56 protein-coding genes (2 of these 56 cut by a window edge) are annotated in these 56,793 nt (G+C 56.2%); 19 read left to right on the forward strand and 37 right to left on the reverse strand.

Translation table 11 applies throughout. The features are described from left to right. Positions 1–965 carry the 5' portion of an ABC transporter substrate-binding protein gene (locus ACXAE6_RS16815; RefSeq protein ID WP_475151415.1) on the reverse strand. The gene continues 247 nt to the left of window position 1, outside the view, so only the first 965 of its 1,212 coding nucleotides appear in the window; it begins with the start codon at positions 963–965; its stop codon lies beyond the left edge, outside the window. A gap of 453 nt (positions 966–1,418) precedes the next feature. On the opposite strand from ACXAE6_RS16815, the gene ACXAE6_RS16820 reads away from it, so the two are divergent. Beyond that, entirely contained in the window at positions 1,419–2,849 is a 1,431-nt protein-coding gene (locus ACXAE6_RS16820; RefSeq protein WP_475151420.1) for a glycoside hydrolase family 9 protein, read from the forward strand. A 13-nt stretch (positions 2,850–2,862) separates the two neighbouring features. Here ACXAE6_RS16820 and ACXAE6_RS16825 read toward each other — a convergent pair whose 3' ends face one another. The 6 genes from ACXAE6_RS16825 to ACXAE6_RS16850 form a co-directional block, all read right to left on the reverse strand. Continuing rightward, on the reverse strand, positions 2,863–3,885 hold the full coding sequence (locus ACXAE6_RS16825; RefSeq protein WP_475151421.1) for a LacI family DNA-binding transcriptional regulator: 1,023 nt from the start codon (positions 3,883–3,885) through the stop codon (positions 2,863–2,865). A 121-nt stretch (positions 3,886–4,006) separates the two neighbouring features. Beyond that, the gene (locus tag ACXAE6_RS16830; protein ID WP_475151424.1) at positions 4,007–4,630 is read right to left on the reverse strand and encodes a YitT family protein; all 624 of its coding nucleotides are present in this window, start codon (positions 4,628–4,630) and stop codon (positions 4,007–4,009) included. Positions 4,631–4,750: 120 nt separating this feature from the next. Continuing rightward, entirely contained in the window at positions 4,751–5,836 is a 1,086-nt protein-coding gene (locus ACXAE6_RS16835; protein ID WP_475151428.1) for a WD40/YVTN/BNR-like repeat-containing protein, read from the reverse strand. 42 nt (positions 5,837–5,878) lie between these two features. Further along, on the reverse strand, positions 5,879–6,148 hold the full coding sequence (locus tag ACXAE6_RS16840; protein ID WP_475151432.1) for a MoaD/ThiS family protein: 270 nt from the start codon (positions 6,146–6,148) through the stop codon (positions 5,879–5,881). 15 nt (positions 6,149–6,163) lie between these two features. After that, complete coding sequence (locus tag ACXAE6_RS16845) at positions 6,164–6,610, reverse strand: methylglyoxal synthase (protein ID WP_392803292.1); 447 nt, start codon at positions 6,608–6,610, stop codon at positions 6,164–6,166. After that, on the reverse strand, positions 6,607–6,999 hold the full coding sequence (locus tag ACXAE6_RS16850; protein ID WP_475151437.1) for a hypothetical protein: 393 nt from the start codon (positions 6,997–6,999) through the stop codon (positions 6,607–6,609). Before ACXAE6_RS16850 ends, ACXAE6_RS16845 begins: the two co-directional genes overlap by 4 nt. Positions 7,000–7,081: 82 nt before the next feature. On the opposite strand from ACXAE6_RS16850, the gene ACXAE6_RS16855 reads away from it, so the two are divergent. Continuing rightward, the gene (locus ACXAE6_RS16855) at positions 7,082–9,325 is read left to right on the forward strand and encodes a CHASE2 domain-containing protein (RefSeq protein WP_475151442.1); all 2,244 of its coding nucleotides are present in this window, start codon (positions 7,082–7,084) and stop codon (positions 9,323–9,325) included. Between the two features lie 7 nt (positions 9,326–9,332). Here ACXAE6_RS16855 and ACXAE6_RS16860 read toward each other — a convergent pair whose 3' ends face one another. From ACXAE6_RS16860 to ACXAE6_RS16885, 6 genes are all read right to left on the reverse strand, one after another. Continuing rightward, positions 9,333–10,028 carry an aspartate/glutamate racemase family protein gene (locus ACXAE6_RS16860; RefSeq protein WP_475151447.1) on the reverse strand — a complete coding sequence of 232 codons (696 nt, stop codon included), beginning with the start codon at positions 10,026–10,028 and terminating at the stop codon, positions 9,333–9,335. Between the two features lie 142 nt (positions 10,029–10,170). After that, positions 10,171–12,345 carry a catalase/peroxidase HPI gene (gene katG / locus ACXAE6_RS16865; RefSeq protein ID WP_475151454.1) on the reverse strand — a complete coding sequence of 725 codons (2,175 nt, stop codon included), beginning with the start codon at positions 12,343–12,345 and terminating at the stop codon, positions 10,171–10,173. A gap of 295 nt (positions 12,346–12,640) precedes the next feature. Next, positions 12,641–13,078, reverse strand: a complete 438-nt coding sequence (locus ACXAE6_RS16870) for a DUF6314 family protein (protein ID WP_475151457.1) — start codon at positions 13,076–13,078, stop codon at positions 12,641–12,643. Between the two features lie 12 nt (positions 13,079–13,090). Next, positions 13,091–13,444 (reverse strand): hypothetical protein, encoded by a 354-nt coding sequence (locus tag ACXAE6_RS16875; protein ID WP_475151463.1) that lies wholly within the window; start codon positions 13,442–13,444, stop codon positions 13,091–13,093. 1 nt (position 13,445) lies between these two features. Then, on the reverse strand, positions 13,446–13,667 hold the full coding sequence (locus ACXAE6_RS16880; RefSeq protein WP_475151465.1) for a hypothetical protein: 222 nt from the start codon (positions 13,665–13,667) through the stop codon (positions 13,446–13,448). A gap of 129 nt (positions 13,668–13,796) precedes the next feature. Beyond that, the gene (locus ACXAE6_RS16885) at positions 13,797–14,045 is read right to left on the reverse strand and encodes a DUF1127 domain-containing protein (RefSeq protein ID WP_475151468.1); all 249 of its coding nucleotides are present in this window, start codon (positions 14,043–14,045) and stop codon (positions 13,797–13,799) included. Positions 14,046–14,152: 107 nt separating this feature from the next. Between ACXAE6_RS16885 and ACXAE6_RS16890 the strand changes: the two genes are divergently transcribed. The 3 genes from ACXAE6_RS16890 to ACXAE6_RS16900 all read left to right on the forward strand — a co-directional run bounded on the left by ACXAE6_RS16890 (position 14,153) and on the right by ACXAE6_RS16900 (position 17,144). After that, positions 14,153–15,091 carry a LysR family transcriptional regulator gene (locus tag ACXAE6_RS16890; protein WP_475151477.1) on the forward strand — a complete coding sequence of 313 codons (939 nt, stop codon included), beginning with the start codon at positions 14,153–14,155 and terminating at the stop codon, positions 15,089–15,091. 45 nt (positions 15,092–15,136) lie between these two features. Next, positions 15,137–16,039, forward strand: a complete 903-nt coding sequence (locus ACXAE6_RS16895; protein ID WP_475151483.1) for a DUF5694 domain-containing protein — start codon at positions 15,137–15,139, stop codon at positions 16,037–16,039. A gap of 130 nt (positions 16,040–16,169) precedes the next feature. Continuing rightward, positions 16,170–17,144, forward strand: coding sequence for a questin oxidase family protein (locus tag ACXAE6_RS16900; protein WP_475151488.1), 975 nt, complete (start codon positions 16,170–16,172; stop codon positions 17,142–17,144). Positions 17,145–17,148: 4 nt separating this feature from the next. Here the strand turns inward: ACXAE6_RS16900 and ACXAE6_RS16905 are convergent, their stop codons facing one another. After that, positions 17,149–17,973, reverse strand: coding sequence for a cupin domain-containing protein (locus ACXAE6_RS16905; protein ID WP_475151495.1), 825 nt, complete (start codon positions 17,971–17,973; stop codon positions 17,149–17,151). A 126-nt stretch (positions 17,974–18,099) separates the two neighbouring features. Between ACXAE6_RS16905 and ACXAE6_RS16910 the strand changes: the two genes are divergently transcribed. Continuing rightward, positions 18,100–18,525: an organic hydroperoxide resistance protein gene (locus tag ACXAE6_RS16910; RefSeq protein WP_475151499.1), complete on the forward strand. Its 426-nt coding sequence runs from the start codon at positions 18,100–18,102 to the stop codon at positions 18,523–18,525. A 68-nt stretch (positions 18,526–18,593) separates the two neighbouring features. On the opposite strand, the gene ACXAE6_RS16915 is transcribed toward ACXAE6_RS16910, so the two are convergent. The 7 genes from ACXAE6_RS16915 to trhP all read right to left on the reverse strand — a co-directional run bounded on the left by ACXAE6_RS16915 (position 18,594) and on the right by trhP (position 23,228). Then, the gene (locus ACXAE6_RS16915) at positions 18,594–18,962 is read right to left on the reverse strand and encodes a hypothetical protein (RefSeq protein ID WP_475151503.1); all 369 of its coding nucleotides are present in this window, start codon (positions 18,960–18,962) and stop codon (positions 18,594–18,596) included. Positions 18,963–18,990: 28 nt separating this feature from the next. Continuing rightward, positions 18,991–19,497, reverse strand: coding sequence for a GNAT family N-acetyltransferase (locus tag ACXAE6_RS16920; RefSeq protein WP_475151506.1), 507 nt, complete (start codon positions 19,495–19,497; stop codon positions 18,991–18,993). A gap of 85 nt (positions 19,498–19,582) precedes the next feature. After that, positions 19,583–19,987 (reverse strand): fosfomycin resistance glutathione transferase, encoded by a 405-nt coding sequence (gene fos / locus ACXAE6_RS16925; protein ID WP_475151511.1) that lies wholly within the window; start codon positions 19,985–19,987, stop codon positions 19,583–19,585. Between the two features lie 50 nt (positions 19,988–20,037). After that, positions 20,038–21,000, reverse strand: a complete 963-nt coding sequence (pip, locus tag ACXAE6_RS16930) for a prolyl aminopeptidase (RefSeq protein ID WP_475151516.1) — start codon at positions 20,998–21,000, stop codon at positions 20,038–20,040. Positions 21,001–21,067: 67 nt separating this feature from the next. Next, positions 21,068–21,601, reverse strand: coding sequence for a GNAT family N-acetyltransferase (locus tag ACXAE6_RS16935; protein WP_475151520.1), 534 nt, complete (start codon positions 21,599–21,601; stop codon positions 21,068–21,070). A gap of 68 nt (positions 21,602–21,669) precedes the next feature. Next, a complete protein-coding gene (locus ACXAE6_RS16940) occupies positions 21,670–21,924 on the reverse strand; it encodes a YfhL family 4Fe-4S dicluster ferredoxin (protein WP_475151524.1) in 255 nt (84 codons plus the stop codon). Next, the gene (gene trhP / locus ACXAE6_RS16945) at positions 21,924–23,228 is read right to left on the reverse strand and encodes a prephenate-dependent tRNA uridine(34) hydroxylase TrhP (protein ID WP_475151528.1); all 1,305 of its coding nucleotides are present in this window, start codon (positions 23,226–23,228) and stop codon (positions 21,924–21,926) included. Before trhP ends, ACXAE6_RS16940 begins: the two co-directional genes overlap by 1 nt. 231 nt (positions 23,229–23,459) lie before the next feature. On the opposite strand from trhP, the gene ACXAE6_RS16950 reads away from it, so the two are divergent. Continuing rightward, positions 23,460–23,936, forward strand: a complete 477-nt coding sequence (locus tag ACXAE6_RS16950; protein WP_475151534.1) for a hypothetical protein — start codon at positions 23,460–23,462, stop codon at positions 23,934–23,936. On the opposite strand, the gene ACXAE6_RS16955 is transcribed toward ACXAE6_RS16950, so the two are convergent. From ACXAE6_RS16955 to ACXAE6_RS16970, 4 genes are all read right to left on the reverse strand, one after another. After that, positions 23,937–25,289: a sigma-54-dependent transcriptional regulator gene (locus tag ACXAE6_RS16955; protein WP_475151538.1), complete on the reverse strand. Its 1,353-nt coding sequence runs from the start codon at positions 25,287–25,289 to the stop codon at positions 23,937–23,939. It lies immediately after the preceding gene. After that, a complete protein-coding gene (locus tag ACXAE6_RS16960) occupies positions 25,286–27,124 on the reverse strand; it encodes a sensor histidine kinase (RefSeq protein WP_475151542.1) in 1,839 nt (612 codons plus the stop codon). Before ACXAE6_RS16960 ends, ACXAE6_RS16955 begins: the two co-directional genes overlap by 4 nt. A 50-nt stretch (positions 27,125–27,174) precedes the next feature. Then, a complete protein-coding gene (locus tag ACXAE6_RS16965) occupies positions 27,175–29,346 on the reverse strand; it encodes a TRAP transporter permease (protein WP_475151548.1) in 2,172 nt (723 codons plus the stop codon). Positions 29,347–29,428: 82 nt separating this feature from the next. After that, positions 29,429–30,409: a TAXI family TRAP transporter solute-binding subunit gene (locus ACXAE6_RS16970; RefSeq protein WP_475151555.1), complete on the reverse strand. Its 981-nt coding sequence runs from the start codon at positions 30,407–30,409 to the stop codon at positions 29,429–29,431. Positions 30,410–30,665: 256 nt separating this feature from the next. Between ACXAE6_RS16970 and ispE the strand changes: the two genes are divergently transcribed. From ispE to ychF, 5 genes are all read left to right on the forward strand, one after another. Continuing rightward, a complete protein-coding gene (ispE, locus tag ACXAE6_RS16975) occupies positions 30,666–31,520 on the forward strand; it encodes a 4-(cytidine 5'-diphospho)-2-C-methyl-D-erythritol kinase (RefSeq protein ID WP_475151560.1) in 855 nt (284 codons plus the stop codon). Positions 31,521–31,594: 74 nt separating this feature from the next. Further along, positions 31,595–32,533, forward strand: coding sequence for a ribose-phosphate pyrophosphokinase (locus ACXAE6_RS16980; protein WP_475151565.1), 939 nt, complete (start codon positions 31,595–31,597; stop codon positions 32,531–32,533). 164 nt (positions 32,534–32,697) lie between these two features. After that, positions 32,698–33,339, forward strand: a complete 642-nt coding sequence (locus ACXAE6_RS16985; RefSeq protein WP_475151570.1) for a 50S ribosomal protein L25/general stress protein Ctc — start codon at positions 32,698–32,700, stop codon at positions 33,337–33,339. Positions 33,340–33,405: 66 nt separating this feature from the next. Beyond that, positions 33,406–33,993 carry an aminoacyl-tRNA hydrolase gene (gene pth, locus ACXAE6_RS16990; protein WP_392803216.1) on the forward strand — a complete coding sequence of 196 codons (588 nt, stop codon included), beginning with the start codon at positions 33,406–33,408 and terminating at the stop codon, positions 33,991–33,993. Positions 33,994–34,022: 29 nt separating this feature from the next. Continuing rightward, the gene (ychF, locus tag ACXAE6_RS16995; protein ID WP_475151576.1) at positions 34,023–35,114 is read left to right on the forward strand and encodes a redox-regulated ATPase YchF; all 1,092 of its coding nucleotides are present in this window, start codon (positions 34,023–34,025) and stop codon (positions 35,112–35,114) included. A 111-nt stretch (positions 35,115–35,225) separates the two neighbouring features. Here the strand turns inward: ychF and ACXAE6_RS17000 are convergent, their stop codons facing one another. Both ACXAE6_RS17000 and ACXAE6_RS17005 read right to left on the reverse strand, forming a co-directional pair. After that, the gene (locus ACXAE6_RS17000) at positions 35,226–36,866 is read right to left on the reverse strand and encodes a hypothetical protein (protein WP_475151579.1); all 1,641 of its coding nucleotides are present in this window, start codon (positions 36,864–36,866) and stop codon (positions 35,226–35,228) included. A gap of 207 nt (positions 36,867–37,073) precedes the next feature. Then, positions 37,074–37,970, reverse strand: a complete 897-nt coding sequence (locus ACXAE6_RS17005; RefSeq protein ID WP_475151582.1) for a head GIN domain-containing protein — start codon at positions 37,968–37,970, stop codon at positions 37,074–37,076. A 107-nt stretch (positions 37,971–38,077) separates the two neighbouring features. Here ACXAE6_RS17005 and ACXAE6_RS17010 point away from each other — a divergent pair, with 107 nt between their 5' ends. Next, the gene (locus ACXAE6_RS17010; RefSeq protein WP_475151585.1) at positions 38,078–39,670 is read left to right on the forward strand and encodes a GMC family oxidoreductase; all 1,593 of its coding nucleotides are present in this window, start codon (positions 38,078–38,080) and stop codon (positions 39,668–39,670) included. Between the two features lie 4 nt (positions 39,671–39,674). Here the strand turns inward: ACXAE6_RS17010 and ACXAE6_RS17015 are convergent, their stop codons facing one another. The 3 genes from ACXAE6_RS17015 to ACXAE6_RS17025 form a co-directional block, all read right to left on the reverse strand. Then, entirely contained in the window at positions 39,675–39,998 is a 324-nt protein-coding gene (locus ACXAE6_RS17015; protein WP_475151590.1) for a hypothetical protein, read from the reverse strand. Positions 39,999–40,074: 76 nt separating this feature from the next. Further along, complete coding sequence (locus ACXAE6_RS17020) at positions 40,075–41,346, reverse strand: D-amino acid dehydrogenase (protein WP_475151594.1); 1,272 nt, start codon at positions 41,344–41,346, stop codon at positions 40,075–40,077. A 112-nt stretch (positions 41,347–41,458) separates the two neighbouring features. Continuing rightward, positions 41,459–42,223: an SDR family NAD(P)-dependent oxidoreductase gene (locus tag ACXAE6_RS17025; RefSeq protein WP_475151600.1), complete on the reverse strand. Its 765-nt coding sequence runs from the start codon at positions 42,221–42,223 to the stop codon at positions 41,459–41,461. A 142-nt stretch (positions 42,224–42,365) separates the two neighbouring features. Between ACXAE6_RS17025 and ACXAE6_RS17030 the strand changes: the two genes are divergently transcribed. Beyond that, positions 42,366–43,262 carry an AraC family transcriptional regulator gene (locus ACXAE6_RS17030; protein ID WP_475151604.1) on the forward strand — a complete coding sequence of 299 codons (897 nt, stop codon included), beginning with the start codon at positions 42,366–42,368 and terminating at the stop codon, positions 43,260–43,262. Positions 43,263–43,274: 12 nt separating this feature from the next. Here the strand turns inward: ACXAE6_RS17030 and ACXAE6_RS17035 are convergent, their stop codons facing one another. From ACXAE6_RS17035 to ACXAE6_RS17055, 5 genes are all read right to left on the reverse strand, one after another. Then, positions 43,275–44,003, reverse strand: a complete 729-nt coding sequence (locus tag ACXAE6_RS17035; protein WP_475151607.1) for a FadR/GntR family transcriptional regulator — start codon at positions 44,001–44,003, stop codon at positions 43,275–43,277. Positions 44,004–44,016: 13 nt separating this feature from the next. Further along, positions 44,017–44,988, reverse strand: a complete 972-nt coding sequence (locus tag ACXAE6_RS17040; RefSeq protein WP_475151610.1) for an ABC transporter ATP-binding protein — start codon at positions 44,986–44,988, stop codon at positions 44,017–44,019. Further along, complete coding sequence (locus ACXAE6_RS17045) at positions 44,985–46,904, reverse strand: dipeptide/oligopeptide/nickel ABC transporter permease/ATP-binding protein (protein WP_475151614.1); 1,920 nt, start codon at positions 46,902–46,904, stop codon at positions 44,985–44,987. Before ACXAE6_RS17045 ends, ACXAE6_RS17040 begins: the two co-directional genes overlap by 4 nt. Then, positions 46,901–47,860 carry an ABC transporter permease gene (locus tag ACXAE6_RS17050; protein WP_475151617.1) on the reverse strand — a complete coding sequence of 320 codons (960 nt, stop codon included), beginning with the start codon at positions 47,858–47,860 and terminating at the stop codon, positions 46,901–46,903. The genes ACXAE6_RS17045 and ACXAE6_RS17050 overlap by 4 nt, the downstream gene beginning before the upstream one ends. Before the next feature lie 379 nt (positions 47,861–48,239). After that, on the reverse strand, positions 48,240–49,796 hold the full coding sequence (locus tag ACXAE6_RS17055) for an ABC transporter substrate-binding protein (protein ID WP_475151620.1): 1,557 nt from the start codon (positions 49,794–49,796) through the stop codon (positions 48,240–48,242). A gap of 186 nt (positions 49,797–49,982) precedes the next feature. Here ACXAE6_RS17055 and ACXAE6_RS17060 point away from each other — a divergent pair, with 186 nt between their 5' ends. The 4 genes from ACXAE6_RS17060 to ACXAE6_RS17075 all read left to right on the forward strand — a co-directional run bounded on the left by ACXAE6_RS17060 (position 49,983) and on the right by ACXAE6_RS17075 (position 54,842). Next, the gene (locus ACXAE6_RS17060; RefSeq protein ID WP_475151622.1) at positions 49,983–50,672 is read left to right on the forward strand and encodes a DUF1028 domain-containing protein; all 690 of its coding nucleotides are present in this window, start codon (positions 49,983–49,985) and stop codon (positions 50,670–50,672) included. Then, positions 50,672–51,898 (forward strand): M20 family metallo-hydrolase, encoded by a 1,227-nt coding sequence (locus ACXAE6_RS17065; protein ID WP_475151625.1) that lies wholly within the window; start codon positions 50,672–50,674, stop codon positions 51,896–51,898. The genes ACXAE6_RS17060 and ACXAE6_RS17065 overlap by 1 nt, the downstream gene beginning before the upstream one ends. Then, positions 51,895–52,935 carry a zinc-binding metallopeptidase family protein gene (locus ACXAE6_RS17070; RefSeq protein WP_475151628.1) on the forward strand — a complete coding sequence of 347 codons (1,041 nt, stop codon included), beginning with the start codon at positions 51,895–51,897 and terminating at the stop codon, positions 52,933–52,935. Before ACXAE6_RS17065 ends, ACXAE6_RS17070 begins: the two co-directional genes overlap by 4 nt. 80 nt (positions 52,936–53,015) lie before the next feature. Continuing rightward, the gene (locus ACXAE6_RS17075) at positions 53,016–54,842 is read left to right on the forward strand and encodes a putative bifunctional diguanylate cyclase/phosphodiesterase (protein WP_475151632.1); all 1,827 of its coding nucleotides are present in this window, start codon (positions 53,016–53,018) and stop codon (positions 54,840–54,842) included. A gap of 43 nt (positions 54,843–54,885) precedes the next feature. Here the strand turns inward: ACXAE6_RS17075 and ACXAE6_RS17080 are convergent, their stop codons facing one another. Continuing rightward, positions 54,886–56,010: an NADH:flavin oxidoreductase gene (locus ACXAE6_RS17080; protein WP_475151634.1), complete on the reverse strand. Its 1,125-nt coding sequence runs from the start codon at positions 56,008–56,010 to the stop codon at positions 54,886–54,888. Between the two features lie 109 nt (positions 56,011–56,119). Between ACXAE6_RS17080 and ACXAE6_RS17085 the strand changes: the two genes are divergently transcribed. Beyond that, positions 56,120–56,485: a winged helix-turn-helix transcriptional regulator gene (locus ACXAE6_RS17085; protein WP_475151636.1), complete on the forward strand. Its 366-nt coding sequence runs from the start codon at positions 56,120–56,122 to the stop codon at positions 56,483–56,485. Between the two features lie 33 nt (positions 56,486–56,518). Here the strand turns inward: ACXAE6_RS17085 and ACXAE6_RS17090 are convergent, their stop codons facing one another. Next, a protein-coding gene (locus tag ACXAE6_RS17090) for a GDSL-type esterase/lipase family protein (protein WP_475151638.1) crosses the window boundary here: on the reverse strand, positions 56,519–56,793 show its end. 907 nt of this gene lie beyond the right edge of the window; 275 of the gene's 1,182 nt are visible here — the last part of the coding sequence; the start codon falls outside the window, past its right edge — the gene reads right to left on this strand; it ends in the stop codon at positions 56,519–56,521.

The following is a 56,793-nucleotide window of genomic DNA, read 5'->3' on the forward strand; positions in this document are numbered from 1 at the left end:
AAGGCCGCAATGTTTTCAAAACCGGCGCGCTGGATGTCTTCACTGATCATGTATTCGACCAGGTCCCAGGCGGCTTCCTGATGCTCAGACTGCTTGGGAATAGCCAGGAAAGAACCTCCCCAGGTGCCGTAAATACCATCCGGCAGGTTGCTCACACCCCAGTTGCCAGACGTTTCCGGCGCCATCCAGTTTTGCAGGTGACCGAGCAGCCAGGCACCGGACAACTGAGTGGCGAAACGACCTTCGCGGAAACCGGCGTACCATTCTTCGGTCCATTCGGAAATTTCACCATCCATGCCCTCATCGCGCACCGCTTTTGCCAGTTCAAAAGCGCGCTGGAAACGCGGACCGGTGACCAGCGGTTCACCGTCGGCATCGAAGAACAGACCATTGCCCGGTTCGACGTTGAAGTTCCAGTAAGCGGTGGCCACCGCAGTAGCATCACCGATCAACAAAATACCGTCTTTCTTCAGTTCACGGCCGTAATCGAGATAGCTGTCCCAGTCGTCGATGACGTTATCGACGTCATAGCCTTTGTCTTCCATATAGTCGCGGCGGTAATACATCACGCCCGGACCCAGATCGACCGGCACCGCGTATTGACGACCGTCGGCGCCCTGGCCTTGAGCCACGGCATATTCCGCAAAATCATCTTTATAAGGCGCGAAGCGATCGGTCAGATCAACAAAGCCACCGGAGTTGATAAAGGAGCCGACAAAACCGCGGTCGACCAACACCACATCACCCGCACCACTGCCGGTTGCCAGGTTGGTTTTCAGCTTGTCGTGGTGGCCGCCGTGCTCATTCATCAGCAGCTCTACACTGTGTTGCGGAAATCCATCCAGGATGGCTTCCAACTGGCTGTCGTAATCGGGGTAGCCGTCGAAACGGATGTTGTCAGCCTGGGTTGCAGTCGCCAGACCGCTCAGGGCCAAAGCGATGCCAAGGTTACGCTTGAGGTTCATTGGTTGCCTCCAACCATTGTTGTTTTTGTTGTTGTCGTCAGCCGCCGGAAGGCGGTTACGACTGGCGTTATCTGAGCGAGGTTGCAAACCCCGGGCTTACCTAAAGCAAGCCTCAGACAGTAAACGGCTCGGCGGCCCGCTAGCCAAATGGACACAACCGATGGTTCTTGTGGTGACCTCTGCCCAGGTTGGACAGTGATCCTGTAACCGTTTACAGTTACCCTAAATTCGGCCGTCAGGCGTGTCAAGCAGGACCATCGTCTAACTGCACGCGCGCCACATTGAAAAGTCCTGAGATGTCACCGCTGGGAGCTTTGGCGGCACGACAAAAAACCAGATTGCGCAATGCTTGCTTTGTCAATCTGGACACTTTTGCAACCCGGACAGCCTGAAGATTTGCCACCCTGTTGCCCCGGCGATAACGACCGCCTGGGTGACGCCAAGGAAATCGGTATGACGCTCCAATCCAATGCCAATGGCAAACCCCAAACGCAAAACCGCCCAGGTTTTGCCGCCGGTAGCGCCGATACTTACCCATCAAGCCAGCGATATTTTTCTGCCACCGGCCAAGCCGCCGCCGAGCGTTATCGACTGCATCGTGACCTGGCCTGGGGCGCCTTCCATTGGTTTAACAGCGACGCCTATCCTCAAGCGCATCAGCAGGACGAACGGGCGCCAGTCTATGGCCAGCAGGACCAGCGAGATCTTAGTGGTGGTTGGTACGACGGCCCGGATTACGGTCATTACAGCGTCACCGCCGCCTGGTCGATCACCCTGCCATTGCTGACCTGGATGATTCGGCCGCAAGCCTTACCCGAACGCATTCAACCGCTGCGCAGTTACAATCCAAGCCGCCCGGCCATTCTCGATCTGGTACGACCGCAACTGTGTTTTTTGCTGTCCTTGCAACGCGGCGACGGCGCCGTGCACCACAAACTGACCAGTGCCGAGAGTGCCGCTTTAAGCGACGCACCTCAGGCGGATCACCGCACCCGTTGGCTAATGCCAGTGAGCACCACAGCCACGGCCAATTTTGCCGCCACCGCGCATCTGGCCGCCCGTGCTTTCGAGCGTTCCCCGCTTGCCGACGACTGGCTGCTGGCACAGCGTTGTCGGGCAGCGGCAAAGCAGGCCGATCAGTTTCTCGACACTCATCTGGAAGCCATCCATCCCCTGGTCGCGACCAGCACCGGCAGCTTTGGCCAGGCCTACCAGGATGACGACGAGCGTGACAACCGGCTGTGGGCCAAGATCGCCCGCCATTGGAGCGATACACAACCATTGCATGACCGGCACTATTACCGCTTGTGGGAACTGGCTGGCACCGCCCGACTGGGCGATGATCAACCGGGCTGGCAGCGACTGAACTTTCTGGCGCTGTTTAACTTTCTGGCCATGCCAGAGCAGGACAGCACACTCAAAGATGCGCTGCTGACGCGAATGGAAAAGACCTTTCAGGCTGAGCGTGAGCGCCAGCTCACCCACCCTTACGGCCGCCTGAACTGGCATCAGGGCGCACCCAAGGATGATCACAACGGCACGCTGGCGACGCTCGGAACTCAACTGCTTTGGTTGCATCAATTGACCGGTCGCCAGCGCTGGTACGACACCGCCTTCGATCTGAGCCCCTGGTTTTTCGGCCATAACCCAAACGCCACCATCTGGACCACCGGCGGCGGCGAAACGCAGGTACAGCAGCCCCGATTTGCGCCGCTGATTTCCGGCGCATTGCAAGCTGCACCCGGCATTCTGGTACGCGGTGCCACGGCCGAAACCTCAACCTATGACGAGCCAACAGCAACAACGGACGCCAGCGCCGTGAGCATCGAATGGCAGGCCTCCTGGGCCTGTTACTTGTCGCTATTGGTCGCCGGGCCGCGCTGAACCGCGCGCCGGCTCAGGCGGTTTTCGGAGAGGCTTTCAATTGCGGAGCGGTCGAAGCGCGTTCAATCAGCGTCGGCATAAAGCGATTGTGAATCTCGCAATCAATGCCCTCGCCCAGCTTCAATGCCAGACGCCCGGCTTCACTGCCAAACTCAGCCACCGGCACTCGCACCGTGGTCAACGCCGGTTCCAGATACCCAGCCATCAAGACATCGTCGTAGCCAACCAGACTGACGTCTTCGGGAATGCGCATCCCGGCCTGCTTAAAACCGTTGTAGGCACCGATGGCCATGAGGTCGTTGCCAACCACCACTGCGCTGAAATCCACCTTGCGTTGCAGCAGAGTAGTCACCGCTACCTCGCCGCCGGGCTCCATAAAATCGCCTTCCACGACCAGTTGCTCGTCAAACACCACCCCCGCACTGGCCAGAGCGCGGCGATAGCCCGCCAGACGTTCGCGGGCATCGGCTTTATAGAGCGGACCGGTAATGCAGGCGATGCGTTGGTGACCCTGTTTAAGCAGATGTTCAGTGGCCAAAAAGCCACCGGCTTCGTTATCCAGATAAACGCATTGCTCGGTCAATTCCGGCACCAGTCGGTTGACCAGAATCATCGGCGTCGATTCCTTCCTGGACAGCTCGATAATTTCCGCATCCGGCATTAAATCCAGATGCAGAATCAACGCATCGCAGCGACGTTTGAGCAGAAACTGGACGGCATCACGCTCTTCTTCGAGCGTGCTGTGACCGCTGGTGATGATCAAATGTTTGCCGGCATCGCGCACCGATTGCTCGGCGTATTGCATCATCTCACCAAAGAAAGGACCGGCCAGATCGCCGACCACCATGCCGATGGTTTCAGATTTGTTGGTTGCCAGACTGCGGGCAAAGGAATTGGGTTGATAACCCAGTTCAGCCATGGCCTCGAGCACACGCTGGCGGGTCGCCTCGGCCACCCACTTGTTGCCGTTGACCACGCGCGAAACCGTCGCCACCGATACCTGCGCGTGTTTGGATACTTCCCGAATGGTGGCCATCGACCGGACGTCCTCTTGTCGTAACGGTGAGCAAAGCAGTCGCTAAGCCTACACCAGCCGGCCTCAGCTTTCAGCCGTTCAACAGAGAATTCAAACGCCCTGAGCGGGCGAGCAAAGCGTTTCAGGTGATCTGATAACGTCCGGGTTTGTGGTTCAGTGCGATCACCACATTCAATGCCAGTGCGCCGAGAATCGACAGTGCCAGAATCGGCAGCGGCACCAAAAAGAAACCGATGCCAACGATGGCGACATCGACACTCATCTGAAAGCGGCCGGCGCTGAAACCGAAACGCTCCTGAACGTAGAGCGCCAGGATGCCGACCCCACCCAGACTGGAACGATGGCGGAAAAACACCAGCATGCCGGTACCGATCAGAAAGCCACCCATGATGGCCGCAAAGATCGGGCTGACCCGACCCAGTTCGATGACGACGGACAGGTTATCGGCCAGCAAAGACACCGCCGCGACCGAAATAAAGGTATTGAGCGTGAAGCGCCAGCCCATGCGCGTGAAGGCGAGCCAGTAAAACGGCAGATTAATGATGAAAAAAACCTGACCAAAGCTGTATGGCACCACCTTGGTCAGCACCAATGCCAGACCGGCTGTGCCGCCGGTCAGAAAGCCCTGATGCTTAAACAACAGCAAACCCAGCGACACAAACAAGGCACCCGCGACCAGGGCCAGCAAATCCTCCGACACGGAATGGGTGGTGGTGTTCGTGCTCGTCGTTGTCGTCGACTTCACCGGCAGCTCTCCCTATCCTCAAAGGGGCGCATCTTACCAGCGCCGCGGCCGCCGTGAAGTCAGGGCCTGACCATTCAGTGGAAAGCCTGGTTGCCAGTTGGCAAATAAAACGAACGCGCCTCAGCCGGCCAGCAGGCTCACGCCATAAACCGGTGGCAAGGTGTGGCTGAGCAACTGCCAACTGGCGCCACCATCGCGACTGCACCAGGCATTGCCGGTGGTGGTCCCAAATACCAGAGTATTGCCGCGGGCATCCACCGCCAGGCCATGCCGATACACCAGATCGAAACTGCCTTGCTGCGGCAAACCCTGTCGCTGCGCTTGAAAGGTCTGGCCACCGTCATCGCTGCGATTCACCAGTAACGCCTGATCGACCGGAAAACGGTATTGATCTTTGACGCCCGGAATCAGCCAGGCGGTCTGCGGTTGTTTCGGATGCACCGCCAGCGCGAAGCCAAAACCACTCGGTTGCGGCTTGCACTCGGTAAAGGTTTCAGCGCCATCACTGGAGACAAAGACACCGTTATGATGCTGCACCCAGACCCATTGCGGATCGGAGGGCGCCACCAGCAAGCGGTGCACATCCTGGTTGGTCAGATTGAATTGCATATCGTCGGGCAGATATTCCGCCCGCAAACCCTGCCCCACCTGACGCCAGTGATTGCCCGCATCCTCGGTTTTCCAGACCCCGCCGCTGGAAATGGCGATGATCAGGGTGTCGGAATCTTCCGGGTGAATGGCAATGGAATGCAGGCCCGGGTCATCGTAACCACCGCCAAACCAATTTTTGCGTTCCGGCGCATTCCACAACGCCTGGTTCAGCGACCAGCTGTCGCCACCATCGTCGCTGCGAAACAGACCACCGGGAATGGTGCCGGCCCAAAGCCGGCCGGGAATCTGTGGATCGGGTTCCAGACACCAGATCTGTTCCAGCGCCCAGGGGTTTTTGTCGTCCGGGTCATCGGGCTTTTCCGGAAACACCGGTACCGCCACTTCCTGCCAGCTGTTGCCCTGATCGGTTGAGCGATGCAGCTTGCAGCCAAAATGACCCAGCGCCAGCGAGCACCACCAGCTGCCATCCGGTCCGACCGCTGCGGCCGATACCGGCTCACCCAAGAAGTGCGTGCGGACATAATCGAAACCCTTGGCGCCAGCGGTTAATTCCACCAGGCCCTTGCGCGTCCAAAACAGAATGCCATCTACCATGGTTCAGTCTCCCGATTCAGCCTGAGGGCTTACCCACCGGGCTTATCCCCCGGAGAGTGCCTGCATGATGTGCAGACGACTGCCCTGATCCAGCCGCTGTTTATGCGGCAAGGCACCTTGCACCAGTTGTTGATCAATGGCGAGCATGACGTGCTTGCGCAACTCGCCCTGATCGTCGAGCACATAACCCGCCAGAGGCGGATACTGTTCAAACACCTGCGCCAGCACCTCATCGAGGGTGCCGGGGGTTACCGTCAAAGCCGCGCAGCGCACGTGCCGTTGCAGGTTTTCGGTGAAACTGACCTTGACCATAGTCGCACTCCGGGCTTAACCGGCCGGCGTCACCCTTTGGGTATAGATGGAAAAGTCCGGCTTGTTCGGATGGTAATCGCCGTACAGCAACGGCGAATGAATCATGTAATCGGCACTGGCCTGATTACAGGCCACCGGAATGTTGTACAGCGCAGCAATACGCAACAGCGCTTTAATATCCGGGTCGTGCGGTTGTGGCTCCAATGGATCCCAAAAGAAAATCAGCAAATCGATTTCGCCTTCGGCAATCTTGGAGCCAATCTGCTGATCGCCGCCCAAAGGACCACTGAGCAGTTTGGTGACCGAACGTCCCAAACCCTGCTCAATCAATTTACCGGTAGTGCCGGTGGCATAGATGCCCAACTTCGCCAGCAATTCACTGTTGGTTTGCGCCCAGGCCACCAATTCTTTTTTCTTATTATCGTGCGCCACCAAGGCAACATTACGGTCTGTCTTAGTCATTCGGGCCTCCCGGCGCCTTGTCCAGATTGGGTGATTGATCGCATCTTATACCACAGCCAAAGCAACACAACGGCGAGCACCAGTCCTGCCAGATTGGCAAAGCCATCGGCAATGCTGAACAACCGATAAGTGGTCAAGCCCTGTGCCACCTCAATCAACCAACTATAGCCCCACAATGCTGGCCACACCGCCGCGCGACCCGGCCAGCCAAGACCCGCCACTAGACCCAGAGCCCCCCAGCCCAACAGATGATTGAGCTTGTCGTTAGACGAAAACTCCGGATGCTCCAACGGCAATAATGACAACACCGTAACCACCAATAACAACACCACAAACAACCAACGATAACCGCGCACAACCACCTCAATAACGCCAAAACAGAGCGCCACTCTAATGCAGCCTGGTCAGGGGACAAAGCGCCACGCTTGGCTTATGCTGCCTACTGATCGAATGCCGGAGCCTGATTTCGACATGCCCTTAGCACTGCGCCCGTTAATATCCCGATACGCCTTGCGCTGGGGCGCTTTGTTGCTGGGATTGATGATCACCTTGTCGCTGGCGGGTTATCACCTCTTTGTGGCGCGCTATGATCAGCATTCCTTTATCCAACGGCTCGATTACCTGTTCTACGACTGGCGCTACCAACTGCTCAACAGCGGCGACCGTTTTGACCGCGCCGATGACCACATCGTGATTGTCGATATCGACGAAGCCAGCCTCAAAGCCGAAGGTCGCTGGCCCTGGCCGCGCGATAAACTCGCCACCCTGACCCGGCAGTTAACCGAGGCCGGCGCCGTGGTCATCGGCTTCGATATTCTGATGTCCGAACCCCAGGCCAACCCGACCCGTCAGTTACAGCGGCAGGCGCTGATCGAAGGCAATACTGAGTTGGCGGAATCCCTGACACCTTTTATTGCGCTGACCGAATACGACCAGATTTTGGCCAACAGCTTTGCCGAGATCGACGTGGTGCTGCCCTTTTTATTGCAGGACGACGCCCAGCTGCGTATCGGTGAATTGCCCGCACCGGTCTATCAATTAACACCAGAGCAAACACAGCGATTACTGGTCGTTGCAGCTCAGGGTTACGCCGGTGCGGTCGATGTTTTGCAAAACGCAGCGGTGACGGCCGGCTCCATCGTGCCGACCATCGATGGCGATGGCACCTTGCGCTCCGCGCCTTTGGTGACGCGTTTTGAAGACGGGCTCTATCCATCCCTGGCGCTGGCGATGGGCTTGACCTACTACTTTCTCGACGGCATTGATCTCGACATCGTGCCGTTTAACAGCCATCTGGATGTGATCGATCGGCTGCACTTTGCCGACAAATCCCTGCGTGTCGATGCCGGCCGGGTACTGGTGCCCTACCTCGGCCCGCAAGGTCAATTTCCCTACGTTTCGGCCACCGATGTCATCCACGGTACAGCCAATCCGGATGTGTTCAGCAATGCGCTGGTATTGATTGGCACCTCATCGGTCGGCTTGTCGGATCTTCGGACCACCCCGGTCGGCACCCAATTTCCGGGCGTCGAAGTGCACGCCAATCTGCTCAATGGCCTGCTCGTCGGCAACTTTCCATTCACCCCGGATTATGGCGACACCATGACCGCCATTCTGCTGATTATCCTGGGGGTTATTTTCTCATTGATTTCCAGCCGGCTGGGACCACTGGCACTGGCTTTAGCAACCGCTTTGTTGCTGATCATTCTGATTGCCGTCAACTTTTCCCTGTGGATTTATCAGCAGATGGCATTGCCGTTGGCGAGCAGCGTTCTGTTAACGCTGGCGTTGGGCACGCTGCATTTATTGGAAGGTTTTTTAAGCGAACGACGCCATAAACAACACGTCACCAACGTCTTTGGACAGTACGTTCCCAAAGCGCACATTGAACGCATGCTCAGTAACCCGGAAGCCTATGGTTTCGAAGGTGACAACCGCGAAATGACGGTGCTGTTTTCTGATGTGCGTTCGTTCACTACTATTTCTGAATCCTTAAGTGCCACCCAACTCAAAGACCTGCTGAATCGTTATTTCACCCCCATCACCGCGGTGATTTTTAATCACCAGGGCACTATCGATAAATACGTCGGCGATATGGTAATGGCGTTCTGGGGCGCGCCTTTGGAAGACCCCGAGCATCCACGTCATGCATTGGAAGCAGCGGTGGAAATGATCGCCACTACCGAAGCGTTAAACCCGGAATTACAGGCTCTGGGTTATCCGGAAATTCAGGTGGGTATCGGTTTGAATACCGGGCCGATGAACGTCGGCGATATGGGCTCGACCTATCGCCGCGCGTACACCGTGCTCGGCGATGCGGTCAATCTGGGATCGCGCCTGGAAAGCCTGACCAAGTTTTATGGCGTGAAAATACTGATAGGCCCACAGACCCGGGCAGCGATCGATGACTGGGCATTTCGACCCATTGACCGCATTCGCGTCAAAGGCAAAACCGAACCGGTCGCCGTATTTGAACCCTGGGGAAAACTGAGTGAGATAACGGCCGATCAGCAAGCCGAGTTGGATGCGTTGGAGGCAGCCTACCAACGCTATCTGCAACAAGACTGGAAGGCTGCGTGCGCTGCGTTTGAACAACTCAAAACACAGAGCGATCACCCCAAGCTATACGAGGTCTACCTGGAGCGTATCGCCATTCTTGAACAAGAGCCTCTGCCCGAAGACTGGGACGGCAGTTTTACCCACACCAGCAAATAAATCGCGGTTATTCACTCAACATGAAATCGACGGCCGCCCGGGCATGAATCGCTGTGGTATCGACTAAGGTGACGACGGTATCGGCCTGCTGCACCAACAAACCAATTTCAGTGCAACCCAGAATAACCGCCTCGGCGCCGTCTGCGACCAAGGCATCAATGATGCGTAAGTATTCCTGCTTTGACTCCGCGTCTGTTTTGCCCAGACAAAGTTCTTGGTAAATAACGCGGTGCACAATGGCGCGATCAGCTTCGTTGGGCACCACCACATCCAATCCAAATTTATCGGCCAGCCGGCCCTTATAAAAATCCTGCTCCATGGTAAAGGCGGTGCCCAATAAACCGACCCGGCTGACACCCTGCTTCAGCAAAACCTCAGCGGTGGCATCGGCAATATGCAGGATAGGAATGTCGAGGGCGGCTTCGACCTGCGGTGCCACCTTGTGCATGGTATTGGTACAGATCAACAGCGCTTCGGCGCCGGCGTTTTGCACCTTGATTGCCGCTTCACTTAACAAAGACGCAGTCGCGTCCCAGTCACCGGCGTGCTGCAGTTTTTCGATGGGATCGAAATCGACGCTGACCATAGCGATCTGCGCAGAATGCAAACCGCCAAGTTGAGCCTTCACGCCTTCGTTAATCGCGCGGTAGTAACCCACCGTGCTTTCCCAGCTCATGCCGCCCAATAAACCGATGGTTTTCATCCGCTCTCCTCACACCCTGATGCAATAGCAACAACTGACATCCTAGTACAACACATTTTCATCACCCTGTGATGCCGCTTACTAGACATCCAACAAAAAAAGCGCCAGGAATTCCTGACGCTTTTTGCAATGCTCGATGCGCTTACTTCAGATCGAACCGATCCAGATTCATCACCTTGTCCCAGGCTTTGATAAAGTCATCAACAAAGCGCTTCTCAGAGTCAGCGCCAGCATAGACTTCACAGATTGCCCGCAACTGAGCGTTAGAACCGAACACCAGATCGTTGCGTGTACCGGTCCACTTCTGTTTACCGGTTTTACGATCTTTGCCGACAAATTCTGACTCATCGGCATCGGTGGATGACCACTGCGTATCCATGCTCAGCAAGTTGACAAAGAAGTCGTTGCTCAGTTTGCCCGGACGATCGGTAAAGACACCGTGCTTGCTGCCACCGTGGTTGGCATCGAGCACCCGCAAGCCACCAACCAGAGCCGTCATTTCCGGCGCGGTTAAGGTCAGTAACTGAGCGCGGTCGACCAGCATGTCTTCGGCGCGTACCGCGTACTTTTTCTTCTGGAAATTGCGGAAGCCGTCAGCAAAAGGTTCCAGCCAACCGAAGTTTTCTTCATCGACCATATCCTGCGTCGTATCCATCCGCCCTGGAGTAAAGGGCACAGTTACACCATGACCGGCATCCTGAGCAGCTTTTTCGATGGCCGCGACACCGCCAAGCACAATCAGATCCGCCATCGACACCTGCTTGCCTCCGGTCTGAGCGCTGTTGAACTCACTCTGAATGACTTCGAGTTTTTTCAGCACTTTTTCCAGTTGCTTGGGTTCATTGGCTTCCCAGCTTTTCGCCGGCGCCAGACGGATGTGTGCACCATTGGCACCCCCGCGCATATCGGAGCCACGATAGGTGGATGCCGACGACCAGGCGGTTGCCACCAGCTCCGAAACCGACAGTCCCGTTGCCAGTATCTTTTTCTTCAACTGAGCGATGTCGCCTTCATCCACTACCGGATGGTTCAGTGCCGGAATCGGATCCTGCCAGAGCAGATCTTCCTGCGGCACTTCCGGGCCGAGATAACGCGTTTTCGGACCCATATCGCGGTGCGTCAGTTTGAACCAGGCGCGGGCAAAAGCGTCGGCAAACTGATCTGGATTTTCATAAAAACGGCGCGAAATTTTTTCGTAAGCCGGATCAAAACGCAGCGATAAGTCGGTCGTCAGCATCGTCGGTTTGCGTTTTTTCTTGGAGTCAAAGGGATCGGGAATAATCTCACCCGCATCCTTGGCGACCCACTGCTTGGCACCGGCCGGACTGGTGGTTAATTCCCACTCAAAACCAAAGAGATTTTCGAAGAAATTATTACTCCATTGCGTCGGTGTGGTGGTCCAGGTAACTTCCGGGCCACCGGTAATGGCATCGCCGGCTTTACCGCTGCCGTGCGTACTCTTCCAGCCAAAACCCTGGTCAGCCATGCCGGCCGCTTCCGGCTCAGCGCCGACCAAGGCCGCATCACCGGCACCGTGAGTTTTACCGAAGGTGTGACCACCGGCAATCAACGCAACGGTTTCTTCGTCGTTCATCGCCATACGCTTAAAGGTTTCGCGAATATCCACTGCAGCTTTCAACGGATCGGGATTGCCATTCGGGCCTTCCGGGTTTACATAGATCAAACCCATCTGCACCGCAGCGAGCGGATTTTCCAGATCACGGTCTTTGGTATAACGACCATCGTCGAGCCATTCTTTTTCCTGACCCCAATAGATGTCTTCTTCCGGCTCGTAAATATCTTCGCGACCACCGGCAAAACCAAAGGTTTTAAAGCCCATGGATTCCAGCGCCACGTTGCCGGCCAGAATCATCAGATCGGCCCAGGAAATGCGGTTGCCGTATTTCTGTTTGATCGGCCATAACAGGCGACGCGCTTTATCAAGGTTGGCGTTATCCGGCCAGCTGTTCAGTGGCGCAAAACGCTGATTGCCCGTACCGCCGCCGCCACGGCCGTCCTGCACGCGATAGGTGCCGGCGCTGTGCCAGGCCATACGAATCATCAGGCCACCATAGTGACCAAAGTCGGCCGGCCACCAGTCTTTGGAGTCGGTCATCAGAGCGTGCAGATCGGACTTCACCGCCGCCAGGTCGAGCTTTTTGAATTCTTCAGCGTAATCAAAGTCCGCATCCATCGGATTGGACTTGGTGGTGTGCTGATGGAGGATGTCCAGGCGCAGTTTTTTCGGCCACCAATCCTGGTTGGTGGTACCGCCGCCGGCAGCATGGTTAAACGGGCATTTATTGTTGTCAGTCATGATTCGCTCTCCTGTGGGTGTTTGCGTTTTCACGAAACAACTCTGTCGTGGCTGATAGGTATAGACGACGGACCGCCAATCATTCCAATTTATGATCTTTAAGCAGGTGATAGCTTTTAACTTTAACGTCAGGAGAGCACCGGCATAGCTGCCTTCAGACGATGTTCGCAGGCGAAAATGGCGGACGGATGACACTGATGTCATCGGATTTTTTACAAGAAAAGGCTATTAAAAAGACCGGATAGATAAAGAGGTTGTCTAATCGCTGCGATGGTATCGACACAAGCAAGCCGTTTCAGCGCTCAAACACCGTGGTGATTCGATAATCCTTATGCGGCCCGACCACCTGGAAACTCAGTTCAAACCGCTCGGCCGAATAAAATACAAAACGACCATCATAGTGATCAGCAATGCACAGATGATGCGAGGTCAGCTCGTGAGCGCGCTCAAAATCGAACGCCAAAAACAGCTCGCCAGTACTGACGCCATCGGCGAAATCGATGGCCAGTCCGGTATCCGTCTGGCGATACAAGTAGGCTCGTTGTGCACGAATCGGCTGACCGTTCGGGCCCGGCCAGGATAGTTTTTCCAGATAATCCAATTGATGGCTGTGACCGGTAGTATCAGCAAATTCTGCCGTTCCAGTCATTACAGGTTGATCGCTAACCTCGCGCTGCAATCGCCAATGGCCACGAAAGTAATTCAGCCATTGGTCGGCTCTTACTTCAAACATGACAACTCAACATCATTCATCCCGGCAGTAGCCATCACCTGGTTCAACATTCAGACAGTTTTCTTTATCCATTAACCATTTCATACCCGTGCCCTCACCATCGGTAGCACGAATGGTGGCGGTCTCGCCATTCATATCAAAACGAATATCGTCACCCTCGGCAACACCAACATAGTCTACCGGGCCATCCAGATTGGCGATCGTTAGTTGAAAGCGCTCGGGCCCACCGGCAATGTCCAGATAGGTGCCTTCCGGGCCCCACCAGCGGCCTTGCCAGTTTAAGTCCCTCGAGGATGAATTCATCGTTTCAGCACAACCGGCAACGATAAATCCGAGCGTCAGTATCACAGCTTTGCGCAACAACACATCAACCTCTCGTATTACTTTGGGCAACGGCCTGGATCAGCATTAAGGCACTGGCTTGGGCAAGATAATAATCCCGATGATTACCGAGATCGGACTGGAACCGGGAGCGGAGCTGATAATAATGCTCAAGCAATAATTGGACGTCGCTTAGAGAATTCTGCTTTAAGGAGTGTTCCATGCGCTGAACAGTTTCGCGCACTTGCTCTTCGGTCGGTGGCGTCATTTCAGCTCCCACTGTTGACTGATGCATTTATTCTACGGAGCTGAGAATAGGCTTACTAGCTTGAAAGGACTCTGTCGCTGCACACCAAAAAATAATCAGTAACGGGCGACAGAGCCTGAACCGTACCCATCATTCCTTCCAGAACGGTTTACTGGCTTCACGGCGCAAAGTTCCCGGGGTCAGGCCGGCGTCTTTCTCCACCCGACGAACATCCATAACAATCAGTTCAGTGCGCAAGCGCGCACGGGATTCAGAGCGGCGGTGCCATTCGGTGAGGGTTGCCAAAGCTTGTTTGAAACGACGCACCAGGGTGGAACGACCCTGTTCAACGGCGTCGTCAACGCTCGCTTTAGCGTTATTCAGCAATGCAGTGTTCATAGTGTGATCTCCATGAAATATGAATTGAGTCAGACCTGCGATTGCTATTAAAGTGCTCTATAGTGGCTTTATCCATCAGTCTTTGGCGAAAGAGGCGTTCGTAAAACATGAACATCAACAACATCAAGCTGGATAAGCTCCGCTCCTTTGTTCTGGTGGCCGACGAGGGCAACCTGACGCGCGCCGCCAAGCAGCGCCATACCACGCCTTCGGCGGTCAGCGAGCACTTACGTCAATTGGAAGATCAGTTCGGTGTACCGCTGTTCGATCGCTCCAGCCGCGGTATGGAACTGACGCCGGAAGGTCGCAAGCTGCTGCCACCGGCGCGCCAGGCGTTGATGCAGATTGCCGAACTCGATGAGATTGCGCGCTCATTACGCACCGAAAAACCAACCACTTTATTGCTCGGTCTCAATGCGCCGCCGGAATATCTGAAGGTCGATCAACTGCTGCGCCAGGTGGCGCGTGATCTGCCCGAAGCCCAGCTGGAACTGGTGACCAGCAGCTCTTATATGATTGCCGACCAGGTCCGTGAAGGTAAGCTCGACCTGGGCTTTATGTATGGCGACCCGCAGCACGAAGCGGTGTTGCCTATCCGCCTGGCCGACATTGAATTCTGCGTCGTCGGCCCACCCGATTGCGGCCACGTAGCCCTACCGCCCAGCGCTGAAGAGCGTCGCAACCTGCCGTGGATCTGGGCCTCATGCAACTGTCCGGTCTCACATCTGATGCCCGGCATCATTGGCTTTGATCGCGAACAGACCAAGGTGGTGTCATCGTCGGAGGACGAACACGTCACCCTGTCGATGATTCGCGCTGGCTTAGGTTATGGCGTGGTCGAAAAGGAACTGTCGCAACACTGGGAAGACCGCGGCAGTGTGCGCATTATGAAAGACAAACCGATCACCGCCGGTCTCAATCTGGTGATTCGCCGCGATCGCAAAGATCGCAAAACCCTGGCGTCTGTTATTGCGCTGGCCCAGTCACTCTGGGCACCGACTGCAGTTGAGCAAACAGCCGACCTCGATGAATCGGTTCACGCCTAAGTCTGCCGTTTGGTGCTCTGAGGATTCTTAACTAAGGAGAAACTGATGTACTCCCGCTTTTCCAGCGCTCTGCTGATTGCCCTAATTATTTGCCTGAAACCCGCGGTCAGCTTCGCAGACCAACCCATTCAAATCATGTTGCTGGGCGTCGATCATCTACGCCAACTGTACAACGACACACCAGAATCCGATGTGTTCAGCGTTAAAAAACAAGCCGAATTAGCGGCCATTCGCGACGACCTGGCCACCTTTGCACCACAGCAAATCATGCTGGAAATCGACCGCAGTGACCAAGCGCAATTAAGCGCCAATTACCAAGCTTATTTAAACGGCGATATGATCGTTAAAGGCCAATCCTACGGCCGCAGTGAACGATATCAACTGGGTTACAAACTGGCACAAACACTGGGTTTAAACGACCTGACCGCCGCCGATTTTTACGACTACACCCCCCAATGGGCCTTAGACAGCGGCAACAATATAGAGCGTTACCAGACCGCATTGAGCGACTTGCAAGGCAATATTCGCCCGCTGATTCAAGCCGTGCAAAACGATGAACTATCGCTCTACGACTATCTGGCACTGATGAACCAACCCGAAACCATCAGCTTCACGCATCGTATTCTGTTCAATACGCCCGCCTATGTGATGCACGGTGATTTCAGCGAAGAAGCCAAAGCACAGATCAACATGGACGGCATTAACACCGACTATATTGGCGCCGAATTTATCGGGCTGTTTTACCAGCGCAATCTAAATATTTATTCCAACATTCTTAACGCTCAAATCGACTCTGGTGCGCAACGGGTATTGGTTATTTTCGGCCAACTTCATGTTGGAGTATTACAGGAACTGTTCGCCAATAATCCCAATTACGAGATCGTCTCGCCGCTGGACTATCTGCACAGCGACGAAGCCGAACGCCTGGCCGCTTCATTCAGCGGGTAATAATCACAGCCTGCAACAGCGACAACCGTCTTATTATTGGTTGTCGCTATCGCCCTATTTTATAAATACTGATACTTATTAAATCTTTCTGGGCGTCTACTAGGCTGATCACAAGCCGGAGAACTCTCTGATGAAAGCTCTGCCCATCGACCACCCCGAACTGGCCAATGGCCTCACCAACCACGAGCCCATGGTGATCAGCGCGCTCAATGAACTGGGCGCCAGCCAGGCGCAACTGTTAGATTATCGGCAACAAAAACGCGCCGACGTAGCACCCATTACCGAACCGGCGACCGACATTTCCGACGATACCGTTTTGCAAGGCTGGCTGGGCCGTAACGCCAATTACGCGGGTCTGTATCGATATTTTCACCAGCAGTTACAACAGACTGACCTAAGCGCCGTCATCAACCGCTACCTGCCTGGCCTGGCCGACGGTTTAGCCAGCCGCGCCTTTCATCCGCTGATCCGGCTCGGCCACGCCGTGTACGATCGCAACAACGAAGAAGTCGCTGCCGCCCTCGCCTACTGGGTGTGGGCCTACCAATCCTTGCCTTACCCCAACGCAGATCAGCCGACCGATAAAACACCAACTGAGGTCTTCCCCACCTTATTGAACGCGGTGGACTGGCCTGAGCACCGCATCGACGGCGGCCCGCTTATCAGCGACGACTTTCTTGCCGTCACCCGTCTGCCGGCCTATCAGCAACTGCGCTTTCAACTGCACCCGCAGCAACTGAAACTGAATGCGCTAAGGCAACTCGCGATCCAGGCTTACTGGATGCACGACGATTTCACTCTCTTGCATGGTGTCACCAGTTCGCTCGCTATCGAACGCCTCAGCGTCTGGCTGGAACGACCGGAGGTTTTGCTGGAGCCATACTGGAAAGGCCTGGTGATTGCTTGGTTATCGAAAGGAATAAGATGGCGGGAAATGGCATGGCCGAGCGAGCCTCCGGCGCTGTCGGTTGAGCAATTGCGCCAGCGCGCAACGCAGAGCATAAACGACCACACCATTAAATTGGTCGCCGCCTGCCTCAGTCTTTATCAGCACAGTAAGGATGTGCTCTATCTGCACGCCGCCCAGCGGGCACTGGAGAAATAATGGTTTACGCCAATAACGACAGCCATTGGCGGGGCGACACTCCACACTGAGATTTGAACGCCCGCGACAACGCCGCTTCACCGCTGTAACCAACCTCGGCGGCAACAACAGCTAACGATCGTCCCCGGCGCAATGACTGCTGCGCCAGCCGAATCCGCCAGCCCTGTAGATAAGCGCCCATGGTCACGCCCACCACCGCCTTGAAGGTATTGGCAAACACACTGCGCGACATTCGCGCCTGCTCCGCCAGCGATTCCAGCGCCCAGGCATGAGCCGGGTTTTCATGCATCGCAATCAGCGCATGACGCAGTTTAGGATGCGCCATACCGGCCAGCATGCCGCTGTCGACCTGATCGGTTTCCATCAGGTAACGCACCACCTGAATCAGCACTGCTTCGAACAAGCGATTGATTAATGCCTGTCGTCCACAGCGCTGGTCAAAAGCCTCTTCAAACAACAATGCCAATAATGCATCGGTGCCAAAGAGACTCGACAAAGGCAGACAAGTGACCGCCGGCAAGGCATCTGCCAAAGGGTTACTGATACCACCATCGAAATGCAGGTCGGCGCAAACCAGCTCGGCCGGGTTGGTTTCATCGGCGATAAACTGCCGACTGAGCGCACGCGGATAGAGCAGCAGGCTCGGCTCATGAACCTCTAAATCGGCCAGACCGGAATGACGCACCTTCAAACGCCCGGACTTAACCAGATGCAACTGCCCCACGCCCTCGCCCGCGGGAATGTCCTGCACGCCACACAAGCGACCGGAATGAAACAGGCTGGCATGGACGGAGAACCGGTCCAACAATGCCTCCAAACGATCCGCCATAAGAACAATCTCGCCCTATCGATACTTAAAGTTAAGAAATAAACACTATTTGAAACTTATAGTATTGAAGATCACCTAAAATACCAACCTCATTCAACGCAAGCCGACAGGCTTAGGAGCAATACAATGGCGATCGAAAAAGTACTCTATAACGCTTATGCAACCGCAAACGGCGGCCGCGATGGTCGTGCCGTCACCTCCGACAAGGTGCTGGATCTTGCCTTGTCGACCCCCAAAGAACTGGGTGGCGCCGGCGGTGCCGGCACTAATCCGGAACAACTCTTTGCCAGCGGTTATTCCGCCTGTTTCCTCGGCGCACTGAAATTTGTCGCCGCCCAGGACAAGATTGCCTTGCCGAGCGACACCACCGTCAGCGCCCGCGTCGGCATTGGCGCCATCGACACCGGTTTCGGCATTGAAGCGGAACTGACCATCACCGTACCGGGTCTGGACAAAGACAAGGTCGAAGATCTGGTGGCACGCGCGCACATCGTCTGCCCTTACTCCAATGCCACCCAAGGCAACATCGATGTAACCCTGTCGGTTGCCTGATTCGGGCACAAAAAAAGCGCTCAACCGAGCGCTTTTGATTTTTTAAAACCTGATCGTGCTCAGCGTTTTCAGTAATGCCATTCACCTTGTTCGCGCACCAACACATCCGACTCGCCACGCAGCACTTCCAGCAAACCAGACTCGTGTACACGATAGTGATAATCGCCGTTGTCAAAGCGATAGCCCAAAAACCGGCAAGGCGAACCATCGGCACAGAGAGTATGCCAAGTTGCACCGCGCAGCGTGATGGCATTGCCCGAACGCTTGGAAGTACCCTGATAAGTCACCTGATCGCAACTGACATTGCCTTCGGCGCAATGGACGGTGATAGACACGCTGTAGTGCGGTGTCTCTAAAGTGCTTTGCCGTCCGTCTTGTGCCTGAGCGGTGCCTAGCGCCAAGCAAAGCAGAACGAATAACAGAGCGTGATTTTTCATGCTAATAACCTTGCCGTTTTGCGGCCGCTTAAGAACCTAGGCGCGCCATCTGATAGACATCGACCAGTTCACCGTTGCGGAAGGCAAAGTCTTTGCTTTCACCTTCAATGACAAAACCAAACGCTTTATACAAAGCGATGGCCGGTTTGTTATCGACGTAAACTTCCATCTCAATCCGCGTGAGATTAAGCCAATTGTCCGCCAGGTTGAGCATGGCTTCCATCAATGTCCGACCCACGCCCCGGCGCAACGAATCGGCGCGAACGCCCATGCCGAAAGTGCCGGCGTGACGGCGGCGCGGCTGCACATACTGCTGCAAACCCAACTGCCCAACGACCTCGCCATCAAGTTCGGCCACCAGGTTGTAGCTGCTTTGATTGGGTTCAGCCAAACGCTTTTCCCAGGTTCGCAACGCAGGAAACGGCAGTTGTAGTGTGCTACCGAAAGCTTGCTCGCCGGCATAAATGGCATGAATGGCGGCGGCATCGGACAGCTCGGCATGGCGTACGGTGATGAAAGGTTTAGACCCCGTCATTGTGTTGCTCCTTCAATACAAACCGGAATAATCGATACAAGTGTGATAACCATCGACACTCAAAATCCATGAAACGACTCAATGGCTAATCATTGAGCCACTGCAACCCCGAGTACGGATGTTGCGCCAGACTTTTCAGGCGGGTTTCCAAGTTACCGACGTGTAACTCCAATTTGTGACCATCCGGGTCCAGAAAGTAAAAAGAGTCGCCTTCGCTTTTATTGATCTTCCATTCGACAACGCCTTCGGCCCGCAATCGCTCACAGCAGGTCGCGAATGCTGACTCACTGACACTAAAAGCCAGGTGGGTGTAATCCGTCTTGGCACTGGGCTCATCAACCGATAAGCACAACCACAGACTGCCGACACTGAGGTAAGCACCACCATCCCAGCGCACCTGGGCGGGGAAACCCAGAGTGTGCCGATAAAACGACAACGACCGGTCCAGGTCACTCACCGCCAAGGTAATGTGATTCAAATCGCCGATCATAAATCCTCCTAATTCACCCGGTTCGACACTTCGTGAGGACTCGGTTTGGGTTAGTCGGCAAAACCATCGGTGGCAGCAACGAGCAGTCTCAAAATTTCCAGCTCGCCCATGGTGTGACCGGCGGCTTCGACGATGTGCAATTCGGCCTCGGTCCATTGTTTCGATAAATTCCAGGCGGTGCGCAACGGGCACGGCATATCGTAACGGCCATGAACGATCACGCCGGGAATGCCAGCCAGTTTATGCGCATCGCGCAGCAACTGCCCTTCCTCCAACCAACCCGCATTCACAAAGAAGTGATTTTCGATACGCGCGAAGGCGAGCGCGAAATGATCGCCGCCAAAATCTTCTACCCGGTCCGGCGCGGGCAGCAACGAAATGGTCGAACCTTCCCACTGGCTCCAGGCTTTGGCGCAGACCAGTTTTTCGGCTTCGTTATCGCCGGTTAAGCGGCGATGGTAGGCCGCCATCATCTGGTCGCGCTCGGCCTCGGGGATGGGTGCAATAAAGTGTTCCCAGCGATCAGGAAACATTTCCGAAACGCCGTACTGGTAGTACCAATCCAGTTCGGCTTTGGTGAGCGTATAGACGCCGCGCAAAATCAATTCACTGACGCGTTCCGGGTGAGTTTCGGCGTAGGCCAGCGCCAGCGTAGAACCCCAGCTGCCACCGAATACCTGCCATTTTTCCACGCCACACAGCTCGCGCAGACGCTCAATATCGGCCACCAGATGCCAGGTGGTGTTGGCGTTCAGGTCAGCGTGCGGTAACGACCGACCACAGCCGCGCTGGTCGAACAACAGCACATCGTATTTGGCCGGGTTGAAGACGCGGCGATGGTCGGCATCGCAACCACCACCCGGACCTCCGTGCAGAAAAACTGCGGGTTTGGCACCGGGCGTGCCGACGCGCTCCCAATAAATTTGATGACCATCGCCGACATCAAGCATGCCGGAATCGTAGGGTTCGATGGGTGGGTAAGCGGTTTGATCGAAGACGTTGTTAGCGGACATGACGCACCAGAACATGAATTGCGAAAATGGATACTAGCACGTCAACTGAGCCGTTAAAGCCAACCGATCACAACGCATGCAACGCCAGGAAATGCTGCCGTTCCACGGCGTAGATATCACACAGCTTGCCAGCCACTTCCTGCTGGTGGCTGAAGCTTTCACCCACCCGCAGCGCCAGCTTTTGTGAGGCCAGATTGTCGGGGTGAATCAGGCTGATCAATCGTTCGAGTGGCAGTTCGTCAAAAGCCCAACGCATGGCAGCCACGGCGGCCTCATAAGCGTAACTGCGCCCCCAGAATTCCGGAGCGATCCCCCAGCCAATTTCAATACCTGGCCAGCCCGGTAAATTCAACAGCCCCACTCGGCCAACAAGACGACCGCTGTGTTTTTCCTCGACCAACCAAAGGCCGTAACCGAGCAACTGCCAGTGCCCCAGAATGGTGGCCATCACGCGCCAGCTTTCGCCGCTGTCAATGGGCACACCCTGACCGAGGAAACGGATAAAGTCGGCATCGGCGTTCAGCGCCGCAAAGCTGTCGGCATCGCTTTGCGTGAAGGCTCGCAAGCGCAAACGTTCAGTTTCAAGAACCGGAATATCCATGGCAAATCTCTCAACCTGGTTGCTGTTGTAAGCGTGCATCATAGTCATTATTCAGACGCGGCTACCACTCAAACCAAGCCTTGCAGTGCGACGAACTTATCGAACAGTTCAGCTTCGCTTTCTCTTTGCTGGGGGTCGGGCACAACACAACGACTGATCGGGCACACCGACTGGCAGGTTGGTGCGTCGTAGTGTCCTTTGCATTCAGTGCACAATTTCGGATTAATTTCGTACCGCAGCTCACCCATACTGATGGCTTCGTTCGGGCACTCCGGTTCACACATATCGCAGTTGATGCAGCGCTCGTTAATCAACAGTGCCATCAGGCTGCGCCCTGAATTTGCGCCTTACGAGTTGTCTGGCCCGGTTTCAGGTTGCGCATCAGTAAGGCGTAGTCCAAATCAATGTCTTCCGGCAGTGAGATAAACACTCGGTGACCACTGCCTTTGGCGTCATCAATTTCAACGCCCTGGGCATTGCGCATCACTCTGAGCGTGAAGGTGACGTTACCCTGGGGCGTCATCAATTCCAGACTGTCGCCACTGCAGAATTTGTTTTTGACGATAACCTCAGCCCAGCCATCGCGACGCTCACCACTGAACTCGCCAACGAACTGCTGTTGTTCAGATAGCGAATGGCCATAGTCGTAATTCTGATAAGCATCGTGCGTATGACGGCGTAAAAACCCTTCGGTATAACCTCGGTGCGCCAAATTCTCGAGTGTACTCATCAGGTTCTCGTCGAAGGGTTTACCGGCAACGGCATCGTCGATGGCCCGGCGATATACCTGAGCGGTGCGCGCGCAATAATAAAACGACTTGGTACGGCCTTCAATTTTTAATGAATGCACGCCCAGTTGGGTTAAGCGTTCAACATGCTGGACCGCACGTAAATCACGCGAATTAAAAATGTAGGTGCCGTGTTCGTCTTCGAAAGCGGTCATGGTTTCGTCGGGTCGATTGGCCTCGGTAATAAGTACCGGTTCACTATGAAACGAGCCTTCGCCCAGCGTTGGCTCAACCACTGCCACGATCTGACCAGCGTCATCTTCCTGACCAGGTTCAACCGAATACGACCAACGACAGGCATTGGTACAGGTGCCCTGGTTCGGATCACGCCGGTTCATATAACCCGACAACAAACAGCGCCCGGAATAAGCCATGCACAGCGCGCCATGAACAAAGACTTCCAGTTCAATATCCGGACAATGTTCGCGAATATCGGCAATTTCATCGAGCGATAATTCCCGCGATAAAATTACTCGCTCAATACCTTGGCCCGCCCAGAATTTAACCGCCGCCCAGTTCACCGCATTAGCCTGCACCGACAAATGAATCGGCATTTCTGGAAACGCCTCGCGCACCATCATGATCAAACCCGGGTCGGACATAATGAGCGCGTCAGGGCCCATTTCTACCACCGGTTGCAGGTCACGGATAAAGGTCTTCAATTTGGCGTTATGCGGCTGAATATTGCACACCACATAAAACCGTTTGCCCTGTACATGGGCTTCATCGATACCGATTTTCAGGTTGGCGTGATCGAATTCGTTATTGCGCACCCGCAAGCTGTAGCGCGGCTGACCGGCGTAGACCGCATCGGCGCCATAGGCGAAGGCGTAACGCATGTTTTTCAGGCTGCCGGCGGGGGACAGGAGTTCAGGGATAAAGGTATTTTTTAACAGCACTGCTAGATCGACCGGAATATTAGACAATGCTATTTAAAGCGAACTGCCGGCTGAGCGTACTGATTTATATCAACCTTAGATTAGCTTGACCGCCGGTCTAAAACGCCGCTATGTTGCCACCAAGGCAGTAAAAGGGTTCAACCAGTGATGAGCTTGTGGCAAAGACGTGCCTTGGCGGTATTAACTCTTGGCGGGGCCTGCATCGGCATCGCATCGGTTTTGCAAGTATTGATTTCCAATCGCAATCCCGTCATCTGGGCGGCACTGCTGCTATATTGTCTGTACTACGGCTGGGGAGTCTGGCTGGGTATAAAATTACTTGAACGAAGCTCAAATGCACCCGCCCAGCTCCGCCGGTTTTGGCTCTTTCAGGTGCCGTTATTCAGCTCACCTTTTCTGGGGTATTTTATTTCTACCGGTTTTTACTTAACCGCGACGATGGGATGGGAACCTTTCCGTCTGATGGTGAATTTTCAACTGGGCAGTAGTTATAGTTTCTCGATCAACGACAGCAGCCAGAACTCCCTCATCGGTTGCAATATTTTCGCACTGGCCATTGTTATTTGGTTAGCCAAAACACTAAAGAACCGATCTGATAGCGACGATCCAGTTCAGCCTGACGTCGATAACGAAAGCAAGGCTGAATGATCAGTCTTTGAATTCAGATTTATCCAACCCATGCTTACGCATCTTGTCGTACAGCGTCTTGCGCGCCAGACCCAAACTCACCATGGTGTCTTTGATCGAACCCTGGTTATCGCGCAGTGCTGACTGCAACAGTGAACGTTCAAAACCATCCATCATTTCCGCCAGCGTGCGGCGGTTGGCAACTTCTGGTTGAGTTGGCTCATTGGCTTCATCCAAGGCCGCCGCGCCCATCAGTACATAGCGTTCAGCCAGGTTACGCAGTTCGCGCACGTTGCCCGGCCAGGAGTGATGTAACAGACGAGCGGTCTGATCCGGCAGCAAGGGTACGCTTTCGCGATCGTAACGAGCAGCGGCGATCAGGGCGAAGTGATGGAACAGCAGCGGAATATCTTCTTTGCGCTCGCGTAGCGGTGGAATCTGTAGTTCGACAACGTTGAGGCGATAATAAAGGTCAGCGCGAAAATCGCCGCCGTCGCTGAGTTTTTTTAGATCGGTTTTGGTCGCGGCGATAATGCGTACATCGACATCGATGGTGGTATTGGATCCGAGTCGCTCAATCTTGCCGTCTTCCAGCACACGCAATAATTTGACCTGCAAACCCAGCGGCATCGACTCGACTTCGTCCAAAAACAGTGTGCCGCCGCTGGCGTGTTCGAAGCGGCCGATGCGCTTTTTATCGGCACCGGTAAAGGCACCGGCTTCGTGGCCGAACAGTTCACTTTCAATCAGATTTTCCGGCACAGCGCCGCAGTTAACAGCGACATAGTTGTGATCGGAACGCGTGCTGTTTTCGTGGATATAACGCGCCAGCGCGTCCTTACCGGTGCCGGTTTCGCCGTTCAGTAACACCACGGCTGAGGTATCGATCACCGGATCGAGTTGTGACATTAACCGCAGCATACCGGCGCTTTCCCCCAGCACCCGCGGACCGGGACGCGCAAAGTGACGCAGCCGTGCTTTCAGCTCACGGTTTTCCAACGCCAACTGACGTTTTTCGCGTGCTTTTTTCAGCAGCTCAATCAGTTCGTCGTGATCAAAGGGCTTTTCAATAAAGTCATAAGCACCTTCCTGCATGGCGGCAACTGCGGTGCTGATATCGCCCTGACCAGTGAGAATAATCACCGGAATGGCATCGTCGATGGTGTGCACCGCGCGCAAAACATCCAGACCATTCATGCCCGGCATATGGTAGTCACACAGCACCACCAGGTTTTCGTCAGCGGAAAGTTCGGCAATCGCGGTCGCGCCATCGGAGTAACAATCGACCGGCAATTCTTCCAGCGCCAGCGTCTGCGCCATCACCTGACGGATGTCGGCTTCGTCGTCAATAAAGACCACAGCTCGTTGACTCATGCGGTGCCCTCTCGCTGCGTCAGCGTCAAAATAAATTCGGCGCCCTGTCCATCGGCGCGGTTCTGGCCAATCAAGCGGCCACCGAGCGCATCAACAATCTGACGCGATATCGATAGCCCCAAACCCAGGCCTTGCTTCATCGATTTGGTGGTAAAAAAGGGTTCAAATAATTGTTCGGTATTGGCCGGTAAACCCGAGCCATTATCACGCACCCGGCATTGCCAAGCACGACCATGATGCTGCACATCGATGGTGATTTTCGGTTGTTCGACCGCTTCGGTAGCTTGCACCGCATTGGCAATCAGATTCACCAACACCTGCTCAATGCGGATTAAATCGCCGTGCACCCAGGCCGGTTGTTGCGGCCGGTGCCAATCGAACTGTACGCCTTCGCTGTTATCCTGAGCACTGATAATTTTCAAAGCACCATCGACCGGCTGACGCATATCGACCGGGCTGGGCGGGCCTTCGGACTTACGCGCAAACACTTTGAACTGGCGCGTTAATTCCGCCATGCGATCGCACAATGCAACAATTTCACTGAGGTTGGCATCGACGGTTTCACGGTCACCGCGTTCCAAAAAACGCCGACTGTTACGAGCGTAGGCTTGTATCGCCGTCAGTGGTTGATTCATCTCATGGTTCAAACCCGCCGACATCTGACCGAGCACTGCCAGCTTGGCCGCCTGAATCAATTCCTGCTGAGTTTCGGTTAATACCTGTTCGGCTTTTTCACGCTCGGCGACTTCGGCCAGCAACTGCTGGTTGGAGTTTTCCAGGTCCGCAGTGCGTTCGGCAACGCGTTGCTCCAACTGTTCACCGCGTTCGGCCAATTCCGCTTCGCGACGATAGCGTTCACGTAAATACAGCCAGGTTAAAAAACCACCCAGAAATAACACCGTGCCGGCGATTAAAAACTGCAGCTGGGTAAAGAGCACCGGCTCGGTTCCGATCAATACGCGCAAGCGCCAATCGAGTTGTGGCAAAGGCGTTTCAACACTGAGGTACGGCCGGGCGCTGTCACCGGCGCCAATCAACAAACGTTCCGACAAGTCACTCACGCCCAATGGCCGGCCCTGATCGACAATGCTCATCGCCGCCAGTTCTTCGTCGTGGTAACGACGATCGGCAAAAATTGCGCGGCGGCGCGACTCACTGATGGGTTCGAAAGCGCGGTATAACCAGGCAGGTCGGCTGGCTAAGAAACTGATGCCATCCAGATCCAGCACCACCATTTCCGATTCGGTAAAAGCCGCCGGACGCTGCCATTGGTCTTCCAAATCGGTGACCTGAATTTTGATGGCAACCACGCCCAAGGCCTCGCCGGCATCGTTTAATACCGGATGCGAAAAGTACAGACCGCGCTGATCGGTGGTGACGCCTAAGGCAAAATAGATGGCCGAATCGGCCGATGACATGGCCTCGTGAAAGTAAGGCCGGAAGGCAAAATTACGACCGATAAAACTGGTCGGTAATTGATAATTGTTGGCCGCAATGGTCAAGCCGCTGCGGTCCATCAAATAGACATCGGAACTGGCAACAATGCTGGCCATCTGCTGCATTTCTTCGTTGGCTTCAAGCACTAGCCGTTCGCTGTCCGGGTTCTCCAGTACCGCCAACATCAGTGGATGTTGCGCCATCAATTCGGGAATGGGTCGGTAGCGATTCAGTTCGTTGGCGACCAACTGACTGTAGCGAAACGATTCCTGAATGCTCTCACGTTCGAGCAATCGATAGCCGGCCCAGGAACCAACCACCCAGGACAGTAAACAGGTGCTGGCAAAAAGCACCAGCACCCAGAAACGATAGTTCGTTAAGTAGTGTCTCAGCGACATCCGTTAACCCGGTCAGGCTGCGACAATCGTCGCAGCCATAAGAAGAACGATCAGGCCTGAGGCGCTAATCGGCCACCCCGGGCTTTCTGGATAAAGAAGGCAGCGACGGCAATCGCCAGGCCTGCCAGGTCAGTCACAATACCACCTTCAATCATGGCGAAGGCAGCGACCATCAACAAGATGCGCACCGGCCAGTTGGCCGCCAGACGCATAAACCAGCCTTGCACACCACCCGACAGCAGATAGACGCCAAAGGTGGCAGTGATCAAAGCGCGGCTGATGGCGAACCAATCAGCATTCATCAACAGCGCGCCATTGTAGAAGAACATAAAGGGCACGATGAAGGCCGCCAGACCAATTTTGAACGAAGCCGTCGAGGTTTCCATGGCGTTGGCACCCGAAATACCAGCGGCTGCATAGGACGCCAGCGCAACCGGCGGCGTAATCGCTGAGACAACCGCGAAATAGAACACAAAGAAGTGTGCCGTCAGCGGATCAATGCCCAGTGAAATCAGGCCCGGTGCCACCACCGATGCGGCCACCGCATAAGCGGCCGTGGTCGGCATACCCATGCCCAACAGGATGGAGATGAACATGGCGAAAATTAGCGCCAGCAACTGGCTGGTTTCGGCCAGGCCGAGCAACAGCGAGGAGAACCGTGCACCGACACCGGTGAGTGAAATCACACCCACGATGACACCGGCGCAAGCACAGACAGCGATGATCTGAATCGACATCACACCGGCCAGCTCCAACGCCTTCAAAATGGAACGAATGCCCATCTTGTGCGGGGAAATCCAACTCACCACAGCGGCAGAAACCGTGGCCAAAGTACCGGCGCGAATCACCGAGTAACCCATAAAGAGGGCGACGATCAGAATGATGATCGGCGCGAACAGGTAGACCTGTTTGACCAGTTTACGGAAGCGCGGAATCTCGTCTTCCTTCATACCGCGCATGCCCAGCTTGGCCGCTTCGAAATCGACCATAAAGTAGACCGAGGCGAAGTAGAGAATGGCTGGAATTAACGCAGCAATGGCGATTTCGGTATAAGGAATACCGGTAATTTCCGCCATGATAAAAGCACCGGCGCCCATGATCGGCGGCATGATCTGCCCGCCGGTTGAGGCCGCGGCTTCCACCGCACCGGAGGATTTTTTCGAGTAGCCGACTTTCTTCATCAACGGAATGGTCAGCGAACCGGTGGAGACCACGTTACCGGCGCTGGTGCCGTTGATCATGCCCATCAAACCTGAGGCAAAAATGGCCACCTTGGCCGGGCCACCGCGCGCACGACCGGCCACGGCAAAGGCGAAATTCACGAAGTAATCGCCCACTTTCGAGGCCTGCAAAAAGGCCGCGAAAATGATGAACAGAATAATGTAGGTAGAAGACACTGCGGTGGTCGGGCCCAACACGCCAGCATCGGTATAAACCTGGCTGAAGAAACGCTGCACCGACAAACCCGGGTAACCCAAAAAGCCCGGCAAATAGGGGCCAGCAAATACATAGCCCAGGAAAATACAGGCGATGATCACCAGCGCCAGACCAGCAACGCGGCGCGTCAATTCCATAATCAACGCAATGCCGGCAACGGCAGCAAAGGAGATACCGACCGGCGCAAAAGAAGTACCGGTACTCATGCGCAGCGGCGTGTTGTACATCAGCAGGAAATAACTGGCAGCGGCGATGGCGCAGATCACCAATTGCAGATCCGGCCAGGAAAACGCCGAGCGGCGGCCGCGATGGAACCAGCTCAAAATAATGCCGCCAAAGGTTGCGGCGATCAGCGGCCAGCCATAGAGGTTGGCTTCAATAGCCGGATCGATGCGCAGGGCACCGCCGGAAATCATCTGAGCCATGGCGCCGGTTTGGTAGAGCGCAAACAGCGCTGGCAACATCAGGACGCCGGCGACGATGGTGGTCCAGCGGCGCGGAGATTCATCATCGGCACTGAAACGGGTGCCGGCATAAAGCAGAAAACCGAGAATCAAAGCACCGCAGATGTGAATGATGCGAAAGGTCCAGGTTTCCAGCGGGGCAATGTTCAGGGTGTAGAGGTGAAAGCCCGAAAAAATCACCGCCAGGGACATCACGCCCCAGAACACCCAGCCTTCAAACAAGCGGCGATTGGATTCGATGGTTTCGTCGTCAACGCCTTCAATCACCAGGCCATCATCGACGGCTTCACTGGTGGACGCTTGGTAATCTTTATCAGTCATAACGGCTTCTCAGCGAACAGAACCGGGCCGACTCCCGAAGGAGACGGCCCGGTGGCAAAGGCCTTGCGGCCTATCAGAGGTGTTACTTAACCATATTGGCAGGAATGGTGTAGCCGTTCTCGTTGAACCAACGAGCTGCACCCGGATGCCAAGGGATGAAGGTGTTCTTGCTGTAGTTTTCCGGTACCGAAGTCCGGGCTGCTTTATGGATCGACATCATCTGGTCGTTGTTTTCCATAGTCAGCTTGGTGACTTCGTAGACGAAGCTTTCCGACAGATCGCAGTTGGCGATGGCGAAGTTCCACATGGAGACCGCGCGGGCATCGCTGTCCAGCGACTGATAAGTGCTGGCCGGAATGGTGAACTCGGAGACCGGGAAGGCGTCGAGGATGGTGTTCATCTCGTCTTCGCTGAACTCGATGATGTTCACATCGGTCTGCACTTCCAACTGGCTGACGGCCGGAATCGGAATACCGGCCGCGAAAGCGATGACGTCAAGCAGGCCGTCCTGCAACTGACCACCGAGGTCGTTCCAGCTGCCGTTACGGCGGTCGAAATCAACACCCAGGGTTTCCAGCATACGCGGGAAGTAGGTATCGGAGGTGGAACCGGCCGGGCCGAAACCGATGCGGGCACCGTCAGGAATATCAGCAATGGAAGTAATGCCAGAGCTGGTCAGCGCAGTGACCGAGAACGGCGTCTGGTACATCGGGAAGATGGCGCAGACGTTGTTCATTTCCATGCCCGGAGCCAGTGGACTGTTACCGTCCATGGACTCACGCGCCGGACCCATGGTGGTCAGACCAAAGGCCAGATCACCAGTGTGCACCAGCGCCATGTTTTGCATCGGACCGCCGGTGACTTCACCGCCGCCGGAAACACCCAGGTTTTCGGCCACAAAGTTAGCCCAGCCAGAACCATAGGCGAAATAAGTACCGCCTTGGCTGGCAGTACCAACGGTAAAGTTGCTCGGCCAATCGGAACGATCTTCAGCCTGGGCGGTGCCCAGTGCCAGGGTGGACGCGGACAGCGCCGCCAACATCAGGGTGCGGGTTGCCTTCATTGTATTCTCCACTTGTTATTTTCTTTGTTGGGATATCACTGCGATATCTATGGGCTTTAAGCCTCGGCCTGCCATAGCAAGCAGCGGGCCAAGGCTAACAAAGCGCCGTCTCAGCGCAGCTACGGCAATCCCGGTCGGTTTAAATGGGTGGTTTTCCACCCACTTTTAATCACCCAATGAGTCAGCATCCGCCCATTGGCCTGATCCTTCATTGCGGTATGATGGCGCCCTCCAGCCTTCGGATCTTCATCACCTCATGCCCGCTTTGCACCTTCCCGCTCCGGCCAAGCTCAATTTAATGCTGCACATCACTGGCCGGCGGGCCGATGGCTACCACGAACTGCAAACTCTGTTTCAGTTGCTCGACCGTGGCGACGAGCTGCAGTTTAGTCCAACTTCCGATGGCTGCATTCGACTCTCACCTGCCCTGCCCGGCGTCGCCGATGACGACAACCTGATCATCAAAGCCGCCCGCCTGCTTAAGCCCTATACCTCGGCCAATGCCGGCGTCGATATTCGCCTGGAAAAACGCCTGCCCATGGGCGGCGGACTCGGCGGTGGCAGCTCCGATGCGGCCACCACGCTGGTGGCGTTAAATCACTTATGGCAGTGCGGTTTGAATGAAGATCAACTGGCGCAACTGGGTTTATCCTTGGGCGCCGATGTCCCGGTGTTCGTGCGCGGTCGCAGCGCCTGGGCCGAGGGCGTGGGTGAACGCCTGACGGCCGTCGAGTTGCCAGCGCAATGGTTTGTGGTGATACAACCGGGCATAGAGGTGAATACAGCACGGCTGTTCGCTGACACGGAATTGACACGAAATACCCCAGTCAGCACAATACGCTCCGCGCTGGCAGGGGCAGGTCACAATGACTTCGAAGCCGTTGCCAGGAAGCGCTACCCTGAGATCGAACTTGCTTTCACACGCCTGGCTGATTTTGGCCAGGTTCGGCTCAGCGGCAGCGGCGCCTCACTCTTTCTAACGACGCAAAGCGACATGGCAGCCCAAGACCTACTGCGCAGCATTGTTGAGCACTACCCGGGCTATAGCGGCTTTATTGCCCAGGGAGTCAATCTGTCGCCTTTGCAGCGAATGCTGGCCGACACGGCCTGACTGCAACTACCGATTCCGAACGTCGGGTGGTTGCGGGCCACCCGAATGAGCTAACCAAAACAGGGTGGTCCTAAGTGTCTAAAATGATGGTCTTTACCGGGAATGCGAATCCCGATCTCGCCAACCAGGTGGTTGAACGCCTGTGTATTCCGATGGGTGACGCTACCATCACCAAGTTCAGTGATGGCGAGACCGCCATTGATATCAACGAGAACGTGCGCGGCGCCGACGTCTTTATCATTCAGCCCACCTGCGCGCCCACCAACGACAGCCTGATGGAAGTCATCCTGCTGGCCGATGCCTTGCGCCGCGCTTCTGCCGGACGCATCACGGCGGTTATGCCCTACTTCGGTTACGCCCGTCAGGACCGTCGTCCGCGTTCTTCGCGGGTGCCTATTTCCGCCAAGGTGGTCGCCGATATGCTGACCGTGGTCGGCATCGACCGCATCATGACCGTCGACCTGCACGCCGACCAGATTCAGGGCTTCTTCTCCATTCCGGTCGACAACATCTATGGCTCGCCGGTGCTGTTGGACGACATTCGCCAGCGCGAATTCGAAGACATGGTGGTGGTCTCGCCCGATGTTGGCGGCGTGGTCCGTGCCCGTGCCATCGCCAAGCAGCTGAGCTGCGACCTGGCGATCATCGACAAACGCCGTCCCAAGGCCAACCATGCCGAGATCATGAACATCATCGGCGACGTTAAAGACCGCACCTGCGTACTGGTCGATGACATGGTCGATACCGCCGGCACGCTGTGCCAGGCCGCCGAAGCGCTGGTCAAGTTTGGCGCCAAGAAAGTGGTCGCCTACGCCGTCCATCCGGTACTGAGTGGCCCGGCGGTAGAACGCATCGCCAACTCGCACCTGGAATTGGTGGTCACCGACACCATTCCGCTATCGGAAGCGGCAAAAAACTGTGCTAATATCCGCCAGCTTTCGATGGGGGGGGTACTCGCCGAGTCCATCCGCCGCGTCAGCAACGAAGAATCCATCAGTGCAATGTTCCGCTAAGTTAGCGTCAAAACAACACTGAATAACGACAAATAGCGGCTTTTTAGCCGCTATTTTGTTGATTTTGCTTTATTCCTTTCAGGCCTTTTGCCTGGATTTACTGAAACGGTGGCAAGCCGAACTGGTCGCGGTTCGCTGTCACCTTGAGTTGGAGAACAACCGCAATGTCTGACATTTTTACTTTAAACGCTGAAGTGCGTGAGGTTGCAGGGAAGGGTGCGAGCCGCCGCCTGCGTCGTGAAGGCTGGGTCCCGGCCATCATCTACGGCGGTGCCAAGAACCGCAAACCGATGAGCCTGTCCCTGAAAGAGCGCGAGCTGAGCCGCGCCCTGAAAGAAGAAGCCTTCTACTCACACGTTCTGACCATCAACATTGGTGACAAGTCCGAACAAGCCATCCTGATGGACATTCAGCGTTCACCTGCCAAAGGCCTGCCGCTGCATGCCGACTTCGAGCGCGTCACCAAGACCACCGTGGTCCACAAGCGCGTTCCGCTGCACTTCCTCAACGAAGACAAGTGCAAAGCCGTTAAACTGCAAGGCGGTAAAATTCAGCACGCCGTCACTGACGTCGAAGTCACCTGCAAGGTCGGTGACCTGCCGGAATTCATCGAAGTCGACGTGGTGGATCTGGAACTGGGCGCCGTCCTTCACCTGTCCGATCTGAAACTGCCGAAAGGCGTTTCCCTGACCGAACTGAACAAAGGTGAGACGCACGACGTACCGGTAGTCAGCATCGTCAAGCCGGCCGGTGCCGACCTGGCCGATGAAGACGACGCCGAAGCAGAAGCCGACAGCGAAGAGTAAGGCTCGCGTTACCAACGCGTGCAAAATAAAAGGGCCTGCGGGCCCTTTTTTAGTTAGGACACACAGATGGCAGCCTTAAAACTCATCGTAGGCCTGGGTAACCCGGGCGCACAATACGACCGAACCCGGCACAACGCCGGCTTTGAGTACGTTGACGAACTGCTGGCCAAAGCCGGCGGTCAATGGCAGCTGGACAGCAAATACCAGGCAGAGATGGCCAAGGTAACGCTGGGCGGACGCACCGTCTGGCTGATGAAGCCGATGACCTTTATGAACCGCTCAGGACAAAGCGTCGCCACCTTCGCCAACTTTTATAAGATCGACGCCCAGCAAATACTGGTCGCGCACGACGAACTTGACCTTTCGCCCGGTGTCGCCCGTTTCAAACTCGGCGGCGGTCATGGCGGCCACAACGGCTTGCGCGATATCATTGCGCGCCTGGGCAACATCAAAGATTTTTATCGCCTGCGTCTGGGCATCGGCCATCCGGGTTCTGCGCCCGAGGTGGTTAACTATGTTCTGGGCAAGGCGCATCCGGACGACCAGATCCGGCTGGCGCGCGCCATCGACGCCGCCATCGCCGAAACCGATAAAGTCGTCGCCGGAGACTGGCAAAAAGCCATGAATCAATTGCATCAATTTCAGGCCGACTGAGCGGCCAGAACCTTTTCGGGAGAATTTCTATGGGCATTAAATGTGGCATCGTCGGCCTGCCTAACGTCGGCAAATCGACTCTGTTCAACGCCCTCACCCAGGCTGGCATCGACGCCGAAAACTTTCCGTTCTGCACCATCGAACCGAACACCGGCGTGGTGCCGGTCCCCGACCCGCGTCAGGACAAAATCGCCGACATCATCAAGCCGGAAAAAATCATTCCGACGACCATGGAATTTGTCGATATCGCCGGTCTCGTCGCTGGTGCCTCCAAAGGTGAAGGCCTGGGCAACCAATTCCTCGCCAACATTCGTGAAACCGATGCCATTGCGCACGTGGTGCGTTGCTTCGAAGACGACAACGTCATCCACGTCGCCAACAAGATCGATCCGGTCAACGACATCGAAGTGATCAACACCGAACTGGCGCTTGCCGACCTCGACGCGGTAGAAAAACAACTGCTCAAACTGCAGAAAAAAGCCAAAGGCCAGGATAAAGAAGCCGTTCGGCAAGTGGCCTTGCTGGAGAAAATCAAACCCGCTTTGGACGATGCCAAACCGATTCGCAGTGTCGCTTTGACCGATGAAGAAAAAGCCGATTTAAAAGCTTTCTTTTTCCTCACCACCAAACCGACCCTGTACATCGCCAACGTCGACGAAAACGGTTTTGAAAACAACCCGCACCTCGATCGTGTGCGCGCCATCGCCGCCGAAGAAAACGCCGAAGTGGTGGTCATCTGCAACAAGCTGGAAGCGGAAATTGCCGAACTCGACGATGACGAAAAGACCGAATTTCTCGCCGATTTGGGCATGGAAGAACCGGGTTTGAACCGAGTCATCCGCGCCGCTTACAAACTGCTCGGTCTGCAAACCTATTTCACCGCCGGCCCGAAAGAAGTGCGCGCCTGGACAGTGAAAGTCGGCGCTACGGCACCGCAGGCCGCAGGCGTTATTCACACCGATTTCGAAAAAGGTTTTATCCGCTCGGAAACCATTTCCTATGACGACTTCGTGCAATACAACGGCGAAGCGGGCGCGAAAGACGCCGGCAAATGGCGTTTGGAAGGTAAGGAATACATCGTTAAAGACGGCGATGTGATGCATTTCCGGTTCAACGTTTAACACCGCTTCGGTCTCGTTTATCTGCTCTACTAAAACAAGGCTGAAAACCCATAAAGGCGCCCGAAGGCGCCTTTATCGTTTAACAAATGCAGTGTGTTTCTTGGACTAGTTTTATTTAAAAAACTTAGCCTTGATTACTTGATCATCGTCAGCCCAAAGCGCCAGTGCTTGCCCGTTTTGATTGATCAATACCTGAATTAAATCGTCGTATGATTCACCAGCAATACCCAATTGGGTTGGCGTAGTCGACCAGGCATTCTGATCAGGCGCGTACAGGAATGAATACATTTTATTTCCATCTCCAGCCTGTTTCCAAAGCAACACCGCTTCACCCAGAGCATTCATCGCAACATCAAAGCTCTTGACGGTAAGTGTCGAAGCCAGGTCAACCAACACCTGGGCATCACCCCAAACGGCTTCATCTGAACCAAAGCTGTAATGGCGCACCATTATATCGACGCTGCCGTCGGAATCTTCCTGCAACCACAGCGCCATCGCCCGGCCTTGATCGTCGAGCACAATGCGCTGGTTGGAAGCTCCGCTCTCGGCTAACGGGGTAACCTCACTCCAGCCATCCTCTGGTGATGAAAAAACACGGGCATAAATCTGCTGCTCAATATCCCAAACCGCCACAGCCTGACCATTGCTGTTCAATGTGATCCGTGGATGCGACCCGGTGTAGTCAGTGACATGCGAGGAAAGGTCTTGAATGTCACTCCAGCTTCCTTCCTCTTCGGGCGAACTGGCCGGTGTATAGAAGTTGCTTCTTATGAAGACGGTTTTTGTATCGTTTTCATTCACCTCTTCTTGCCATACCACCACCGCCTCGCCACTGTCATTGATCACCACCTTGGGATGGCGAGGAAAGCCTTTTCCGGCACCAAAATCGCTTAAATCGCCTGCCCACTTGTTGTCGCCTTGATAGCGCTTAAAGCCTAAAGCAGAGCTGCCACGTACAGGGGACCAAGCCACCACGGCTTCCCCGTTTGTATTCATCGAAAGTGATGGTGTTTGGCTCTGGGTTCCCGCATCGTCGTCAATACGAACGGGTACAAGCCAATTCGTTGAATCCTTCGTGCGGGATTGAGAATAAAGTTCACTTGCTTCTTGATGCTGCCAAACAGTTACCGCGTTGCCGTCTGAATCGATAGCAGTTTTGAAATCATAACCATTTACATCCCCAAATTGTGAGACAGACTCATTCTCTTGCCACTCTGAATAAAATTTTGAAGAATAAATACTGTCAGCAGCCCAAGGCTGCCAGACCACCACGGCATCACCCTGATCATTCAGTGCGGCGTGAAACCCGAGGAACGGATTGACTGTAGCTGCTGATACGTTCTTCTCACTGCTTCCCCAGGAGCGACATTCAACACGGATATCCGGCGCGTTTTCAGAACCGATGGTGCCACTGCCGTTGATCACACGGCAGAGTTGCTCCTCGGGTTGGTTTGCAATCACTACGCTGTATTCATCATTCGCTGCGTAGATCGTCTGAAACTGATAGTCGGCGGTACCGGAAATACCCTGCTCAGGCGTTTCCTCGACCAAAAGGTCGCCCTTATAGGCACCCAGCATCAGACCGTTTCCGACAACACCGTCCAGTTTTACGCTCAACCTTGTTAAAAACAATTCTTCCGGGGGAGTGATAGTGGAACCGCCGTTACCGCCCGACTCACTGTTACACCCAGCCAGCAGCCATCCGGTGAGCGCCAGAGCTAACCATTTCCTTGATATCCATTGCTTATTCATCAAAGCCTCCCAGCTTTTTCATGCGCTGTGTTTGGTCGAAATTAATCGCCAAGCGCATGATAAAGCGCGCCCAACAAGCATGCCGTTTGAATAAACGTTGTATTCTAAGAATATGAGAAGCAGTTCACTATATAGATAAGATAGGTCGGTAGGCGGCTGCAGCTCTGGCCGCGCCTACCGAATTAGGATGATGTAAAAGGCGAGTTTTTATTCGTCGTTCAACGCCTCCACCGACGACGAACCACTGATACTCTGGCTCACTAACGGCTGCCCGCGATAACGCACACGCGTTGAACCGCTGCTGCGAATGTCGATGCTTTCCTCAGCCCAAATGCTCACCCGAGAACTGCCCGAGGTGGCGATGTCGACGTGGCGCGCTAACAGGTCACTGCCTTCCAGCCGGACCGAACCGGAGGTGCGAATCTCAAGCTGGTCGACCAGCCCAGTGGCGGTAATCTCAGCGCTGCCGGAAGAACGTAAGATCAGTACCGACGCTTCGACTCGCATGTCCACTTCAGCCCTGCCCGACACCGACAGCGTCAGTTCATTGCTGCGCAGTTCATCGGCGGTGATCGACATGGCGCCGCTGACACTCAGCCGTTCCAGGTCATTCACATAGAGGGTATAGACCGGGCGGCTGTCTGTTGGGATATAAAACCGTCTTTTGGGTCCAGCTTTGAGCCGTTCATCGTTAATATCGATGTCGAGAGCGCTGTGCACATTGCGCGCGGCTGAGACCACCAACACGGAGTCATCGGACGGCAGAATTCGCACTTCACCCCGACCGGAAAAATGCACTCGGTCAATACCATTTAATTCGTAACGTTGCTCAACAATGGGTCCCTGTCCCTGAACCCTCATCTGGTTCGCACAGGCGGATAACAACAGCGCGCTGAATAAGGCGATACCAACAGTCAGCGTGCGATAAAAAGCGGAAGAAACCAGGGCGTTGTTCAAAAGACTTTCCTTTTTACAGTGATTCAATTGCTCTGCCTTTTGCCAAGGTTGTGCCAACTGCCACTGCAGCGCTGAAAACCGCACCATGGCGGCCTTGGCGGTCTGAATAGCCACAGCCTTAAGATCAAATTTAGCCAATTTGCTCATTATTATTCGCCATTGCGACCAAATCATCTGTGCGGCGGGCCGCCGTCTTGTGGTCTGACCAAGACCAGCCTAGGTTAATGGCCGTCGACAGCCATCTGCTAACAATAATGACAAATACGTTCGACACCATCATCGTCGGCGGCGGTTCAGCCGGTGCGGTGTTGGCCGCTCGCTTATCGGAAGACCCAGGTCACCAGGTACTGCTGATTGAAGCCGGCGGCAATGGCCGCAGCGCCGTGATTCAATGGCCCATTGGCATCGCCCTCAGTGTGCCGACAAAACTGCATAACTGGGCCTTTGATACCGAACCCCTGGCGGCCTTAAACGGACGGCGTGGTTATCAGCCGCGCGGTAAGGCTTTGGGTGGCAGCAGCGCCATTAACGCCATGATCTACACGCGCGGTCATCACGACGATTACAACGACTGGGCACAACTTGGCTTAACCGACTTTGGCTGGAACGAAGTGCTGCCCTGGTTTCGTCACAGCGAAGCTAACGGCCGCTGCGACGACGCCTTCCACGGTCAGGACGGACCACTGGCGGTGAATGATCTGCGTTATCCGAATCCGGTCGTCGATGCGTTTATCGCCGCCGGCCAGCAAGCGGGCTGGTCTCACAACGACGACTTTAACGGCGAGTTTCAGGAGGGCGTTGGTCGCTATCAGGTCACACAGCACAATGGCCGCCGCTGCAGTGTCGCCAGCGCCTTTCTGCACCCCATTGTGGAGCGCCCGAACCTGACCATTTTAACACGCACTCGGGCCACCCAATTGCTGCTGAGCGACAGTCGAGTAACCGGAGTGCGTGTACAAGGCGGTCGCTCGGCGCCGCAAGATTTTTATTGCCGACGCGAAGTCATCCTCAGCGCGGGCGCCTTTCAATCGCCGCAACTATTAATGCTGTCGGGCATCGGCCCGAGAGCAGAACTGGAGCGCCATGGCATCGATGTGAAACTGGAGCGCGCTGAGGTCGGTGCCAATCTTCAGGACCACCTGGATTTTCTTAGCAGCTGGCGCAGTTCTTCGTCACACCTGGTGGGTTACAGCCTGACCGGTTTGGCGCGGCTGGCCCTGGATCTGCCGAAACTGGCGCGTGGCCGGGGCATCTGGACCACCAACGGCGCTGAGGCGGGCGGTTTTATCAAAACCCGGCCCGAACTCGACCGCCCCGATATCCAGCTGCATTTCCTGATCAGCCCCGGCGATGACCACAACCGACGCCCACACTACGGCCAGGGGTTCAGTCTGCACGCCTGCCAGCTGCGCCCCCATTCGCGTGGTCGGGTGGGTTTGCACAGCGCCAACCCTCTGGCGTCGCCACGCCTGGAGATGGGTTTTCTCAGCGACGAGCGCGACCTGCCGGTGTTGCTGGCAGGCGTTAAACAGGCTCGTCATATCATCCAGCAAAACGCTATGGATCGATTTCGCGGGCGGCCGTTTTTTGTGGCTGACAACGCCAGCGACGATGAGTTAATAGCTGCCATCCGCCAGCGCGCCGATACCATTTATCACCCGGTGGGCAGCTGCCGTATGGGCGTCGATGACGCAGCGGTGGTAGATCAACGCTTTCGCGTTCGCGGGATGGAGGGTTTAAGAGTGGTCGACGCCAGCGTCATGCCGACGCTGATTGGCGGAAATACCAACGCACCGACGGTGATGCTCGCCGAGCGCGCCGCCGACTGGATCAAAGCCGGCGAGTGAGTGCTTATTCCTTCCACACCCAACGCACCGGTTCGCCAAAATCGTCGTAGATCCATTGCTTGCGGGGGCGGCGCTGGTTGCGGGTGGTCTGGGGCGGTTTTTTCTGTTTGCGCGAATCGATAGCAGCAACCACTTCTGGCACCGGGGTGCGCGACGATTTAGGTTCATCGCTGGGTGAGGCATGGAACGGATTGCTCCACGGCTTGTTGGCTTCCAGCCCGGAGCGACCACGGTCCACCCACTCGATCTCGCCGCCTTCACGCAGAAAGGCCTCGACCTGGTCTTCCAGGTCGTGACGGATGTCTTTTTTGCTGGGGGGTCGTTTCACTACCGCCCTCGCCTTTAGCCAAGATTAACGAGTCAGTATAACAAAGCCCTGACGCTAGCGGCTAAATCGTCTCAGCTCACGCCAGACCGCCGGTATAACGACGCGGACGGAAGGCGGTCATCTCGACTGACGGTTCTTCACCGGCAATCTGCTGCGCAATAATTTCAGCGCTGCCCATGGCCAGGGTCCAGCCCCAGGTGCCGTGGCCAGTGTTGTAGTAGACGTTGCTTTGCCGACCGAGGCCAATAGCCGCCGGGCCATCCGGCGTCATCGGCCGGAAGCCGGTCCAGGGTTCGGCCTTATCCCATTGGGCAGCGCCGGGGAAGCGCTGCTCCAGACTGTCGCGAATGGATTTCAAACGGCGCGGCAGCAAGCGACGATCGAAATCGGCCAGTTCCGCAAAGCCGGTGACGCGTACCCGATCACCAAGCCGGGTGATGGCGACCTTGCGGCTTTCGTCGATCAGCGTTGATTGCGGCGCACGAGAAGCATCGGCAACAGGCGCGGTCAGCGAATAACCTTTGACCGGATAAATAGGCAGATGCACGCCCAGCGAAAACGCCAGTTCGCGGCTGCCACAGCCTGCGCAGATCACAAAGGCGTCAGCGTCAAACCATTGTTCGCCCTCTGGGCCGGTGAGTTGCACCGAGTGCAAGGTTTTATCATCGGTACGTAGATGAGTAGCTTCAGTGCGATAACGAAACTGCACACCCGCAGCCGCCGCGCGTTCAGCCAGACGTTCGGTAAAGCGCTGGCAATCGCCCGTGCCATCACCGGGCACCAGCAGACTGCCGGCGATGTCAGGCGACAACCCCGGTTCCTGAGCGAGGGTTTCATCCGGATCGAGCCAGCGGTTATCGATACCCAGGCGCGTTAACAGCTCACCGATATGCAGCAGTTCGCGCTTATCGGCTTCGGTGTTGGCGAGCTTCAGCAGGCCGCGATGGCCGCCATCGAAGTCGAAAGGTTCGGCGTCTTCCAACGCCAGAAATTGTTCGCGACTGAATTGCGCCAGCCGCAGCATGGCTTCATGGTTGCGCCGGAACAGCGCTGGCTGGCCGGCAAAACGGGTCATGCTGATGAGGAACTGAATCATCCGACCGGAGGGCAACAGCTTCAGTTTCAGCGGACCTTCACTGCGCAGCATCGAAGGCAGCGCCTGACGAATCATCGACGGCGACGCCCAGGGCGAGACATGACCATAAGAACGCTGACCGGCATTGGCGTAACTGGTCTCCAACGCCGCAGAACTGGCTTTATCGACAACGGTAACGTCATGGCCACGCCGTTGCAGCGTCCAGGCAGTGGTGACGCCAATCACACCAGCGCCGATGATCAGAATTTTCATACTGCGATATTCCCCTCTAATGGTTGTGCACAACGACCCGGCCCAACCACCAGCCTAACGATACGGCAACGCCGGCGATAGCCTGTGCGAGGGAAATATCAACGGTAAACGATCAGATCGCCATGCCGCCGGAGACTTCGATGCGCTCGGCGTTGATCCAACGATTATCCTCAGATAACAGCGAGGCGATCATCGGGCCAATATCGCTCGGCAGACCAGGACGCCCCAGAGCCGTTACCGATGCCACCGCCTGGTTGACCTCAGGATTGTCGCGCACCATGCCGCCGCTGAAATCGGTCTGCACCGCACCCGGCGCTACCACGTTGACGCGAATGCCACGCGGACCCAGCTCTTTCGCCAGGTAACGGGTGAAGACTTCCACCGCGCCTTTCATGGCGCCATAGGCCGCGCTGCCCGGGTAGATAATACGGGTCAGTCCCGTGGAGATATTGACGATGGCACCGCCGTCGCGGATCAGCGGCAACACGGTCTGGGTGAGCATAAAGACGCCTTTGAAATGCACCTGATACAAAATATCCAGATCGTTTTCGGCAACTTCGGCGATAAGCGCATGGTGCGAACCACCGGCGTTGTTGACCAGAAAATCCAGACGGTCGGAACCAAGCTCAGACAGCGCTTCAGTCAGGGACTGAGCAAAAGCCGCGAAGCTATCGCTGACACCGGTATCCAGTTGCAAAGCGATGGCCCGACGACCTTTTGCTTCAATCTGCCCGACTACCTCAGCGGCCGCCGATGCGTTGTTCTGGTAGGTAAAAATCACATCGACGCCACGCTGGGCGAGATTCAAGGCAGTTTCACGGCCCAGGCCGCGGCTGCCGCCGGTGATCAATGCGATGGATTGAGTGGATGCGTTCATGACAGTGGCTCCTCTTCAGTGAACGCCTGCCATTTAATGTCATCAACCTGCCGATATTAACGCCGGAAATCGGGTATTTTATGCCTATTCATGTCATATCGATTTCTCTATCATGGCGGCCCTGAGCGTCACGGAGGTACGTATGTCCAGCCGACTGAACCAAGCCATTGCCGCCTACACTGAACAAAACCCGGGCGAAAACCCCTGGCTGACCGCCATCGATGGTCTGGTATTGCTGCGTGCCGAGGTACCGGATGACCCCAAGCACATCCTCACCCAGCCATCGCTCTGCATCGCCACTCAAGGCAGCAAACAAACCAGCTTTGGCGAACAGCCGCATACCTTTCAAGCCGGCCAAGCGTTGCTGGTGAATATGGAATTGCCGTCGGTCGGTCGCATTATTCAGGCCAGCCCGGAGGCGCCTTTTCTCGGTGCGGTGGTCGAACTCGACCCGGTTATTCTGCGCGATGTCTACAATCAACTTGAGCCACCGCCACAGGCAGCAAACGCCAAGACGGGCAGCGCCCTGGTGATTGAACTGGATGAAAGACTGGAGGACTGCGTGTTGCGACTGGTGCAATTGCTCGACCAGCCCGATGCCATTCCTATCCTGGCGCCACTGATTCAACGCGAACTGGCGTACTGGCTGCTCAGCGGACCTTACGGCAATACCCTGGTGGCGCTGACCTTGGGACACGACCATCCGGCACCGATCATGCGCGCCATCCACCGCATCCGAAATGATTTTATTGCGCCTTTAAGGCTGGAAGAATTAGCGGCACAAGCAAGGCTGAGTCTGTCGAGTTTTCATCGCCAGTTCAAAGCCGCCACTGACATGACGCCGCTGCAATATCAAAAACAATTACGATTGTTAGAAGCGCGCCGGTTGTTGCTCACCGAAGGCGCCAAAGTCGAAAGCGCCGCCTACGCCACCGGCTACGAAAGCGCATCACAATTCAGCCGTGAATACGCCCGCATGTTCGGCCGGCCGCCCAAACGCGACGCCCGCGCCACACCTATAATGCCGGAATATGGCTGAGTTTCAGGACGTTTAGGCGGGCAGAAAACCATCCAAAACAATGGTCTCCTGCTCTTGCATCAGCGCTTCGGCACGTTGCATATGCTCACGCATAATGCGCCGCACATCCGCTTCGTTTTCACGCTTGAGCGCACCGATTAACTGCATCTGATAGTACTTACCGGTTTCCCATAATTCCGGATTGGGCAGATCGTAGATGTCGTGACACAAGCGTAGGTTTTTCAGCAGACCGAGCAAAAAATGGCAGGTAAAACTGAGAATAGGATTCGGGCACAGATCGACCAGCACTTCGTGGAAACTCAGCTCCGCCAGACGCAACGCATGCTCTTCCTGTTGGTTAGTGGGCGGCACATCATAAACCGTCATGGTCGTTTGCAGGCGGCGGAAATCCTCGTCACTTAACCGACCGACCACCGACGCCGCCATCTCCGGTTCCAGGTGAATGCGCAACTGGTAGATGTCGTGAATGGTGATCTGCTTGAAGTAGAAATAATTCGCCAATAACGACATAGCCCGATCCGGCGGTACGTCGGCGACGAAGGCGCCACCGCCCGGTCCGGTTCGGGTGACAATCAGGCCCTGGGTTTCCAATGCTTTTAAGGCTTCGCGTACCGTACCTTTGGCAGCGCCGAAGTCTTCCATCAGTGTCTTTTCCTGCGGCAGCCGATCGCCGGGTTTAAGCCGGTGTTCGGCGATCATCGCCTTGAGTGCATCGGTTACCTGATCGGAACGTTTGGTCATAGAAGCATTCGGTTCAATGATTATCCGGCGGATGATAGCACGCCAATCGCTGGCCAGAGTCCACTTCAATTAAGGTCGGATCACTGCGCGCGCAGTCCGCCTGAGCAAATGGACAGCGTGGTTCAAAGGCACAGCCTGGCGGCGGGTCGAACGGGTCGGGTAACACCACCGCATCGCTTTCCGGCGGCAGCCGCAGTTCGGTATTGCCGGGCACCGAGTCGAGCAACCGCTGGGTGTATGGATGACGCGGCTGTTCGAACAGATCATCGACCCGGCCCTGTTCGACAATACGGCCGAAATACATCACCACCACCCGGTCGCAGAAATTTCGCACCACACCCAGATCGTGGCTGATAAACAGATAGGTCAGCTGGAATTCATCGCGCAAGCGCTTAAGCAAGTTGAGCACCTGAGCTTGTACCGAGACGTCCAGCGCCGACACCGGTTCATCCAAAACCAACACATCCGGCTCCGCCGCCAGCGCCCGGGCGATGCCGATACGTTGCGCCTGACCACCGGAAAATTCGTGCGGATAACGGTCGAGAAATTCCGGGCGCAGGTTGACGTGAGTCATCAGCTCTAGCAATCGTTGTTCGCGCTGGTCGGCATTTAAATGGCGCAGATGAATCAAGGGCGCTGACAGAATATCGCGAATAGTTTTGCGCGGATTGAGCGAACTATTTGGGTCCTGAAAAATGTACTGCACCTTACGCGAGAGCTGTTTCAGATCGACTTTTTTACCGGCCTTGGCCAGCGGTTCGCCATCGAGATGAATGCTGCCATCGGTCGGCTGATCAAGCCCGACCAACATACGCGCCAACGTCGATTTGCCGCAGCCAGACTCCCCGACAATGCCGAGAATTTCACCCGGCTTCACCTCAAAACCAAGATTGCGCACCGCATGAACGGCAGGTGTCGATTGGCCGAACAAGTTGCGGCCACCGCCAAAACGCTTGACCAGTTCACTCACTTCGAGCTTGTTCATAGCACCTCCCGCGCGAAAATACAGCGCGCCTGTCGCGCTTCGGTCAGGGTCGTTAATTCGATGGGAGACTGGCGGCAGATATCGGTCACACGGTCGCAGCGATCGGCGAATTTACAGCCGACCGGCAGGTCGCTGACGGTCGGTGGCAGGCCGGGAATTTCGGCCAGCTCGGTGCCGCCTTTGCGGATGTCCGGCACGCATTCGATCAGCCGGCGTGTGTAGGGATGCGCCGGCTTGGCGAGCACTTCCGCCACGGGCCCGATTTCAACAATTTCACCGGCGTACATCACCGCTACCCGGTCACAGATTTCCGAGACCACACCGAAGTCGTGGGTAATAAACATCAGGCTGGCGTTACGCTCACGACGCAATTGATTGAGCAGCCGCAACACCTGCGCCTGAACCGTCACATCCAACGCCGTGGTCGGTTCATCGGCAATAATCAGTTGCGGTTCATTCGCCAACGCCATGGCAATAGACACACGCTGACGCATACCACCCGACAACTGATGCGGATAGAGTTTGGCGCGTTGCGCTGCGTTGGGAATACGCACCGACTCCAGCAGCTCAACAGCGCGTTTCCAGGCGCTGCGATGACTGATCAGCGCATGGGCGCGCATCGCTTCAACCAACTGATCGCCAATGCTGAACAGCGGATGCAAGGTCGACAGCGGGTCCTGAAAAATATACGCCAGTTCACCGCCGCGCAGCGAGCGCAGTTGTTCGTCATTAACGCCGAGAATATTGGCGTTTTTGTAGTTCACCTGACCGTCGACAATCACCCCCGGCGGCGACGCAACTAATCCCAATAACGACATGGCGGTCACCGATTTACCGGAACCGGATTCACCGATAATGCCCAGACATTCACCCGGCTGAATGCTGAAACTCGGGCCATTCACGGCCTGATGCACGCTGCCACCCAGATGAAATTCGGTGCGTAAATCCTTCACCTCCAGCAAGCCATTCTGTTCGCCGCTGGCCGGTTGGCGTGCCGCCCTGGCCACTTCGGTTCGGGCGGCAGGCCGGCGCAAGGCACCGGCTTTCAGGCGCGGATCGAGCGCATCGCGCACGCCGTCGCCCAGCAGATTAATGCTCATCACCAGAATAAAAATCACCAGACCGGCGAGGCTGGCAACGTGTGGTGCATTGATAATCAGGCTGCGGCCTTCGCCGAGAATCGAACCCAGATCAGCCGTTGGTGGTTGCGCACCCAAACCCAAAAACGACAGGCCGGCAGTTTCCAGAATCATCCAGCCGACGGTGGTCGACATGGTGATAACGATCACCGGTAACACATTGGGCAGCACTTCGCTGAGCAAAATGCGCGCGTCACCTTTGCCGGATAAGCGTGCTGCATCAACGAACTCCCGATTGCGCAAGGTCACTACCACGCCGCGTACATTCCGCGCGAAGAAGGGAATATTAACGATGGCAATGGCGTAGAGAGCATTCATCAAACCGGGGCCGAGTGCGGCGACAATCGCCAGCGCCAGCAGGATGTAGGGAAAGGCCATCAGCATGTCGATGCCGCGCATCAGACTGCCGTCGATGCGGCCCCCAAAATAACCGGCGACCAGGCCGATCAGCGAGCCGAAAAAGGCCGCAACCAGAGTGGCAGCAATGCCAACGGCGAGTGAAACGCGAGTGCCCCACAACAGACGCGATAATAGATCGCGACCGAGCTGATCGGTGCCTAAAAAGTGGCCGCCACTGAAAGGAGGTTGCAAGCGATTGGCGAGTTCGGTGATATCGGGGTCGGCCAGTGGCAGCCAGGGCGTCACCAGCACCAGCGCAATAACCGCCAGGATGACGACCAGGCCAAAAGCAGCCAGTCGATTACGCACCAGCAACGCCAAAGGCCCGGCACGACCGCTGCGTTTTTTCATCGGTGTGGAAGCGGTGGCTGTGGTCATGTCGTCACCCTCGGGTCGAGTAGAACCTGGACCACATCGGCGACCAGATTAAACAACACATAAGCCGCCGCCACGATCAGCACGCCGCCCTGCACCACTAACAAATCACGCGTGGAAATGGCGTTCACCAACATGGAACCGATACCGGGCCATTGAAAAACCGTTTCGATATAAACCGCGCCGCCCAACACAAAACCGGCCTGTATACCAATGACCGGTACGATGGACACCAGCGCCGCTTTAAATGCATGCCGATAAATAACCCGACGTTCGTGCAAGCCTTTGGCGCGGGCAGTCCGAATATAATCCTGACGCAAGACTTCGAGCATGGAAGCGCGTGTTAAGCGCGCAATAACGCCGGTGGCAATAAACGCCAGCGTCGAGGCGGGAAGAATTAAATGAATAATTAGATCAGGCAGATCACCACCGCCATAGATGGCGTACATGCCACTGGCCGGCAGCCAGCGCAGCTGCACGGCGAACAACATAATCAGCAATAGACCGAGCCAAAAGGCCGGTGTGGAAATTCCGATCAGCACGATCAGCGTAAGCACCTTGTCGGCCCAGCCGTACTGACGCACAGCGGAAATAATGCCGACCAACATGCCAAAAATGGAACAGAGCACCAGGGCGGTACCGGCCAGAATCAAGGTCGCGCCGAAGCGTTCGCCGATGATGTCTAACACGTCGCGGTTCTGACGATAGGAACGACCAAAATCGCCCTGCAACACATTGCCTAACCAAGTGGTGTATTGCTGCACCAGGGGTTTATCGAGGCCCAGTTGTTGATTTACCTGAGCGACATTTTCCGGCGTCGCATAGGAACCCAGAATGGCCAGCGCCGGATCGCCCGGAATCATCGCCATGATGAAAAAAACGATGATGGTTAGACCGAACAGAACCGGCACTGTTAGTAGAAGTCGTCGGCCGATGTAGGCCGCTATGGAAGGGTTCATAAATGCCCCGATGTTTTGGCCGTTTTATGAGCTGGGTGATTACAGTGTCAGGCGCACGCAACCGCCAGTGGGTACGTCCTGACCGGCACGCTGCAAGTACATCCCTGTAAGCTCGGCGATCACCTTCCATGGTGATCGACGGCCGGTCAGAACGCACCCACTGTCGATTGCTCTGACTGTGGTGACTTCAACTTAAACCACGGTCAGTAGCGGTTATCTTGGGTAGACCCTTTGGAGGACGTCTTTTGCCTGGAATGGTCCGACACATCGGCGTGCCCCCAAAGAGCTTACCCAAGGTGGCTGCGGATTCCCGCCTCAATAACCAACGAAGAATCCACAACAACAAACGGGGCCAATTAAAAGGCCCCGCAACACACCATCAAGGCTTACTCACATCATGCAACTGCAACAGGAAGGACGGTTGCAGGGAGAAATTCTCCACCGCATCAGTCGCTACGGCGTTCTGCTGCCAGTTGGCAATAAAGGCCCAGGGAGCATCGTCGTAGACGATTTCCTGCATCTCTTTATAGAGCGCTGCGCGTTCGTCCTGATCGGTAGCGGTGCGCGCCTGGTTCAGCAATTCATCGACTTCCGGATTGGAGTAATAACCGGAGTTAAAACCACCGTTTTCCGGCCAGGCTTCGGTGCGCAATGCCAGGAACGGCAGCGTATCCGGATCGTTGGTCATCCAGGCCATTTCCGCCATATCGGCTTTGCCTTCCAGCCCCGGGTTAACGCGGCCGAGGAAAGTATTCCATTCATAGGTCTCGATGTTTACATCCAGACCGACAGCGGCCAGATCGGCCTGAATGGCGGTGCCCATGGAAATCGGATCGAGCATACCGGAGCCACCTTCGGTGACGTAGAAGGTCACTTCCGCGCCTTCAGCGCCAGCTTCGGCGAGTAGCTCACGCGCCATGTCCGGGTCGTACGGATAGGGTTCCAGCTCTTCGTTGTAGGCCCAGCCGAAGGCGGGCGGCGTCGGGCCGGTGGCAACGGTGGCCGTGCCCTGCAACACATTATCAACCAACGCCTGCTTGTTGATGGCGTAGTTGACTGCCTGACGCACGCGCTTGTCGCTGAACGGTTCTTCCTTCAGGTTCAGAATCAGGAACCACAGATGCGGGCCGGCCTGCTCGTAGACTTCAAAGTCATCGTCTTCGGCGAAGGTGGCAACGTTATCCGGCGGCACTTCCACCATCATGTCGATGCCACCGGAGAGCATTTCGGCAACTCGGGTGTTGGCATCGGTAATCGGACGGAAGACCACGGCTTCGAGGTCCGGCGCGCCATCCCAGTAATCGGCATTGGCGCTAACCACAACGCGCTGATTGGCCTGCCATTCTTCGAATTTAAAAGCACCGGTGCCGGACGGATGGCGACCCACGTCCTGGCCGTATTCCTGCACCGCCGCCGGAGAAATAATCAGCCCGGTCGGATACGCCAGATTCGACAAAAAGGGCGCGAAGGGTTCAGACAGCGTGAACGTCACTTCGTAGTCATCCACCGCTTCCACGGTGTCGACCTGACCGAAGTTGAACGACAACGGGAACGGGCCGGTGTCGTGATAAGGATGGTTTTCATCGAGCATGCGCTCGAAGTTGAACACCACGGCCTCGGCGTTGAACGGTGTGCCGTCGTGGAATTCGACGCCTTCGCGCAACTCGAAAGTGTATTCCAGGCCGTCGTCGCTGATGCTCCAGCTTTCGGCCAGCGACGGTTCAACATTCAAAGTGCCGTCGGCGTAGCGCACCAGGCCATCGTAGATATTGACCAGGATGCGGAAGTCGTTCACGGCGGTAACAGTATGGGGGTCGAGCGACTGGGGTTCGGCAATTTGCCCCACGACCAGGACGTCCGAGGGCGTTTGTGCCCAAAGCGACCCGCTCGCCAGGACGGCCACACCCAGCGTCAGGGAGTGAATCAGTTTTTTCACGGTAGGCGCCTCTCTCGCTGAAAGATTCGAGTTATTGTGATTTGCCCGGCTCGGCTTCTGCACGACCGATTGCCGGGTCAGCTCGATACGCTGACGCCAAATACATTTATCACTACAAATTAGTGGACGCAACAAATTTTATGATGATAAATTCAAGGCAGATCGCAGCAACTTCAGGCTAGAGGTATGACCTATTCGCTTGTCGCCCGCGATCCGACTAACGGATCGCTGGGCGTCGCCACCGCCACCGGCAGTGTTGCCGTCGGCGGCTTTGTTCCCCATCTGCGCCAGGGCGTTGGCGCCATCGCCACCCAGGGCGCCTTCACCAACTGGCTGTACGGCGACCGGGGTCTGGCGCTGCTCGAACAGGGCCACAGCGCCGACCAGGTGCGCCAGCAACTGATCGATGCCGACGAGGGCGAAATGCAGCGCCAGTTTCTGGTCTGCGATGCCGCCGGCAACACCGCAGCCCACACCGGCACTGCCAACCTGGACGAGAAAACCCAGCGCTGTCAGCAGAACCTGGCTTTAGCAGGCAATATTCTGACCAGCCCGGCGGTGATCGACGCCATGCTCGACGCCTTTCTCACTCACCCCGACCTGCCATTGCACGAACGCTTGCTCGCTGCGCTGGCCGCCGGCGAAGCCGAAGGTGGTGACCAGCGCGGCACCCACAGTGCGGCCTTGCGCGTGCACAGCCCGGATAAACCACCGGTCGATTTACGCGTCGATTGGGCCGACGCCGGCTGTATCGATCAGCTTAAAGCGCTCTACACCAAAACCAAGGCGCATGCCTTTCAGGCGTTTCTGGACGGCGTGCCAACCTATGCCCATCCGTCCAAAACGGGGCATGTCAGCAATGAGGAGATTCGCTGATGCAGATGGGCGAACGCATCATGCAACTGTCCGAGCGGGCTGCTCAGCACTCCGAGCCAGGCCCCGGCGTCACCCGCCTGCTGGGCACCGCCGAGCATCGTGCTGTGCTCAACGACCTGACCGAGTGGATGCACCAGGCTGGCCTCGACACCGAACTGGACGCCGCCGGCAACCTGGTAGCTCGCACCAGGACGGTGCCCGGTGCCAAAACGCTGATCATCGGTTCGCATCAGGATACGGTGCGCCAGGGCGGCGCTTACGACGGCATGCTCGGCGTGCTGCTGCCGCTGGTCGTGCTGGAAGACTTACATCAGCGTGGCGAAACGCTGCCGCTGAACATCGAACTGGTCGCCTTCAGCGACGAAGAAGGCGCGCGTTTTTCCTCGACGCTGATCGGCAGCTCGGCGCTGGCCGGCACTTTTGATGCGGCCATGCTTGAAGCGACCGATGCCGACGGCGTCACCCTCGCTCAGGCATTGCGTGATCTGGGCAGCAACCCGGACAAGATTCCCACTCTGGCGCGAAACCCCAAACAGATCGCCGGTTTTCTGGAAGTGCATATCGAACAGGGCCCGGTGTTGGAATCGCTGGATCTGCCAATCGGCGTGGTCACCGCCATTACCGGCATCGAACGCCATAAAGTGCGCCTCGACGGCAAGGCCGGCCATGCCGGCACCACACCGATGGAACTGCGCCGCGATGCGCTGGTAGCCGCCACCGAGGTGGTGCGTACCCTGGATGCACATTGCCGCCAGACCGACGATCTGGTCGGCGTTGTCGGCGAACTGACGGTCACGCCCAATGCCGTCAACGTTATTCCCAGCCGGGTCGAGCTGACCATCGAACTGCGCTCACCAGTGACCGAAACCCGCCTGGCTGCGCGTGAAAAATTGTTTGCTGAACTGGACGAACGCATCGCCGCCACGCCCTGCCAGTGGCAACACCAACTGGTTTACCAGCAGCGCGAAGTCAGTTGCGCACCGGCGTTACAGCAACGCCTGGCGCGGGCCATCGAAGCCGAACGTTTCTGGCCGCACTATCTGTTCAGCGGCGCCGGCCACGATGGCCTGGCAATGAATCACCTCACCGAGATCGGCATGCTGTTCGTGCGTTGCAAAGATGGCCTCAGCCATCACCCCGACGAAGCCATTACCACCGCCGACGCCGATGCCGCCGCCCGAGTACTGCGTCGTTGTCTGCTCGACTGGAACAAGGAAACCGCATGACTGCCGCCTTGCCGCAACCCAACACCGAGCGACTGCTCAAGACACTCACCGACCTGCTCGCCATCGACAGCCCGACCGGCGACACCGCCGCGATGGAAGCCGAAATGCGCCGCCGGCTGAGTGAGTTCGAGGTTGAGGTCCACACCACCACTCGCGGCAATGTGTTGGCCGCCACCGGCGCAAACCCCAAACGTGCCCTGGCGGCGCATCTGGATACGCTCGGCGCCATGGTGCAATCGATACGTACCGACGGCCGCCTGGAACTGACGCCGCTGGGCACCTGGTCGGCGCGCTTTGCAGAAGGCGCGCGGGTATCGGTAAAAGCGGATGGCGGCGTGATTCGCGGCACGGTGTTACCGCTGCTGGCGTCCGGCCATGCTTATAACGACGCCGTTGATCAGCAACCCAGCGCCTGGCAACAGCTGTCGCTGCGCCTCGATATTGCCAGTAACAGCGCCGAGCAAACTCAGGCTGCAGGTGTTCAGCCGGGCGATATCGTCACCTTCGATGCCCGGCCAGACATCAACAACGGCTATATCAACAGTCGTTTTCTCGACAACAAGGCGGCCATCGCCTGCACCTTGGAAATGCTCACCCTGCTCAAAGAAAACGGACTCAAACCCGGCTCACCGCTGCTGCTGGCTTACCCCAATGCCGAGGAAATCGGGCTGGGTGCCGGCACCGCTCTGCCGCGCGACCTGCACAGCCTAATCAGCCTGGATATTGCCCCGGTCGCAGCCAATCAGGCCAGTCTGGAAGACGCCATTACGCTCGGCTACAAAGACAGCCTGGGGCCACACAGCCGGACATTGCTCAGCGAACTGGAGCAACACTGCCAGCGCCTGCAATTGCCGTACGTGCGCGATGTGTTCCGCCACTACCATTCCGATTGCTCGTCGGCACTGCACGCCGGCTACGACGTCCAGACCGCCCTGGTCGGCTTCGGCACCGATGCCACCCACGGTTATGAACGCACCCATCAGAACAGCCTGATCGCCCTGACTCGTTTACTGCTGAGCTACGCACTCGAACGGTAAGGCTGCAGGCGCTAACCATTGGACAGCGCTGGGCCAGACTGCCATTCTAGGAAATCCATTGTCGGCGACTGTGGTGCCCTATGGATCCGAATCAGCAGTTCATCGAATACCATCAAGCCCTGACGCAGCTGTGTCATGACAAAGCCTTTGTTCAGGATACCCGTCGCAACAAGCTGAGTGCTCTGACATCCCTGTGCGCATCCCTGCTTGAGGTTGGCCGCGTCAGCGTCTGGTGGCTGCAAAGTGGCGGCGATGATCTTGAAAGTGAAATTCTTTACCGCTCCGGCGACGGCCACAGTTTCGAACCGAGCTACCTGACCCGCGCCGGCAATCCGGCCTACTTCGAGGCTTTGATGGAAGCGCGCATCATCGACGCCCGTCATGCCCGGCAAGACCCAAGAACCCGAGCCTTTAACAACCACTACCTGATACCGACCGGCATCCACGCCATGCTCGATGTGCCCATTTTCGATGCCGGTCAACTCAGTGGCGTCATCTGCCTGGAGGCGCTGCAACCGCGCGATTGGACGCTCGCTGATATTTCGCTGGCCACGGCCATTGCCGACACCATCAGCCTGATCAACACCCACGAAGCCTGGTCAGAATCACAACAACAGCTCGACTACGTCACCCATTTCGACAACCTAACCGGCCTGCCCAACCTCAATTCGCTGCGTGATCGCCTGCATCACATCACCCGTCAGGATGCGCCTTTCGCCTTGCTGTGGATTGATCTGGATCGCATCAAGGCCATCAACGACGGCATGGGACAGGTGGTCGGCAACCAGATCATCGGCGAAGTCGCCAATCGCTTGCGTCATCTGTCCATTCCCGGCAAAGACAAAATTGCCCGCGTTGGCGGCGACGAATTCATCATGCTGATTCGCCGCCAAAGTGACGAAACGCATTTGCGCCACCTGAGCCAGAGCATCCTCAATACCTTGTCAGCGCCGATGCAATTGCACGATCAATTGATCGCCATCACCGCCTCAATTGGCATCAGCATCTGGCCCGGTGACGGCCAGGACAGCGACACCCTGCTGAAGCACGCCGAAGCGGCGATGTATCACGCCAAGGAAAAGGGCCGCAGCCAGGCGCAGTTCTTTAACAGCTCCATCTCCGCCGATGCGCGCTCACGTTTCCAACTGGAATCGCAATTGCGCCAGGCAATTCGCAACCAGCAACTGGACGTCCACTATCAACCCATCGTGCGGGCGAAAGACGGTGAGTTGGTACAGCTGGAAGTTCTGGTGCGTTGGAATCACCCCAGTCATGGCTTACTGCCGCCGATCCGTTTTCTCGATCTCGCCCGAACCGCAGGCCTGATGCCCGACCTGGGCATGGCGGTTATGCATCGTGCCTGCGACCATCTGCGTCAGGCGCAACTCGCTGGCATGAAACTGCCACAACTGGCGATCAATTTAGCGCCGGAACAACTGCTCGATCCGGAATTACCCAATCACCTGAAAGAGGTCTACGAAGCCTACGGTTTGAGCGGCGATTGCTTCGATTTCGAAGTCACCGAAGACGTCATCAAGGCCGATACCGAAAACCTGCGCAACCTGCTGAAACAGCTAGTGGACCAGGGCTCGGGTTTATCGATTGACGATTTTGGTACCGGCTATTCGTCGCTGGCGCGGCTCAAACACCTGCCCTTTGCCAAGCTGAAAATCGATCGTTCTTTCGTGAAGGAATTGCCCACAGATCGCGATGACTGCGCCATTACGCTGTCGATTCTCGGTCTGGCGCGCGGCCTGGGCATGGCCGTGGTCGCCGAAGGGGTGGAAACCGAAGCTCAGGAAAGTTGGCTGACCGAACAAGGCTGCGATTTCCTGCAAGGTTATCGCTACAGTCGGCCGGTTCCGTTCGATCAGTTGCTGATCAACGTCCTGAAAGACGCCGGCTAAATCGGGATTCGTTGCCTACCGAATCCCGATTTTATTCAGTCGATTACACCAATTCCGCCAAATGCGCCGGGTTGAAACCAGACAGTTCTTCGTTGGCGCCGCGCTGCACTTTCTGCACCCAATTCGGGTCGCTTAACAATGCTCTGCCGACCGCGATCAGATCGAATTCGTCACGCTCCAAACGCTGCACCAACTGATCCAGCTCACTACGCTGCGAACCCTGGCCAGCGAAGGCACCGAGAAACTCGCCATCCAAGCCCACCGAACCAACGCTGATGGTGGTTTTACCGGTCAACTTTTTCGCCCAACCGGCGAAATTCAAACCCTGTTCACCATCGACGTCCGGAAATTCAGGTTCCCAGAAACGACGTTGCGAGCAATGAAAAATATCCACGCCAGCCTCGGCCAGCGTTGTTAACCAGCGTTCCATTTCAGCCGGCGTTTCGGCCAGGCGAGCGCTGTAATCCTGTTGTTTCCACTGACTGAGACGAATGATCAACGGAAAATCCGGGCCGACTGCGCGACGCACCGCCTTAATCACTTCTGCGGCAAAACGGGACCGTTCCACCAGCGTTTTACCGCCCCAATGATCGGTGCGCTGATTGGTTCGCGACCAGAAAAACTGATCAATCAAATAACCATGAGCACCATGCAGTTCAGCGACATCGAAACCCAGACGCTGAGCATCGGCCGCCGCCTGTGCAAAGGCATCGATGGTGTCGACGATATCGCTTTCGGTCATGATCTTTCCGGCTGGTTGATCCGGCGCAAACAAACCCGATGGACTTTCCATCTCGCCCTCTGCCTTCCAACCGGAGCTGCTGGGCGCGGTGCCGGTATGCCAGAGTTGCGGTCCCATCTTGCCGCCCGCCTGATGCACGGCATCAATAACGCCCTGCCAACCAGCCAGAGCCTGATCGCCATGGAAGAAAGGAATGTGCGGTTCATTGCGCGATACCGGACGGTTAATCACCGTGCCTTCGGAAAGAATCAGACCCACCTCACCTTCGGCGCGGCGCCGGTAATAATCGGCATTGGTCTGAGCGGGAACACCATCGCTGGCCATATTGCGCGTCATCGGCGCCATCACGATGCGGTTTTTCAGCGTTAATGAACCCACATTAAGGGGTTGAAACAGAGCGGATGTATCGACTGCTTTGGCTTGCATAAAAAGAGGTTTCCTAGGTGTTTGTTTAACAGACGCACATAGTATCTTTTATATACCTAGTGTAAATTAGGCACTTATTAGTCACTAAGTAACCCCAAGGTAACCACCCATGCCGATGGATCCTGCCTTCACCGTTAACTGCCCCAACCGTTTGCTGTTTGCCGAAATCGCCGATAAGTGGACCATGATGATTCTGACGGTGCTGGAACATCAGCCAAAACGATTCAATGAACTCAAACGCCAGTTGGAAGGGGTGTCACAAAAATCGCTGACCCAAACGCTGCGCCGACTGGAACGTAACGGCATTATCACGCGCGAAGTCATCAGCAGTTCACCGGTGGCCGTGGAATATGAACTGACGCCGATTGGCCGGAGTCTGCTGACGCCTTTCAAAGCGCTGTACCGCTGGACCAATGACAATCTGGAGCAGGTCAATCGCGCCCGCGAACAGTTCGATCAATTGCAGAGTGCCTGAAGCGATTCCGGCAATTAACGTCACGCAATCGCTTTAACCAAATACCGATCTTGCCCAACCGGTCGCTGGCACCCGCTCGATAAAATGCTGCGCAATCGACTGGTGCGCTTCCGGGCCTGGGTGCAACGCATCCGGCAGCGGCCAGCGTTGATGATCGTCCGGCCCATAGAGTTCACAACCATCGAGAAAGAACAGATTTTTGTCGGTTTGCATCCGCCTGCGCACCAAACCCGCCAGTTGCGTACGGATCGACTGCAAGGTCAGTTTGCCGGCGGCGCTGTCTGCGTCGTTACCGGTCGCCTGAAAGC

The sequence above is a fragment of the Saccharospirillum sp. ABV4_185 genome (genome assembly GCF_056159245.1).

Excerpts from the sequence above, each read along its gene's own strand:
- ACXAE6_RS16820 (WP_475151420.1), top strand. The coding sequence starts at position 1,419 with ATGACGCTCCAATCCAATGCCAATGGCAAACCCCAAACGCAAAACCGC.
- ACXAE6_RS16825 (WP_475151421.1), bottom strand. The coding sequence starts at position 3,885 with ATGGCCACCATTCGGGAAGTATCCAAACACGCGCAGGTATCGGTGGCG.
- ACXAE6_RS16835 (WP_475151428.1), bottom strand. The coding sequence starts at position 5,836 with ATGGTAGATGGCATTCTGTTTTGGACGCGCAAGGGCCTGGTGGAATTA.
- ACXAE6_RS16840 (WP_475151432.1), bottom strand. The coding sequence starts at position 6,148 with ATGGTCAAGGTCAGTTTCACCGAAAACCTGCAACGGCACGTGCGCTGC.
- ACXAE6_RS16845 (WP_392803292.1), bottom strand. The coding sequence starts at position 6,610 with ATGACTAAGACAGACCGTAATGTTGCCTTGGTGGCGCACGATAATAAG.
- ACXAE6_RS16855 (WP_475151442.1), top strand. The coding sequence starts at position 7,082 with ATGCCCTTAGCACTGCGCCCGTTAATATCCCGATACGCCTTGCGCTGG.
- ACXAE6_RS16860 (WP_475151447.1), bottom strand. The coding sequence starts at position 10,028 with ATGAAAACCATCGGTTTATTGGGCGGCATGAGCTGGGAAAGCACGGTG.
- katG (WP_475151454.1), bottom strand. The coding sequence starts at position 12,345 with ATGACTGACAACAATAAATGCCCGTTTAACCATGCTGCCGGCGGCGGT.
- ACXAE6_RS16870 (WP_475151457.1), bottom strand. The coding sequence starts at position 13,078 with ATGTTTGAAGTAAGAGCCGACCAATGGCTGAATTACTTTCGTGGCCAT.
- ACXAE6_RS16880 (WP_475151465.1), bottom strand. The coding sequence starts at position 13,667 with ATGACGCCACCGACCGAAGAGCAAGTGCGCGAAACTGTTCAGCGCATG.
- ACXAE6_RS16885 (WP_475151468.1), bottom strand. The coding sequence starts at position 14,045 with ATGAACACTGCATTGCTGAATAACGCTAAAGCGAGCGTTGACGACGCC.
- ACXAE6_RS16890 (WP_475151477.1), top strand. The coding sequence starts at position 14,153 with ATGAACATCAACAACATCAAGCTGGATAAGCTCCGCTCCTTTGTTCTG.
- ACXAE6_RS16895 (WP_475151483.1), top strand. The coding sequence starts at position 15,137 with ATGTACTCCCGCTTTTCCAGCGCTCTGCTGATTGCCCTAATTATTTGC.
- ACXAE6_RS16900 (WP_475151488.1), top strand. The coding sequence starts at position 16,170 with ATGAAAGCTCTGCCCATCGACCACCCCGAACTGGCCAATGGCCTCACC.
- ACXAE6_RS16905 (WP_475151495.1), bottom strand. The coding sequence starts at position 17,973 with ATGGCGGATCGTTTGGAGGCATTGTTGGACCGGTTCTCCGTCCATGCC.
- ACXAE6_RS16910 (WP_475151499.1), top strand. The coding sequence starts at position 18,100 with ATGGCGATCGAAAAAGTACTCTATAACGCTTATGCAACCGCAAACGGC.
- ACXAE6_RS16915 (WP_475151503.1), bottom strand. The coding sequence starts at position 18,962 with ATGAAAAATCACGCTCTGTTATTCGTTCTGCTTTGCTTGGCGCTAGGC.
- ACXAE6_RS16920 (WP_475151506.1), bottom strand. The coding sequence starts at position 19,497 with ATGACGGGGTCTAAACCTTTCATCACCGTACGCCATGCCGAGCTGTCC.
- fos (WP_475151511.1), bottom strand. The coding sequence starts at position 19,987 with ATGATCGGCGATTTGAATCACATTACCTTGGCGGTGAGTGACCTGGAC.
- pip (WP_475151516.1), bottom strand. The coding sequence starts at position 21,000 with ATGTCCGCTAACAACGTCTTCGATCAAACCGCTTACCCACCCATCGAA.
- ACXAE6_RS16935 (WP_475151520.1), bottom strand. The coding sequence starts at position 21,601 with ATGGATATTCCGGTTCTTGAAACTGAACGTTTGCGCTTGCGAGCCTTC.
- ACXAE6_RS16940 (WP_475151524.1), bottom strand. The coding sequence starts at position 21,924 with ATGGCACTGTTGATTAACGAGCGCTGCATCAACTGCGATATGTGTGAA.
- trhP (WP_475151528.1), bottom strand. The coding sequence starts at position 23,228 with ATGCGTTACGCCTTCGCCTATGGCGCCGATGCGGTCTACGCCGGTCAG.
- ACXAE6_RS16955 (WP_475151538.1), bottom strand. The coding sequence starts at position 25,289 with ATGAGTCAACGAGCTGTGGTCTTTATTGACGACGAAGCCGACATCCGT.
- ACXAE6_RS16960 (WP_475151542.1), bottom strand. The coding sequence starts at position 27,124 with ATGTCGCTGAGACACTACTTAACGAACTATCGTTTCTGGGTGCTGGTG.
- ACXAE6_RS16965 (WP_475151548.1), bottom strand. The coding sequence starts at position 29,346 with ATGACTGATAAAGATTACCAAGCGTCCACCAGTGAAGCCGTCGATGAT.
- ACXAE6_RS16970 (WP_475151555.1), bottom strand. The coding sequence starts at position 30,409 with ATGAAGGCAACCCGCACCCTGATGTTGGCGGCGCTGTCCGCGTCCACC.
- ispE (WP_475151560.1), top strand. The coding sequence starts at position 30,666 with ATGCCCGCTTTGCACCTTCCCGCTCCGGCCAAGCTCAATTTAATGCTG.
- ACXAE6_RS16985 (WP_475151570.1), top strand. The coding sequence starts at position 32,698 with ATGTCTGACATTTTTACTTTAAACGCTGAAGTGCGTGAGGTTGCAGGG.
- pth (WP_392803216.1), top strand. The coding sequence starts at position 33,406 with ATGGCAGCCTTAAAACTCATCGTAGGCCTGGGTAACCCGGGCGCACAA.
- ychF (WP_475151576.1), top strand. The coding sequence starts at position 34,023 with ATGGGCATTAAATGTGGCATCGTCGGCCTGCCTAACGTCGGCAAATCG.
- ACXAE6_RS17000 (WP_475151579.1), bottom strand. The coding sequence starts at position 36,866 with ATGAATAAGCAATGGATATCAAGGAAATGGTTAGCTCTGGCGCTCACC.
- ACXAE6_RS17005 (WP_475151582.1), bottom strand. The coding sequence starts at position 37,970 with ATGAGCAAATTGGCTAAATTTGATCTTAAGGCTGTGGCTATTCAGACC.
- ACXAE6_RS17010 (WP_475151585.1), top strand. The coding sequence starts at position 38,078 with ATGACAAATACGTTCGACACCATCATCGTCGGCGGCGGTTCAGCCGGT.
- ACXAE6_RS17020 (WP_475151594.1), bottom strand. The coding sequence starts at position 41,346 with ATGAAAATTCTGATCATCGGCGCTGGTGTGATTGGCGTCACCACTGCC.
- ACXAE6_RS17025 (WP_475151600.1), bottom strand. The coding sequence starts at position 42,223 with ATGAACGCATCCACTCAATCCATCGCATTGATCACCGGCGGCAGCCGC.
- ACXAE6_RS17030 (WP_475151604.1), top strand. The coding sequence starts at position 42,366 with ATGTCCAGCCGACTGAACCAAGCCATTGCCGCCTACACTGAACAAAAC.
- ACXAE6_RS17035 (WP_475151607.1), bottom strand. The coding sequence starts at position 44,003 with ATGACCAAACGTTCCGATCAGGTAACCGATGCACTCAAGGCGATGATC.
- ACXAE6_RS17040 (WP_475151610.1), bottom strand. The coding sequence starts at position 44,988 with ATGAACAAGCTCGAAGTGAGTGAACTGGTCAAGCGTTTTGGCGGTGGC.
- ACXAE6_RS17045 (WP_475151614.1), bottom strand. The coding sequence starts at position 46,904 with ATGACCACAGCCACCGCTTCCACACCGATGAAAAAACGCAGCGGTCGT.
- ACXAE6_RS17050 (WP_475151617.1), bottom strand. The coding sequence starts at position 47,860 with ATGAACCCTTCCATAGCGGCCTACATCGGCCGACGACTTCTACTAACA.
- ACXAE6_RS17060 (WP_475151622.1), top strand. The coding sequence starts at position 49,983 with ATGACCTATTCGCTTGTCGCCCGCGATCCGACTAACGGATCGCTGGGC.
- ACXAE6_RS17065 (WP_475151625.1), top strand. The coding sequence starts at position 50,672 with ATGCAGATGGGCGAACGCATCATGCAACTGTCCGAGCGGGCTGCTCAG.
- ACXAE6_RS17070 (WP_475151628.1), top strand. The coding sequence starts at position 51,895 with ATGACTGCCGCCTTGCCGCAACCCAACACCGAGCGACTGCTCAAGACA.
- ACXAE6_RS17075 (WP_475151632.1), top strand. The coding sequence starts at position 53,016 with ATGGATCCGAATCAGCAGTTCATCGAATACCATCAAGCCCTGACGCAG.
- ACXAE6_RS17080 (WP_475151634.1), bottom strand. The coding sequence starts at position 56,010 with ATGCAAGCCAAAGCAGTCGATACATCCGCTCTGTTTCAACCCCTTAAT.
- ACXAE6_RS17085 (WP_475151636.1), top strand. The coding sequence starts at position 56,120 with ATGCCGATGGATCCTGCCTTCACCGTTAACTGCCCCAACCGTTTGCTG.